At 32.9% G+C, this 57,671-nt stretch carries 32 protein-coding genes and 1 riboswitch (1 of these 33 running past the window's edge); of the genes, 5 read left to right on the forward strand and 27 right to left on the reverse strand.

The features are described from left to right. Positions 1–140 precede the first annotated feature (140 nt). The 3 genes from ABMA45_RS01745 to ABMA45_RS01755 all read right to left on the reverse strand — a co-directional run bounded on the left by ABMA45_RS01745 (position 141) and on the right by ABMA45_RS01755 (position 9,348). The gene (locus tag ABMA45_RS01745) at positions 141–2,369 is read right to left on the reverse strand and encodes a transglutaminase-like domain-containing protein (protein WP_022088160.1); all 2,229 of its coding nucleotides are present in this window, start codon (positions 2,367–2,369) and stop codon (positions 141–143) included. Positions 2,370–2,379: 10 nt separating this feature from the next. Beyond that, a complete protein-coding gene (locus tag ABMA45_RS01750; RefSeq protein ID WP_022088161.1) occupies positions 2,380–5,961 on the reverse strand; it encodes an InlB B-repeat-containing protein in 3,582 nt (1,193 codons plus the stop codon). 201 nt (positions 5,962–6,162) lie between these two features. Then, positions 6,163–9,348 (reverse strand): glycosyl hydrolase, encoded by a 3,186-nt coding sequence (locus ABMA45_RS01755; protein ID WP_022088162.1) that lies wholly within the window; start codon positions 9,346–9,348, stop codon positions 6,163–6,165. Positions 9,349–9,645: 297 nt separating this feature from the next. Between ABMA45_RS01755 and ptb the strand changes: the two genes are divergently transcribed. Genes ptb through ABMA45_RS01770 form a run of 3 tightly spaced genes read left to right on the forward strand, consistent with a single transcriptional unit; the run spans position 9,646 to position 11,874 of the window. Next, entirely contained in the window at positions 9,646–10,554 is a 909-nt protein-coding gene (gene ptb, locus ABMA45_RS01760) for a phosphate butyryltransferase (protein WP_022088163.1), read from the forward strand. A gap of 18 nt (positions 10,555–10,572) precedes the next feature. Continuing rightward, complete coding sequence (gene buk, locus ABMA45_RS01765; protein ID WP_022088164.1) at positions 10,573–11,640, forward strand: butyrate kinase; 1,068 nt, start codon at positions 10,573–10,575, stop codon at positions 11,638–11,640. A 36-nt stretch (positions 11,641–11,676) separates the two neighbouring features. Next, on the forward strand, positions 11,677–11,874 hold the full coding sequence (locus ABMA45_RS01770; protein WP_022088165.1) for a PspC domain-containing protein: 198 nt from the start codon (positions 11,677–11,679) through the stop codon (positions 11,872–11,874). 116 nt (positions 11,875–11,990) lie between these two features. Here the strand turns inward: ABMA45_RS01770 and ABMA45_RS01775 are convergent, their stop codons facing one another. After that, a complete protein-coding gene (locus ABMA45_RS01775) occupies positions 11,991–19,199 on the reverse strand; it encodes a discoidin domain-containing protein (RefSeq protein WP_022088166.1) in 7,209 nt (2,402 codons plus the stop codon). A 361-nt stretch (positions 19,200–19,560) separates the two neighbouring features. Then, positions 19,561–21,948 carry a ferrous iron transport protein B gene (gene feoB, locus ABMA45_RS01780; RefSeq protein ID WP_022088167.1) on the reverse strand — a complete coding sequence of 796 codons (2,388 nt, stop codon included), beginning with the start codon at positions 21,946–21,948 and terminating at the stop codon, positions 19,561–19,563. Between the two features lie 419 nt (positions 21,949–22,367). Between feoB and ABMA45_RS01785 the strand changes: the two genes are divergently transcribed. Next, entirely contained in the window at positions 22,368–22,937 is a 570-nt protein-coding gene (locus ABMA45_RS01785) for a biotin transporter BioY (RefSeq protein ID WP_022088168.1), read from the forward strand. A gap of 220 nt (positions 22,938–23,157) precedes the next feature. Here the strand turns inward: ABMA45_RS01785 and ABMA45_RS01790 are convergent, their stop codons facing one another. The 9 genes from ABMA45_RS01790 to ABMA45_RS01830 all read right to left on the reverse strand — a co-directional run bounded on the left by ABMA45_RS01790 (position 23,158) and on the right by ABMA45_RS01830 (position 39,920). Then, the gene (locus tag ABMA45_RS01790; protein WP_022088169.1) at positions 23,158–23,934 is read right to left on the reverse strand and encodes a ZIP family metal transporter; all 777 of its coding nucleotides are present in this window, start codon (positions 23,932–23,934) and stop codon (positions 23,158–23,160) included. Positions 23,935–24,232: 298 nt separating this feature from the next. Continuing rightward, positions 24,233–26,434 (reverse strand): glycosyl hydrolase, encoded by a 2,202-nt coding sequence (locus ABMA45_RS01795; RefSeq protein ID WP_022088170.1) that lies wholly within the window; start codon positions 26,432–26,434, stop codon positions 24,233–24,235. Positions 26,435–26,685: 251 nt separating this feature from the next. Continuing rightward, the gene (locus ABMA45_RS01800) at positions 26,686–29,274 is read right to left on the reverse strand and encodes a heavy metal translocating P-type ATPase (protein WP_022088171.1); all 2,589 of its coding nucleotides are present in this window, start codon (positions 29,272–29,274) and stop codon (positions 26,686–26,688) included. 117 nt (positions 29,275–29,391) lie between these two features. Next, a complete protein-coding gene (locus tag ABMA45_RS01805; protein WP_022088172.1) occupies positions 29,392–29,757 on the reverse strand; it encodes a metal-sensing transcriptional repressor in 366 nt (121 codons plus the stop codon). 397 nt (positions 29,758–30,154) lie between these two features. Then, entirely contained in the window at positions 30,155–31,072 is a 918-nt protein-coding gene (locus ABMA45_RS01810) for a SufB/SufD family protein (RefSeq protein ID WP_022088173.1), read from the reverse strand. A gap of 11 nt (positions 31,073–31,083) precedes the next feature. Next, on the reverse strand, positions 31,084–31,812 hold the full coding sequence (locus ABMA45_RS01815; RefSeq protein ID WP_022088174.1) for an ABC transporter ATP-binding protein: 729 nt from the start codon (positions 31,810–31,812) through the stop codon (positions 31,084–31,086). Continuing rightward, entirely contained in the window at positions 31,805–32,815 is a 1,011-nt protein-coding gene (locus ABMA45_RS01820) for a S66 family peptidase (RefSeq protein ID WP_022088175.1), read from the reverse strand. Before ABMA45_RS01820 ends, ABMA45_RS01815 begins: the two co-directional genes overlap by 8 nt. Then, positions 32,815–36,486 carry a helicase-exonuclease AddAB subunit AddA gene (addA, locus tag ABMA45_RS01825; protein ID WP_022088176.1) on the reverse strand — a complete coding sequence of 1,224 codons (3,672 nt, stop codon included), beginning with the start codon at positions 36,484–36,486 and terminating at the stop codon, positions 32,815–32,817. The genes ABMA45_RS01820 and addA overlap by 1 nt, the downstream gene beginning before the upstream one ends. A gap of 2 nt (positions 36,487–36,488) precedes the next feature. Further along, entirely contained in the window at positions 36,489–39,920 is a 3,432-nt protein-coding gene (locus tag ABMA45_RS01830) for a PD-(D/E)XK nuclease family protein (protein WP_022088177.1), read from the reverse strand. A gap of 169 nt (positions 39,921–40,089) precedes the next feature. Between ABMA45_RS01830 and ABMA45_RS01835 the strand changes: the two genes are divergently transcribed. Continuing rightward, a complete protein-coding gene (locus tag ABMA45_RS01835; RefSeq protein ID WP_022088178.1) occupies positions 40,090–40,518 on the forward strand; it encodes a hypothetical protein in 429 nt (142 codons plus the stop codon). A gap of 236 nt (positions 40,519–40,754) precedes the next feature. On the opposite strand, the gene ABMA45_RS01840 is transcribed toward ABMA45_RS01835, so the two are convergent. From ABMA45_RS01840 to ABMA45_RS01900, 13 genes are all read right to left on the reverse strand, one after another. Beyond that, positions 40,755–42,830, reverse strand: coding sequence for an NAD(+) synthase (locus ABMA45_RS01840; RefSeq protein WP_022088179.1), 2,076 nt, complete (start codon positions 42,828–42,830; stop codon positions 40,755–40,757). Between the two features lie 417 nt (positions 42,831–43,247). After that, positions 43,248–44,021, reverse strand: a complete 774-nt coding sequence (locus tag ABMA45_RS01845) for an N-acetylmuramoyl-L-alanine amidase (RefSeq protein WP_022088180.1) — start codon at positions 44,019–44,021, stop codon at positions 43,248–43,250. A 65-nt stretch (positions 44,022–44,086) separates the two neighbouring features. Further along, complete coding sequence (locus tag ABMA45_RS01850) at positions 44,087–44,437, reverse strand: hypothetical protein (protein ID WP_022088181.1); 351 nt, start codon at positions 44,435–44,437, stop codon at positions 44,087–44,089. A gap of 123 nt (positions 44,438–44,560) precedes the next feature. Beyond that, a complete protein-coding gene (gene dapB, locus ABMA45_RS01855; RefSeq protein ID WP_022088182.1) occupies positions 44,561–45,316 on the reverse strand; it encodes a 4-hydroxy-tetrahydrodipicolinate reductase in 756 nt (251 codons plus the stop codon). A gap of 21 nt (positions 45,317–45,337) precedes the next feature. Continuing rightward, positions 45,338–46,222: a 4-hydroxy-tetrahydrodipicolinate synthase gene (dapA, locus tag ABMA45_RS01860; RefSeq protein WP_022088183.1), complete on the reverse strand. Its 885-nt coding sequence runs from the start codon at positions 46,220–46,222 to the stop codon at positions 45,338–45,340. A 180-nt stretch (positions 46,223–46,402) separates the two neighbouring features. Further along, a riboswitch (Lysine riboswitch) is annotated at positions 46,403–46,580 on the reverse strand. A gap of 115 nt (positions 46,581–46,695) precedes the next feature. Continuing rightward, on the reverse strand, positions 46,696–48,006 hold the full coding sequence (locus tag ABMA45_RS01865) for a glycosyl hydrolase (protein WP_022088184.1): 1,311 nt from the start codon (positions 48,004–48,006) through the stop codon (positions 46,696–46,698). 98 nt (positions 48,007–48,104) lie between these two features. Further along, on the reverse strand, positions 48,105–49,640 hold the full coding sequence (locus ABMA45_RS01870) for a glycosyl hydrolase (protein WP_348029894.1): 1,536 nt from the start codon (positions 49,638–49,640) through the stop codon (positions 48,105–48,107). An 89-nt stretch (positions 49,641–49,729) separates the two neighbouring features. Beyond that, positions 49,730–51,325, reverse strand: a complete 1,596-nt coding sequence (locus tag ABMA45_RS01875) for a glycosyl hydrolase (RefSeq protein WP_022088186.1) — start codon at positions 51,323–51,325, stop codon at positions 49,730–49,732. 158 nt (positions 51,326–51,483) lie between these two features. Continuing rightward, a complete protein-coding gene (locus ABMA45_RS01880; protein ID WP_022088187.1) occupies positions 51,484–52,713 on the reverse strand; it encodes an InlB B-repeat-containing protein in 1,230 nt (409 codons plus the stop codon). A gap of 102 nt (positions 52,714–52,815) precedes the next feature. Continuing rightward, on the reverse strand, positions 52,816–53,958 hold the full coding sequence (locus ABMA45_RS01885; RefSeq protein ID WP_022088188.1) for a fibronectin type III domain-containing protein: 1,143 nt from the start codon (positions 53,956–53,958) through the stop codon (positions 52,816–52,818). 219 nt (positions 53,959–54,177) lie between these two features. Beyond that, positions 54,178–55,827 (reverse strand): glycosyl hydrolase, encoded by a 1,650-nt coding sequence (locus ABMA45_RS01890; RefSeq protein ID WP_022088189.1) that lies wholly within the window; start codon positions 55,825–55,827, stop codon positions 54,178–54,180. 292 nt (positions 55,828–56,119) lie between these two features. Beyond that, on the reverse strand, positions 56,120–56,749 hold the full coding sequence (locus ABMA45_RS01895; RefSeq protein ID WP_022088190.1) for a single-stranded DNA-binding protein: 630 nt from the start codon (positions 56,747–56,749) through the stop codon (positions 56,120–56,122). Between the two features lie 374 nt (positions 56,750–57,123). Further along, positions 57,124–57,671: the 3' portion of a hypothetical protein gene (locus tag ABMA45_RS01900; protein ID WP_022088191.1), read on the reverse strand. 316 nt of this gene lie beyond the right edge of the window; 548 of the gene's 864 nt are visible here — the last part of the coding sequence; its start codon lies off the right edge, out of view — the gene reads right to left on this strand; it ends in the stop codon at positions 57,124–57,126.

Here is a 57,671-nt window from a genome sequence, read left to right on the forward strand (position 1 = left end):
CAAGATATGAACCTACAAATCCGCTATAGAGCATGAAATCCCTTACCGGATTATGGTCCACCTTGTTTTCTTTATCACCGTTGCTGTCTTTTTCATTTTCCTGATCATTGTTTACTTCAGAAGTTCTGATTTTATCTCCATTATAGCATGAAATCCCTTACCGGATTATAGTCCACATTGTTTTCTTTATCACTGTTGCTGTCTTTTTCATTTTCCTGAGCATTGTTTACTTCAGAAGTTCTGATTTTATCTCCGTTGTCTGCAACTCCATATGTATCCGTGTCTATATCAACAAACACTGTCCCTTCAGATAATCCGATTGGTGCACCAAATATGCTTGTGACCTTTGGTTTGTATCCAAAAATTCCCTCACTTATCTGTCTCCATGTTGTGACATTTAATATTCCCTCAAGCATACTGTCTGCCATATCAAGCTGTGCAAAGTATGTTGTGCCTATTCCTGAAAGTGTTTCCCCCATTGCCCTGTCATTGCTTTCTTTTCCTGATTCAAGTTTTTCCTTTAAACTGAGCAGTTCGGTCTTTGCATCGCTTAAATCAGCTTCGCTTATTTTTCCATAATCAAATGAAACCGCATAACTTCCACCTGCAACAAGAGGATTGTCAACTGATACTGTTTCACATCCTGCTTCATATATATCCATTCCAAATATTGTATATGTTCCGGGACGTACTGCATTCCCCTTTGCAACACATTCTCCGTCTGCCATTATGCATGGAATAACCTTAATGAGATATGCAGGTGTGCTATATATATCGCCATACTTTTCTATTATCTTCTCATCTTCATCTGTTTCCAGAATATATTCAATCCAGACATTTTTTCCATATAATGATGCTGCTTCAAATGTTACTTCTTTATCCGAATCTCCAATTGCGTATGTACCGTAAAACGGTGTTGTAAGTTTAAATGTTATCTTTGCCTTCGCCTTTTCAGGTGCCCTGTCAAATACGGCATTTTCCTTTATTACTTCATATGGAAGTACGGACGGAAGTAAGCTAAGAGTGTCTTCCTTTATTTTTCTTTTGCTAAAAATTGTGTCAGTTTCAATACTTTCTTCATTTGCGTATTCAGTTATCCTATCCTGAATGCTTTCAAGATTTTCACTAAACCCTGTCGCGTTTTCATTTTTTAATTCTTCACTAAGTTTTTTTATTTCCTCATTAAAATCACTGTCATAGTTTAACTTTTCCTGCTTTTCGTATTTTTTATATGAGGCATCCATTGGAATCCATTCTTTTGCGCCGGCTACTTTTCCACTTCCCCTGTAACTGTCATATGGTATGTACGCTTCTACCCATACATGTTCAATTCTTACGGCTGTTATCTTTCCATCAGTCTTTACTACCGTTGTCGGAATCCCAAGCATAGATAAAATATCAACTGCGCCCTGTTCATTGTCTGCACCCGTAAGATTAATTGCCTCTTTTATTTCAATCTGTACTGTTCCTACTACATATCTCGCTTCAAATCCTCTGTATTTCAACATTGCTATTAGAAGCGATGCCGTATCATAATCATTTCCCACCTTACATGTAAATGTACCTGTAGCACCATATCTTAAACCGTAATAAGGCTTAAAATCTACTGTATCTTTTACATATTTATATATTTCATACGGAGTATTTAGCGTATCGGCTATCTTTTTAGCCTCATCACTTAAAATTAATGCTTCATCCTGTGTGCTCTCTCCATCACACTCTCCGTTTTCTATTTTCTTTAACAAAGATGTCGTGTACAAACTGCTATCCGGTGTCTGTTTTCCTACACTCTCACTTACATCATAACTTTTAGAGGTCTGATGTGGTTTATCGGGCACTTTTGTTTCTATGTCTTCATTTTCCGTTATCTTTCTGACTTCATCTGTAAGATTAGCGTATTCATTATCTAGTTCTTTGTTGCTTACATCTTTTTTGTCACAAAGTTTTATCACTCTGTTTATGTCATTTTCTGTATCTGCAAAGTCTTTGCTAACTTCTTTGCTGCTTTCTTCTACTCTCTTTAATACTGTTTTAAGATTTTCTTCTTTAGCATATTTTTGTGCCTTGTTCATTTCATCTGTAACAGATTTTTTAAGTTCCGACACATATTCAAGAATATTTTTAAGACTTTCTGCGGTTTCTTTTTTTGATTTTACTTTATTTACACTTTCAGACATATATGTTTTTAACTTCTCAGCATTTTTTGCAGATTGTGTTTTAACTTCTGCTTCACTTAACTGATACGCTTCATTTATGTCTGAACTTTTAGTGGTATTCTGCTTTATTCCCGGTACATACATTGACACTGTCACCATTGCCACTATCAGAATAAAACTTAAAACCCTGTTAAATTTTTTCTCTTTATACATTTTTTAACCCCTATTGTTCTTCTTTTTCCTTTTTTCCTGCCATAAATATAATGACTATAATTGAAATGAACTGAATAATCATCAATGCTGCAATTGTTTTTCTTGTTTCAAAATCACCGGTTTTTACGGGTGAGCCTGATTTTATTTCTTTGTTGTTTTGATTATTTTCATCCACGTTGTATGTTTTTATGCCATCACTATTTTTCTTAATGCTGTCATTCTTACCATACTCTTTTTTATGTTTCCCACTTATATTGGCATTCTTCTCATGCTTTTCCTTTGTTGAGGCAGAATTCTTTTCTGACTTTTCCGACCTGCCTTTAACATTTGAATTTCCATCTTTTTTCACGGCTTTTTGTGTTGTAATTTCATTGCCCGGTTTTTCACCGCTATTATCTTTTGTTACGGATTCACTAATACTGTTGTCGTGATTTTCCATATTTTTCTTTTTCGCAAATACTGCTTTTACCGTTACATCATTACCCGGCATTGTAAACATTGTAGATTTATCATACCTGTCGGAGAATGCTCCATAGTCACACTCCCATCCTGCAAATATATATCCATCGTCTGCTTTTGCCTTAAGGCTTATGGTTTGTCCTTCCTTATAAGTTTCCATAAACTTTGAAACAACACTTCCACCGTCGCTACACTGAATTTTAAAATTATAAGCATGGTCTGTAAGTTTAAATCCTGCCTCATCCATCAGAATTACTTCATCATCTGTCACAAACTGATATATGATTAAGAAATTTCCTTCTCCAAGTAATGAAGTGTCTGTATCTATGGTTTCAGTAATTTTCTCTCCCTGTCCGATTTCTACTTCCTTATTTTCCAATTCAGTTACATTTTTGTTCTTTATGTTTATTGCACTTATTTTTAAAATGCCGTTTTCCTTTTCCTGTCCTTTATTTTCGATTACATAAGAAATTTTTGCAGTATCTCCTGTTTCCATATCCGTGTTGTCCACACTTACATTTCCCTTAATGGCTTTTCCCTGCTCGTCACTTTCCTTTGGGATAACATTTTTGGCATATATTCCCTTTTTATCTACTGCTTCTTCTGTACTCTGTTTTGTCTCAGGTTCCGTTTCAACGATTTCAGTTGTTATTTTTCGTTTTACGGTTAAGGGATCAAGTTTAAGTTCAACTTTTTCATCATTTTCATTTGTATATGAAAGTGTTATCTCATCCATGAGATTAATTATTTCGTCATCCGCAATTCCTGTTACGGGTACTTTCATCTCCATGTTGTTATCCTGACCCACGCTTAAGTAGCCCTGCTTAAATAATAGTGTATTTGTGCCATCATCATTTTTTATTATTTCATCAGGGGCATTACTGAATTCAATGTCATCAGGATTTATGTCTTTATTTAATTTCATCTTAAGTTCTATGTTTTTACCCGCAACCATGAATATGTCGTTTGCAAGTTTTGCCACGCATTCTGCTATTTCATCATTTGTCGGTGCAGATAATGCCACACCGTCTGATATGTCGGCAATGTACTGCATTGTCTTTTTTGCCTCCACCCTGCTTTCTTCCGATGCATTTGCTTCAAGAAACACTGAATATATGGTTATGTTCAAGTCCTTAAGTTCTTTAACATTTATTTCAGGAGAATCTCCCCATCTTTCTCCATCTGAAAACAGATATATTACCTTATCTCTGTATTCGGAATTTTTTAAATCATTTATTGAGTTGTTTATTGAACTGTATATAGGTGTTCCTCCCCATAGCCATACGCCTCTGCTCAGCACTTCATTCAGATACTCTTTATCATTTGAAAATCCCGTTTCCGCATTTCCCCGGTTAACATATCTTATCAGTGCCCTGTCTTCCGGTTGCATATAGTTTACAATTATCTTTGCTCCCTCTTCTGCATTTTTCCAATCCTCTGTTCTCATGCTTCCGGAATTATCCAATATGATAACTATATCCATCGGTCTTCTTTTTATATTTTCCGAAAGACCAATTCCCTGCATATCAAACTTAACATTTACATATTTATCATCGTCAGTTATTTCATCTTTATCAGCCTCGTATTTTATGTCAATCCTGTTTTCATTTTCCTCATCAAAAACTTTTATCAGTGCCCTGTCGGTTTTAATAACAGTATTTTTATTCTTATACCTTACTGTTACTGTATATAAATCATCCGTGTCTGCCTGTGACATGAATGAAAAATCATTGCATTCAATGTATTTTGTATTTGCGTCTGCATCAATGTTGCGATTGTCTTCATAAACATTTTCGCCATTCTGATTTTCAACATTTATGTTTATGTCTATGTCGGTATTCGTGTTTATTCCTGTTTCTGCCCTCAACTTAAACTTTATTTCTTTTTTTGTGTTAACAGATACTGACTTTGGTGAATAATTAAGAACTGATTTAAATATTTTAATTCCTTCACTGATTTCTACCTGTTTTCTTTTTATTGCCAAAACCTGTCCGCTTTCTTTATCTGTAACCATTGTAACAATGTAATATTCACCCGGTTCCATGTTTTTCGTATTAATTACATATCCGTCGTCAGTTTCTGTTCCTTTTACATAAGCTGTGCTTTCGTTTCCCATACACACAGACACTTCATGTTTTTCATCATTTATCCCAATTATTTCCGGAACAACTTTTATATCTGTGTATGCGGTTATGTTTTCATCTGAATTTATTGCTATACCTGTTATTTGGGGACCCGATATAACTGATTCATCCCTGACAAATGTAAGATATTCATCTATTGCGTAAACAAACATTGCTGTTAAACATTCATCTTGATTGAGACTTCCATCCTGTTTTATTTCTTTTCCTGCTTTTTCAATCCTCTGTAATGTTCTATTTGCATCAATCTCTGTCAGCGCAATTGTAATCATTAATAAATTCATTAATGATTCTTCATCATTTCCGATTATTTCATTTTCCTTTGAAACAAGATACTCATTTGCTCTGTTAAGGGCAAGCTTTTCACTTTCTTTTCCACCATTTTCGCTGATGTATTTTTTTAATATAAAAGCTGCATATGCAGTTATGTATACTCCACCATCTTTTTTGCCGGTGTATGAAAAACTGCCATCTTCTTTCTGGTTTGACAAAACAAATAAAACAGCCTTTTCCATTGACTTTTTATTCATCAATTCGCTGCTTAGCATTGCTTCAAGTGCAAGAAGTGTATCAAATATGTCACCTTTGTATTCATCGCTTACACTGAAACTTCCGTCATTGTTTTGCATTTTAATTATTTCTTTTATTTTATCTTCTGTTGTTATTTCATTAATGGAATTTTTTCTATATAGATCGTCATTGTTATTTTCATACGCCGTATCAAGATATTTTACGGCTTTCTCTCTGACATCCCCTGAAAGATTTTGTTTTCCTGTATATTTTAATACTTCTGCTGTATTATATATACCTAAACTCTTCCCCCATGAGCCATCCTCATTCTGACTGTCTTCAATCCATTTCACTGCCTCTTTCTTTAGTGCAATTACATTTTCGTTGGAATAAACATCTTTTGTAAAGTACAGTAATGTAGCCTCCAACAACATTACACAAGCAAGCAGACAGGAAATCCCCTTTAGTAACCTGCTTTTCATTGTAAAACCTCCCATATTTAATTTATCTTACGTTTTGAAACGTTTTTAACAGCTCTCACTTTATCAGTTTAGTGAGTGAAAGTCAATAGTTTCGTCGCATTTTGTTGAGTTTTTTATAAGTTTTATACTTTATTTTTTCAAATAAAAAGCCATTACCAAGAACATTTTGTGCTAATCATCCTTAATAATGGCTTTACTTAATTATTTGTTTTTATACTTTTTAACAGCAGAATATTTTCCATAAATTTTATTTCCGGCAACTATTTTGTACGCTCTTACCTTAACATAAATAATTTTATTTCTATATTTGCGTCTAATATATTTATTTTTATTTTTTCTTATTGTCTTTACAACTTTAAATTTGCCTTTCTTTCTAACTTTTACAGAAACCTGATATCCGTTTGCACCACTTACTTTTTTCCAACTTAGGCGAATCTTCTTAAGGCTTTTCTTCTTTACTTTAAGTTTTTTAGCTTTACCAGGTGCCTGATATTTTTCATCATTACCCAATCCACCTGTACTAAAACCTTCTTTATTCGCAGTTGTTGTCACATCTGAATGCTTATTTTCTTTTGTAGACTGATTTTCTTTAATTTCGTCTTTTGTTGTAACTTGTACCTGCTCTGTGGTAGATTCATTCAACTTGTCAGTTGTTGTTTGTTCTTTACTTACTGTCTCTTCCTGTTTTTTAGTTGTTGTCTCTTCTTTTGTTGTAGTTTCACTCTGTTTTGCTGTAGTTGCTTCAGGCTTTGTTATTTCCTGTGAATCATCTTTATTTGGATTTTCTCCATCTCCGCTCTTTCCACCTGCATAAACTGAATTTGCCGGTACATCAACATATGTCTTATCTGAGAAATATGTTCTTTGTGTCTTATCTGTGTGATTTTCTACAACGTAAGTCTTAACTCCATTTTTCTCTAATACAACTGAAAATGGAGTACTTCCTGTTATATCAAAATTCTGGTTTCCATATTCTTTCAAACTTGTAATGTAAGCTAATGTATGTGCTCTTGATTCACCATTTTCAACTTTTCCGCTATCACTTAAATCAACTTTTGCAAGTGCTGCATCCGGGTCATAGTATGCATAGTATTCAGCAACCACGTCCTGATTTGTCTTAGGATCAGTAAGCATATCTTTTTTTCCGTAATTTGCACAAATCTGTTCCTTATTATTTACAAAATGAGTCCACTGCTTACTGTTTTCTCCTATGCTGTCAACTACCGCCTTAACTTTATCTTTGTATTTTCCCATATAAAGTGTTGCCCCTGATATTGGAAGCATTGTAATTGTAGTAACTTCTATTGGATTTTCTGTCCACCATGCTGTATGATCATATCTTCCGCCAAACAATCTTGTTACTGTCTGGATATTATAATTATTACTATCTTTATATTCTTTAGTAAAAATCTCATTATGTACATCATAGTAATAGTCTTCAATTGCTGCTATTTCTGTTGTGTACATGTAGATTCCAAGGTCTCTGATTCTTTCATCGCCAACAGCTTCTCCCCAAAGAATAAGCGAAGACCACGCGTTAACTGATTCCGATGATGATTCCTGGTTGTTACCACCTGAAAGTCCACCTTTTTTATCTACCATTTCACCATTTTCATCAAATTCATAGTTTGCAACTCCTGATGCCCATGAATGTCCTTCATATATGTCAAAATTTCTTAAGAAAGGATACTTCGTCTCGCTGTTCCTGTTATAACTGCTTCCGTCTCTGTTTGCATTTGCAATGTCCCCTATCATTTCATAAACCATTCCGCCCCATTCTTTTGCCCACTGTGGGTCTTTCATTGCAACTGCTGCAGCTGCCTTTATCCAGTATCCGTAATGGAAATGATGGTCATTTACCTGCTTATCTGAATCATATGATGTAGGATAGCCGATGAGCGTTCCATACTCTTTATCATAATAAAAATAATCATCTACATACTGACCGTTTATATATGCCCGATATGGGTCAAACCAAAATTTCAGATAATCTTCAACACCTTCAACCATGTCATTTGTCATAGTCTTCATGTCGTTATCTTTAAACTGGTCTGCAAGCCATATTGCATCTGATAATGTGTTAAGATTTTTTCCTACCCAGTATGTATCATATCCGCCATACTGACCTTCTAAGAAGCAAATCCATTTTGGATTATCTTTTGATTTTCTATAAGAGTATAAATATCCTAACTGATCCTTTATTTTTCCTACTGTCTCTTCATCTTTTGTTACAGGAAGTGATGATAAAATTCCATTATACTGCATTGTTGTAGAATAGTTTGTTCCAACAACTGTTTTCATTGTTCCTCTAATCGTTTCATATGTATATCCTGTAAATTTACTGTTAGTATATCTCCACTGATGAGGATATAAAGCAATAATTGTGTCTCCACCGTTTGCTCCTGTTTCCATGTTCTTTGTAATTACATTATACTTTGTAACTACTTTTGAAGAATTTTTAAGATATTTCCACTCAACCTTTGTATCTGTAATAAAGTTAAACGCATATTTTTTATATAATTCAAATGCATTGTCACTTCCGTCAGGTAATATTGCAACTGACATGTAGTTTTTTCCTGCCGGCATTTTTGCAGTGAGTTTTCCATCCGCATTAACCCATGTTGTACCACTTGGTGCACTGATCAAGTAGTAATGTGTCTTTCCGTCTTTCCTGTTCTTAAGACTTACCCCTAAAATATTTGAAGATGTTGAATTTTTATATATCGCAAGATCTGTTCCACCTGCTCCCAATGAAATAGTTGGTTCTACATTTTTAAATGTATAGTAAGCATATGGTGTTCCTTTTCCGATTGTCGCCATTATGCTTGATGTTGAAGCATTGTTCTCCATCAATATATCGTATGTCCAGTCTGTAGTTTTATCAACTTTTGCATCCTTTGCACTAAAGTTATTGCCACCAACAACAAGTTCTACCGTATTATCTTCTAAAAGACTTTCTACTGTAGGTTCTCCATCTACATATGATGTACCACTAGTAACCGCCGGTGATGCCATCTGCATTCCATTACTTGCTGCGCGGTATGCAAGTGGATGTGCGTACAATGATTCTGAATATTTGTCAAATACAACTGAGCTCGCCCAATCATTTGTAGGTACTGTTCCAACTGTTTCTTTGTAATTATCTGTTAAATATGTTGTTCTTGTAGGTAAATTGTTTTTTCTATCTGTCCATGTTACTCCCCAGTCGTCTGTACCAACACCATAGACTTCTTTCTTATATCCGCCTTTGTCTACCATTACTGAACTGTTTTCAGCACTAAAGTCCATAGTTGCACCTTTAGTCGAATCAGACAAATAAGGCATACTTGTTACTGTAATTGTAGCAACGCATATTAATGCCATTACCTTACTTAATTTTTTTCTCATAACACTCTCCTGTCCTTCTACTGTTCCCTCATATCATAAATAGTTATACAAAATACTACTTTCCCGCTACCTTATTTTGACTTCCATACTATTTATAGTATAAATTTATATCCGGAAACAAGTACAAATATTTTATCCTAGTATCCTTTTTCTATTTTTACACATAAACATAAGTAAGTTTTCTTTATTTTTCTTTCTATTTCTTGACCTGTCAAATATACCGTGCTACTATTTAAAGTGGTTAAGCACAGGATATAAATCCAAAAAAAATTTATAAATATTGAAGAGGTAAACAAAATGACAAAAAGTTTTGACGATTTACTTGCAAAGGTTGCAGAATGCCCTATGAAAAAGGTTGCTGTTGCCTGTGCACAGGATGATGCAGTTTTAGAAGCAGTTAAGGCAGCAAAAGACAGAAATATTGCTGAAGCTATTTTAGTTGGTGATGAAGCAAAGATTCGTACAATTGCCAGTGTTTTAAAGATGAATGCAGATGAATTTGAAATCATCAATGTTGTTGATCCAATCGAAGCAGCAAGAACAGCTGTAAAATTAGTCCATGACGGAAAAGCTGATATGTACATGAAAGGTCTTATAGATACAAAATCATTCCTTAAGAGTGTATTAGATAAAGAAGTTGGTCTTAGAACTGACAAAACATTATCACATGTTTGCGTATTTGATGTTAAGGGTATTGATCATTTATTATTCTTATCAGATGTTGCATTCGTTCCTTATCCTGACCTTGATACAAAGGCTCAGATTATTAAGAACACAGTTGAAATTGCTCATGCATGTGGAATTGAATGTCCTAAGGTAGCTCCTCTTGCAGCTGTTGAAGTTGTAAATCCTAAAATGCCATGTACAGTAGATGCTGAAGCACTTACTAAGATGAATGAAAATGGAGAAATCACAGGATGTATCGTTGACGGACCACTTTCACTTGATCTTGCCATCGAACCTGAAGCTGCATTCCACAAAGGAACAACTAACAGAAAAATTGTTGGTGATGCTGATGTATTATTATTCCCTGATATTCAGGCAGGTAACATCACATATAAATGTTTAGTTCATACAGCAGATGTTAAAAATGGCAACATATTAACAGGTACAAAGGCCCCTGTTATTTTAACATCACGTTCTGATGAATTTGAAGTTAAAGTAAATTCAATCGCATTAGCAGCTGTAGTTGCTGAAGCAATGTAATAATTTGGAGGTATTAAAATGTCATACAAAATATTGATTATCAACCCGGGTTCTACTTCTACTAAAATTGGTGTTTACGAAGATGAAACACAGCTTATGGAAGAAACTTTAAGACATTCAACTGAAGAAATTGCGCAGTACGCAACAATTTATGATCAGAAGGACTTCCGTAAAGAAGTTATTTTAAAAGTCTTAGAAGAAAAGAATGTTGACCTTTCAACTATTGATGTTGTTGTAGGTCGTGGTGGTTTATTAAAGCCAATTCCAGGTGGTACATATGCTACTACTCCTGAATTACTTGAAGATTTAAAGATTGGTAAGCAGGGACAGCATGCATCAAACCTTGGTGGTATTCTTGCTCATGAAATTGCAGCACAGATTAACGTTCCATCATATATCGTTGATCCTGTTGTAGTTGATGAATTAGCTGATGTTGCAAGATTATCAGGACATCCATTATTCCCTAGAATTTCAATCTTCCATGCATTAAACCAGAAAGCTGTTGCTAAGAGATATGCAAAAGAAGTTGGTAAGAAATACGAAGATTTAAATTTAATCGTTGTTCATATGGGTGGCGGAGTATCAGTTGGTGCTCATAAGAATGGTAAAGTTGTTGATGTTGCAAATGCATTAGATGGTGACGGCCCATTCTCACCTGAACGTTCAGGCGGACTTCCTTCAGGTTCATTAATGAAGGCTTGCTTTAGTGGAAAATACACTCAGGCAGAAGTTGGAAAGATGATTAATGGTAATGGTGGTTTCAACGCTTATGTCGGTTCAAATGACATGAGAGATTTAATGAAAATGATTGCAGAAGGTAACGAAACAGCAAAGGCTGTAGTTGATGCATTCCATTATCAGTTATGCAAAGAAATCGGTGCTATGTCTGTAGTTCTTGGTGGAAAAGTTGATCAGATTATCTTAACAGGCGGTATTGCTTACAACGCTAAAACTCAGGAAGATATGAAGGCTGCTGTTGAATGGATTGCTCCTGTTACAATTTATCCTGGTGAAGATGAGTTACTTGCTCTTGCTCAGGGTGCATTAAGAGTTGTTACAGGTGAAGAAGAAGCTATGGTTTACTAATTATTTACTTTAAAATTGCTTTATACGGAGGTAGTTATGAAGCGTAAATTATACAAATCATCAAAAAATAAAAAGCTTGCCGGAGTATGTGGAGGACTTGCTGAATATCTTAATATTGACGTTACAGTTGTACGTCTTATATGGGCTATTCTCTCACTCTTCTATGGCTCAGGTATAATAATTTATATTATATGTGCTTTAGTAATTCCAGATGATAATATCATCGATATGTAGAATGAAAAAGTAATAAATTCAAAACTCTCCTACATTATGAGTTCATTTTGTAGGAGAGTTTTTTGGTTGTTTGTCAAATATGTGGGTAGCCCAAAATTATAACCAGTTTTTAAACATTATTCTTCGCTTGTATTTTCTTCTGAAACATCTAAATACATATCAACGTATTTTCTGGCATTTTCAGGTAATGAATTATAATATGTTATTGAATTCTTTATAGCTGTTGCAACATAATTTATTGTTCTTCCAACTACATCAATCTCATTTCCATTCTTATCAGTTGTAGTTGAATATACTGTTACGCTGCTGTTACCATTATCTGAATTATAATAAGTATAATTTATAGTAGCATAAGCTTTTGCAATAAATTCTCTCTTATAATTTGATTTAGCAATCTTTATAATTGAACCACAGTAATTTCCGACATCATCAGTATAATCCTTATTCTTATTAGCATCATACCAGCCTGTATTTACAATGTTAATCTTAGTATATTTACTATCTAGTTCAATTTTCTCACCGTTATCATTATACAAGTCTCTTGTACTTATAAGAGTTCCTGTTGTAACAAGTTTTCCTATACCATCTGCGTTCTGTTCAAGAAGTCCATCATTATCTGTTGTAACTTTTGCCTGGAATCTTAAACCTGACGGTTCCGAAAATCTCATGCTTGCTCCATTTAACAAATTAACTGTCATATTAATTGTTTCAAATTTAGCATCTTTTGTTACAAGATATGTAGCTCCGGGTGCTGCTGTCTCATCATTTTCAACATCATAATATCCAAGTTTATTTGTACCCTCAGAATTTACATCAGGTAAGGTAATTGTTTCTCCATTCTTTACTTTTTTAACATTTCCATCAATTGTTACTTTGTAGAATCCTTTATCAAATACAGCTACTTCAGATATCTGATATCCCCAACCTGTAGCTCCTTCAAGTAAATTAAATCTAACATATCTTACCTTACTATGACTATATAATGACATATCCAACTTATTTTCAAAATAATTTTTAAATTCACTATTTTCAATAGTTGCCACCTGTTCAAAGTTTTTGCCATCTTCTGAAAATTCTACAGTGTATTTTTTACCATAAGTATCTCCATTTTTGAATGCTAAAAGTACTCCGTCTATCTGGTCTTTTTTGTAATCTTTTCCTAAATCAAGATTTATAACAGCTGTTTTTTCGCCCCATACCGATTCAACTACCTTATCCAATGCCTGTGATATTTCTCCATCTGTTAAGACACTTGTATCCTGACTTCCCTCTCCTGAATAAACTGAATCTAATGAAATACTACAACCTTTTGCAATATTTCTTTTTGTATTTAAACGTTTATACAAAGTTCCATCATCAATTGATATTGTTCTTGAAATTCCTTCTTTTGAAGCAATGTAGTCATTATCCTTAAATTTACAATATGAGTGCACTTCAACTACATGTTCTCCATCTGTTATTCCATCTAATGTATACGTTCCTGCTTTTACAGGTTCTCCCATACGTACTCCATCAATCCAAATTGCGTATGTGTAATCTTCCTGTCCTTCTGCCGGTGTAATAGTATATGTAATCTGAGAAAAATCTTGTGTTGTTACTGCGAAATCTGTCGGAGGAGTACATGTACCAAATTCAACTTCTTTAGCATTCTGTTCTGTACTAAAGACCGCAACTTCTTTCATCTGGAATCCCCAGTCTTTATGTCCCTTCATATAGAACTTAACATATCTTACACTAGACATTTCACTTGTATTTACATTTGTGTCAAATGTAAATAATCCTTCTTTTGAATCACTATACTTAAGCGCAGTATTTTCATATGCTGTTACATAATCAACGCCATTATTTGAGAACTGAACTGACATATTCTCAGCTGCAGTATTTTCAGCACTAAATTTAATTGCGACCTTATTTAATGCTTCTATTGTATAATTCTTTCCTAAATCAACAAGAACATATTCATATGTTCTTGTTTTATCCCAGTCTGTTTCATATGATATATTATCTGTAAGGACTCCATTTGTAAGGATATCTGTTGTCTGACTTCCCTCTTTAGTATATAGAGAAGATACTTCAACATTCTTATGTAAAGCGAGGTTAAAGTTTTCATCTACAAGCATTTCTTCTGTTGTAACATCTCTTACAGTTATTGTACATTCTGCAAATACTTTTCCTGCTTTGGCTGTTATTTTTGTAGTTCCTACTGCATTTGCAGTTACTTTTCCTTTATCATCTACAGAAGCAATGTTATCATTCTCTGAAGTCCATGTAAGAGCTTTACTATCAGTAGTATTTTCAGGCTCTATCTCTGCTTCTAATGAAACCTGCTCTTTTTTCTTAAGTGTTACTTCTGTTTCAGATAAAGTTATCTTTGTAATTGGAATTGGTTCAACTACAGTAACCTTACATGTTTTTGTTTTACCATTTTCAATTGATGCAATTATTTCTACATCACCTACAGAAACACCTTTTACAAGTCCATCTTTATCTACAGTTGCAATTTTACTATCAGATGATTCCCATGTTATCTTTTCATCGCTTAATCCATTCAACTGTAATTGTCCATCTCTTGGAATTGACGCTTCTTTCTTATTAATTCCTAAAGTTCCCTTTATAATTACTTCTGCTTCTGCTGCATCAGATAAAGTCATTCCTTTTCTGTAAGTTACAGCTTTAACGTAAGAAGATTCACTTATTGTAATAGGTTCAATATATGTCTCAGAATCTTCTGTTGGCTCACTTCCATCTAATGTATACTTGATTTCTGCACCCTTTACATCTGTTTCAATAGTAACCTGTTGTGCATCATCATATGTTCCACTTGAAATTGACAATGTCGGCTTGTTAGTCTGACGTGCACCATAAACTTCAAATTCATAGATTGAACATCCATAAGTTGTTGCTCTTGATGTTGTCTGTATTCTTACATATCTTGCATTTGTTGCTTCAAATGTCGTTGTTATATAACCTGTTCCACCATTTTCATTTGCAACCATATTCCATATTTTTCCATCAACAGAAGTCTGTACTTTATATGTTGCTGCATAAGCGGCTTCCCATTTTGCTTTTACTGTATTAACAACTTTTACTCTCCCTAAATCAACCTGAATCCACTCATTTGTATCATCTGCCTTTGCCTGCCATCTTGTTCCTTCATCGCCATCAACTGCATTTACCGCTTTATTACCACCATCTTCTGTACTTGCAGTAACAGTTTTGTTTAATGCAACATTTTCATCACTCTGTATTGTTTCACCTTTGATTTTAAATGTTGCTGCTGCATACGATGAATTAATACAATTTTCCTTTACTGTAACAGCTTTTAAAGTTGTATCACTTGATACAAGTATTTTATCACCTTTTGTATACTTGGTAGACTCATTAGTTGGTGCCTTACCATCTGTTGTATAGTAAATAGTTGCATCTTCATCTGCGCACTCTAACTCTACTAACTGTGTATCATCAAATTCTTTTGTTCCTGAAATATTTTCAGTAACATCCTTAGATGCTAATGATGTAGCTTTAATAGTAGGTGCTGACATCTGCTTATAACTAAATCCTTCACCTTTAATTTCAAAACTTATAAGTGAATTAGCTCCCACTTCAACAGTTCCTACTTCTTTTCCTTTATTATCCCTTACAGATGCTGTTTTTCTTTCTCCTGTAGGATTATAAACTTCAGCAGTGTATTTCTTTTCACTGTCTTTATAATATACTGTTCCGGCTATTCCTATTCCTGTAATCTTGTAATCTGAACTTCTTACACCGATTTCCTTAAGCGCATTAATATACCAATATGTTAATGCATTATCTGTTTTCTGTACTTTAGTATCATTCTTTAAGAATTTATCAATTGCTAAAGTTGGATTTGTAAGAGCCAGATATGGCCATGTAATATGCTGCCAACCTGTATCAGCTCTTGTATAATCATTTTTAATTTTTTCAATTTCTTCTTCAGATTTACCTTCTGCTTTAGCATCTATTGCTGCATATTCAATTGCCTTATCAGTGTCATCTAACAATCCCTGATATATTTGTGCACATCTTGTCTGGTTTGTTCCATAGTATGTTAGATATTCAGAAATTGGTAACCAATGAATACCATAACAATATAATGGCTGTCCGCCAAAGAAAGTTCCATAGAAGTTAATTGCTCCATAAACTTGAGCAACTACCTGATATGGATAATCTGAAACCCAATTACTATTAGTAACATTTCCATCAGTATCTGTTTTTCTATCATAGTCAAACCAATACTGCTTTACAGTTTCCATTTCATTTGTAAATCCAAATATTCCTGCATCCCTGTATGAATCCTGTTCCGTAAGTACTCCCCAAAGATACATTCCAATCCAGCTGAATAATGATTCTGATGCTGACTCCTGATTATTACCTGAATCATTATCTGCATATCCACCTGCCCATGAATGTCCTTCATACAAATCGTAATCTCTGAATCTGCAATATTCACTGTCTGCTGTAGGATTTGCATAATCTCTTATAAGAATCTCAATCATATCCTTATAATCATTGTAGAATTCTTTATCGTATGTAGCCAATACCGTTGCGCTAAATACAAAATATCCATATGTGAAATGATGGTCACAGATAGCTGCATTAGCACCAAATTCACTTTCCTTATAATAAATAGTTCCCCATGCTTCATTATAGACAAAATAACTTATGTCATTTTTTCCATCGTATGTAAACCAGTCTACTAATCTTGCTTTAAGTCTTTGAAGGAAAACCTCCTTCAATTCAATATCACCAATCTGGTCAGCCATTATTACACCCATTGCAAGTGGATGTAAATTCTTACCTTCCCAATAAGCATCTGCAGCAGGTGTAATATTCTTTGTTGAATTTTCCAAATCCTTAAGATATCTTGATACGGCTTCTGTATCAAAAGTAGCCTCTCCATTAGCATCCTTTTCTCCATTTGGCTTAGCAAATACAGCTATTAATCCTGAAAAATCAGATACTGTAGTAAATTCATTACTCTGAATGGCTTTCATATCTCCTCTTACTGATGGATATATTGCAAATTCACTTCCGTTCTTTGATGAATATTTCCACTGATGTGGCATCATACACATAAATGTTGTATCATTAAAACCTGTTCTTTTAACTTTTGTTGTTACTTTATAATCTGATGTCATTTTTGCATTGTCATCATCATATTTATATGTTACAGAAGTTTTATCAACAAATGCATAACCATGCTTGTAGAATTTTTCGATCTGACTCTTTGATGTCATTGTTCCAATTGACATGTAGCTATTTTTATTTGCAAATTCAACTTTAATATTATTTCCTACTTTTTTAAATACTGTTCCTTCTGGAACCGATAAACAATAATAACTTTTTGATGTTTTTGTTTTATCTTTATTATCATCATCAGTAATTTCAAGTCCAATATGGTCTGTTGTAACAGAACCACTTGCAAGTATTTCTTTTCCATTTCCATCAAATATAGATGTTATAGAAGACGATGATATTGTAAATGCTTCAGTATCACCAAATTCGTTATATATATATGGTGAGCCTTTTACAAACGTACTTGTCATAGCTACGTGATTATCATCTGCTAACTGTGCCGTAACTGAAAAATCACTATAACCGGCTACTTTATCACAAGCTGTATCTGTGTCTAAATTTTCCGGCAAAATATAAAAGTCAGGTGTTGTTTCTGAAATAACAGATAAATTTACAGCTGTAGCTGCATGATCCTGAAGCCATCCGTCTGTAGCTGTAAGAACACTTAATCCTTTTGTTGAAAATCTAACTTTAAAAGGCATTGTACAAATTGTATTGCCAAACTTCTTTATAAGCATTGACTGCCACCAGTCATTACTTTCTATAGGTGCCTTTACATTATCTGTCTTATAATACGGAACTTTTGCCTGTTCCAAATACATATCATTAGAAATATACGTTGCTTTACCTGCTGTCTTTGTCTTTGTCTTTGGTAATTCAGGTAAATTAATTGCAGGTTTTTCATCACCTTCTTTATATTTATATACTTCTAATTCTGAAATCCCTATTCCACTTCCCTTTTCAACTTTACTATACGCTAAGACACGAACATATCTTACATTCTGTGCATATACCTGTCTATTATCCGTAGAATTAGGTGTTCCTTTAACATTTCTATATATGCTTGTCCAATTTTTATCGTCATTTGATACCTGATAATCATATACTTTTCCTGCATCACCCGTCCATGTAACAGATATACGACCTATATCATAACTGTCACCTAAATCTACACTCAACCACTGATTAATATCATTTTTAGATGAGAATGATGTATTCATATCACCATCTACTGCATTCTTTCCAACTACTTTATCAAGTTCCTTTTGTAATAAATTTCCTTCTTTATCATACATCCACCATTCATCTTTTAGGCCTGATGTTTTTGTTTCTTTATTAAGTGCGATGTTTTCTCCGTAATTTACTGGTCTTTTTACAACACCATCTGTTCCATATACCTGAAATTCAAACATTGAAACTCCATAGTTAGTTGCTCTCTCTGTACAAAGCATCTTTACATATCTTGCAGATGTTGCACTCATATCTTCTTTATTAATAGTCTGTTTAAGATTTGCTGAAGAATCAACCTCTACTCCATTGTTTCCTTTATTTCCAATAGACACATCAATTTCGCATGTTCCTGATCCAAGTTCTTTTCCATCATCTTTAGATAATGCCGTAACCTTTATTGTATGCTTTCCCTCATCAAGTTTTATTTGTCCTCCTGCAACTCCATGTCCTGTGAATTTGTAATTATCAGGAGCTGAGGCAATTTCATCATTCTCTGTTACTCTGTATACTGCATTATCCACACTAGTCCAATTAGCTGCTGCATAAAAGCACTTATTATTATCATCATACTTAATTTCATATGACACTGCCATATTTACAAATGCACCCGGCTTAGTACCTTTTTCATATACAGTTGTCCAGTTTTCTTCATCATCTGATAACTGTATTTCATACCTTTTAGCATACGCAGCTTCCCACTGAATATAAATATGGTCAATATCCGTTTTCTTTCCTAAATCAACATAAAACCATTCATCTTTATCACTCTGTGCTGCCTGCCATCTTGTAGTTATGTCATCATCAACTGCTTTTTCAGGTCCACTTCCATCACCATTCTGTGAGCTTGCATAAACTGGTCTCCCCTTTGAAATTACATAAGGAGTATCATCGCTTTCTGCAGCTTTAATACTAAATAGTTGTGTCTGTGGACACAATGTAAAAACCATTGCTGCTGAAAGTATTAATGATACTCCCCTCTTAAGTAACCTATTCATCATTTCCCTTACCTCTTCCTAATTTTATTAATTTCCTTCTAATTAATATTATAATTCATATTTAAAATCAAAAAAACTAAAAAAACTTTTTTATATTTTTTTTGTCATTATTGTATGTTTTATACTATATTTTTTCTTGTTTTCATTAACATTTCATATTGTTTTTATACATTTTTAATAAAACCCCATTATTACTTTTGAAACATTTCAATAGCAATAATGGGGTTTTATCTGATATATATATTATTTTTTTAGTTCTATAAGTTTTATGTAACTTCTGACACAAATACTTAACTATCATAAGCCTAATTGGTCAAAATTTTTTTCTTTTCTTTAAGAAATTCATCACTAAATTTCTGTTCTACTAAACAATAACAGTCAATAACATTTTAACAATAAACGCTACAATCCATGCAACTACACACTGTAACACCACTATCATTGCTGCCCAGTTTCCACCTAATTCTCTTTTTACAGATGCAATTGCAGCTACGCAAGGTGTATATAATAATGTAAATACAAGAAAAACTATAGCGGTAGTTGTATCAAATGCTGTATAAAGTGCTATATTTGTTCCACCGAAAAGAACTGTCAATGTACTTACAACGCTTTCTTTTGCTGTAAATCCTGTAATAAGTGCTGTTGATATTTTCCAATTTCCAAAACCTAATGGTTTAAATATCGGAGAAATAATACTTCCAACTAAAGCCAAAATGCTGTCTTTAGAATCCTCAACAACATTTAATTTCAAATCAAAAGTCTGAAGGAACCATATTATAATAGAAGCTAAGAATATAATTGTAAATGCTCTTGTAATAAAGTCTTTTGCCTTATCCCATATCAATCTTCCTACATTTTTTATTCCCGGAAGTCTGTAATTTGGAAGTTCCATAACAAAAGGAACAGGCTCTCCCTTAAATTTCGTATGATTTAATATTAGCGCGTAAATTATTGCAACTATAATTCCCGTAAAATATAAAGCAGTCATAACCAATGCTCCATATCTAGGGAAAAATGCTGCGGTAAACATTGCATAAATAGGCAATTTTGCCGAGCAACTCATAAAAGGAGTAAGCATTATTGTCATTTTTCTGTCTCTTTCAGATGGCAATGTTCTTGTAGCCATTATAGCCGGAACTGAACACCCAAAACCGATTATCATTGGAACAAAGCTTCTCCCTGACAGACCAATTTTTCTTAATAATTTGTCCATTACAAATGCTACTCTTGCCATATATCCACTATCTTCAAGCAATGATAGAAAGAAGAATAAAATAACTATAATCGGTAAGAAATTCAATACACTTCCAACACCTGTCAATATTCCATCAACCACAAGCGACCTCAGCACTTCATTAACCTGTATGCTAATAAGTGCTTTATCACAAGCATTTGTAACAAAATCAATAGCTATTTCCATAAGATTAGAAAGCCATGCACCTACCACTCCAAATGTCATCCAGAATATAAACGCCATTATTGCAATAAACGAAGGTATCGCTGTGTATTTTCCTGTAAGCACTTTATCTATTTTCTGACTTCGTATATGTTCAACGCTTTGCTTTGGTTCAACAACTGTAGCCTTGCAAATTTTGTCAATAAATGTAAATCTCATTTTTGCAAGAGCAGCCACTCTGTCTAATCCGCTTTCATTTTCCATCTGCAAAATGATGTGTTCAAGCGTTTCTTTTTCATTTTGATCAAGTTCAAGTTTTTTAAGCACTTCGTCATCGCCCTCTACTAATTTACTTGCTGCAAATCTTGTAGGAATCTCTTTTTTATGTGCATGATCCTCAATCAAATGCATTATAGAATGAAGACACCTGTGCATTGCTCCGCCATCTTCACCATTCGCATCACAAAAATCCATTCTTCCCGGACGTTCTCTATACTTTGCAACGTGTATCGCATGGTCGATAAGTTCATCTATACCTTCATTTTTAGCGGCAGATATAGGAACTACCGGTATTCCCAATGCTTCTTCTAATTCATTTATCTTAATAGTTCCGCCGTTTTTATGAACCTCATCCATCATATTTAACGCTAAAACCATCGGTATATTAAGCTCAATCAATTGCATTGTCAAATACATGTTTCGTTCAAAATTTGTTGCATCTACAATATTGATAATTCCTCTTGGTCTGTCATTTAAGAAAAAGTCTCTTGTTACAATCTCCTCACTTGTATAAGGCGACATTGAGTATATTCCAGGTAAATCAGTAACCAAAGTATTCTCATGTTTTCTAATCTGTCCATCTTTTCTATCGACTGTAACTCCTGGGAAATTACCAACATGCTGATTTGAGCCTGTCAGCTGATTAAATAATGTTGTCTTTCCACAGTTCTGATTACCTGCAAGACCAAATGTTATTAATTCATCATCTTTTAATTCTTCGCCACGTTGCTTAACATGGTATATTCCCATTTCTCCAAGACCTGGATGATGTAACAATTTGTCCTTACCTGATTCCGTTATCTTCTTATTCTTCGTTTTTACCTTATTATCCGATAATTTATTATCATTTTCATTGCACATATTTATTTCTATTTTTTGTGCATCCTCTAATCTAAGAGTCAATTCATATCCCCATATACGGTACTCAATGGGATCTCCCATTGGAGCAGCTTTAACATAAGTAATTTTTGTTCCCGGAATTATTCCCATATCCAGAAAATGACCTCTTAAATTTCCTTCTCCACCAACCACAGAAATAATTCCCGATTGGCTTTGCTTTAATTCTGAAAGTTTCATATGTACCTCTCTTTTGCAATTAAGGATACTTTAACTATATACTCTAATAATTAATTCATATTGATATATTACTTATCCCAAATTGCATTTGTCATTATGTATTATCCTGTACATTATAGCATCGTTTTTTACTATGTACTATATTTTTTTAATTTTAACTCTGCTTTAAATCATATCAATTTAAAACTGTCAGCAATTAGTATGTGCATTAATTAGTGTTATCACTAATATTGGGATTTTAGTTGTCAACTATTTTACGATATAGGTTGACAATTCATCTTTTACCATTTATATTGTCATATGTATGATAAAAATTGATTCAATACAACAATTGAAATCAACAATAAATACATATTCGGATATCTGTCAAATTTCAGAATATCTATACATGATTATTTTTATAAAAAAAGGAGAAAACAATGTCAACAACAGAAAATTTAACAGCAACAAAATCATCAAGCAAAGCAACAGATATAACTTTAATTGCTTTATTTGCAGCATTAATGGCAATATGTTCTTGGATTTCAATTCCATTAACAGTTCCATTTACACTTCAAACATTTGCAGTATTTACTACTTTAGGAATTTTAGGTGGAAAGCGTGGAACACTTTCTGTTATTGTCTATATTTTACTCGGAACGGTAGGACTTCCTGTATTTTCAGGATTTAAAGGTGGAATTGCTGTACTTTTAGGTACAACAGGAGGCTATATTGTTGGTTTTTTAACTACTGCTTTAATTTACTGGTTATTTACATCTTTATTCGGAAATAAATTTATTGTTAAACTTATTGCACTAGTTTTAGGTCTTGCAATCTGCTATGCATTTGGTACAGCCTGGTTTATGGTTGTATACATGAAATCAACAGGAGCCATTGGTCTTGCAACTGTTCTTGGATGGTGCGTAACACCTTTCGTTATTCCTGATTTAGTTAAACTCGCAGTTGCATTCATTATATCTGACCGTGTAACAAAAGTAATTAAGTTATAATTCGTATATCAGTCCATAAACAGACAAGCTTTATGTTTGTCACAAAAAAACTACGGCTTAAATATTAAACCTACCATTGAAAGTCAAATTTTTTAGTCAAACTTTTGAAAGGTACTTAATATTTAAGTCGTAGTTTTTTATTATTTCTTTATTAAATAGATGTCGTAGTCTCCTAACTTTGATGTCTGTGGATTGTTACGTGCTACACACTCCAACAATTCTATCCTAATGCCACATCTAAAATCATCATAATCATAAATCCAAATGCAAACCCGATTGTTGTTATATTTGAATGTTCTCCTTCTACTGATTCAGGTAGTAATTCTTCTACAACAACATATATCATTGCCCCTGCTGCAAATGATAATAAATATGGTAACAACGGTAGTACAATTCCCGTAAGCATTATTGTTATTACCGCCGCAATTGGTTCTACTATACCTGATAGCATTCCATATACAAATGATTTTTTCTTTGTATTACCTGCTGCCACCAGAGGCAGTGAAATTATTGCTCCTTCTGGAAAATTCTGAATAGCAATACCAATTGAAAGTGCCATCGCTCCTGCGAGAGTTATTCCTGTATTGCTTGCTGCCATTCCGGCAAATACAACACCTACAGCCATTCCTTCAGGTATATTGTGAATCGTAACTGCCAAAATTAACATCGTCGTTTTCTTTAATGATTTTTTTGGTCCTTCGGGTTTATCACTTCCGGCATGCAAATGAGGAACTAGCATATCCATTCCAAGTAAAAATAGGATTCCAAGCATAAATCCTAAACACGCCGGTATAAATGACAATTTTCCCATTCCTGATGACATATCTAATGATGGAATTAATAGTGACCATACTGACGCTGCCACCATAACTCCTGATGCAAATCCAAGTAAACTTTTTTGTACTTTATCATTTAATTTGTCCTTAACAAGAAATACACACATTGCTCCTAGTGTAGTTCCTATAAAAGGTATCAAAACACCAATTGAAATATTCATCTTTCACCTCCGATTTCTATATATGAACCATTCAAAATTTCGAGTATTCATTATATTTAACATTATCACTTTTACTTTTATTAATCATATGCATATTTTCTTTTTTCAATAACTACTTTTTATTTTTCTTAAATATTCTAACACAAAAAACAGCTATCGGAAAATTCTTTTAATTCACATTAAAATTCTCAAAATTAAAATATAATATTTAAATGTGATTCATTTCTTCTGATAGCCATTTTTTATTTTATGTAATAATATAATATTTTAATAATTATTATCAAAATATGTTAATTTATTATTTTTTTCTAATAATTACTTTTCTCTTAGACCATTCGCCATATACTGTTATACCTCTGCATATGCTATATGCTCTTGCTCTTACATAATACTTTTTATTTGGTTTTAATCCTTTAACTTTAAAGTTTGTTTTTGTTGAAGAATAACTGTTTGTCTTTTTAGCTGTAAATTTCTTATTTGCTGATACCTGTATCTGATATCCTTTAACATTACTTACTTTCTTTAAATTTACATATGCTTTCTTCGCACTTTTCTTCTTATAAGCCTTTTCGATTTTTACCTTTTCGATTTTTCCGGCTGAATAGTTGTTTTCAGGATTAACTGTACTTCCACTAATTTCTGCTGTCGTTTCACTTGTTGCAGTTGTTGTTTCGTTATTTTCGCTGTTTGTTGTTACATTAGCATTGTCTGTTGTAGTGCCAGGTTTATCATTATGTTTATCCGTTGTTGTAACATTAACATTGTTTGTAGTAGTATTTATCTTCGTTGTTGTTGTAACATTTTCCTTTGTTGTTTCAACAAAAGTTGTCTTTGTTGTAGGACTGATAACAGGCGTTTTAGTTGTAGTCGGTACTTTTGTTGTCTCATTTGCACCTGTATCGTCTGTTCCATAAATAGCAAGGTCATAAATTGAATATCCGTAACCAGTTGTTCTTGCTGTTCCGTTTATCTTTACATATCTTGCCTTCTGCATTGTTTTAAATGATGTTGAATCATATCTTCCACCATTTGAAACATCTTCAATCGTTGCAACAGTTGTATAATTTTGTCCATCTGTAGAAATCTGAATTGTATAATCTTTTGCAGCTGCATTTTCCCAGATTATATCTACCTGTTTAATATTTCTTAACTGACCTAAATCAATTATAAGATTTTGTGGGTCTTTACCATGTTCTGATTCCCATCTTGAATTATAATTATCGTCAATTGCTTTGTCTGCTGTGTTTCCACCTATCTGAGATGAAGCTGTAGCAGTTACTCCATTTGCTTTAACATAATCTGTACATGTTACATTGTTAGCTGTTATAGAGTCATCTAATAATGAATTTCTTTTTGAAAAAGTTGTCTTAACATCTTCTTCCTTAGGTTCTGATGGTGTGTAGCCTTCAGGGTTACCATAATTAGCATAGATTTCTCCTAATTCAGTTAACTCTCCTGTACTATTTGTCCATAAAGCTGATGCACCATTGTTTTCATCTGTGGTATTAAATGAGAACCATGAATATCTCTCAACATATGGTCTTGCATTTAATCCATCTATAACTGTTGTCATAAATTCTTTCAAAGATTCCCTGCCATATGTATTACTATATCCCCATCCGCTTACAGCAAATTCAGTAACCCAGATTGGTTTATGATACATTTGATATGTCTTATCAACAACATCTGTTAAAAATGTATTTGCTCCTGCTGCTCCACCATAAGTTCCATAATAACAATGTAACGGAATGAAATCTATTGTGTCATGGTCTATGCTATCCATAAAAGTTCTAAACCATGTTCCTCCACTCCATGATGGACTTTGCGCCGGTGCCGGTGCGCCTAAATGATAACTGTTTCCTAAAAATTTATACCAGTTGTTTATAGCGGTATTAACATTTATATTACTTCCACCTACATCACCACCCATATCAGGTTCGTTGTATGCAAGTAAATATTTATAATTCTTACTTGCAATTGATGGAATCGCATTTTCAGCTTTTGTTCCCCAAATCATTGGAACGTAATCCATTCCTTTGTATGCTTCATATGAAAATGGACCTGTACCCCAGTTGTAATACCATCCCATATTCATCTTTCTCGGATTCAAATTAACTCCCATGTCATTATTAACACATAATCCCTTTTTCGTAATTGAAAAATAGGAAACCAGTGTTGAAACTGATGTTCCATTTGTATAAAAAGCCTTAACAAAAACTGAATACATCTTTACCTGAGTTGTATAATACTCATACTTTGTCTCTGTTGTTGTTGCTTTTTTTAGTCCATCAATGTACAACTCATATTCTTTTACAGTACCGGGTGCCTGAGTCCATTCTATGTCAAAATAACCCGCACCTTTTAACTCGTTGTCCCATGGGCTAACTATTTCAAACTTTTCTGCTCCCGTAACATTTGTTTTAACATTACAAAATGGCATGCCTGCAACAATCATAACCACAGACATAATAATTCCTAAAAAACGTTTGCTACACTTCATATTTCATGTCTCTCCTTATTTAGTTTTTACCCATTCAATTTTCCTGTATATGAGTATATCAAATTCTTTATAAAATTAAAACGTTTTTAGACAATTTATACAAATTTTACTATTTTTTCATATTCGTTTTGTGCACTACTATTAAAAAAAGAGAAGTTCTGGAATATTTTAACTTCAGCACTCCTCTTTCTATCACATTATTTAATTCTTATAGTTCATATACTCCTACTTTAACTCATTTAAACATCATATTATTTAATTCCTGTAACCTTATATTCAAGTTTTTCAACTGTTTCCTTTAAAACATTGTTATCCACATCCTTAGTTAATTTAACAACAGCTTCATTTTTTTCATGATCTGCAATAGCACTTTCTACTCCATCAATTGCTTCTAAAGCAGTCTTTACTGCCTTTTCACAATGTCCACACATCATTCCTTCAATTGTCATTATTTTTTCCATTTTCTTTGTCTCCTTTACATTTAAATTTGTATCATTATTTTTAACATTACAATCCAAATCACATTTTTCACTTGAAAATACTTTTGCTTCATTAACACTTACAGTATTATCACCATCGCTACTTTCATCATTTTTATGAACTTTAAATAAATTCAATCGTAATGCATTTGTAACTACACATACACTTGATAAACTCATTGCCGCTGCTCCAAACATTGGATTTAATTTTAATCCAAATAATGGGAACCATACGCCTGCCGCAAGAGGTATTCCTATTACATTATAGAAAAATGCCCAGAATAGATTTTCGTGAATATTTCTCAATACACCTTTACTTAATCTTATTGCTCCAGGTACATCTCTTAAATCACTTTTCATTAAAACAACACTTGCCGCATCAATTGCAACGTCTGTTCCTGCTCCAATTGCTATACCGATGTCTGCTCTTGTTAATGCCGGTGCATCATTTATACCATCACCTACCATGGCTGTCTTTCCAGTTTCTGAAAGTTTGCGGATTATTTCTTCTTTTCCCTGTGGTAAAACTCCTGCATAGATTTCATCCACGCCTGCTTTCTTTCCTATTGCCTGTGCTGTCTGCTCATTATCACCTGTAATCATGACAACCTTAATTCCCATATTCTTAAGATTCTTAACAGCTACTATGCTTTCTTCTTTTATTACATCCGCTACTGCAATAATTCCAAGCACCTCTTTGTCTTTACAAAAATACAATGGAGTTTTTCCTTCTTTTGCAAATTCGTCTGCCTTCTTTTTAAGTTCATTATTTATATTTGCAAATTTATTTATATATGCAAAATTACCACCTGCTATATTATTTTCTTCATATTCACCTTTTAATCCATATCCTGCATCAATTGAGAATTCACTAATTTCCTGTTTTTTAATATTATTATTTTTTCCATATTCAACTATTGCTGATGCCAAAGGATGTTCGCTTTTACTCTCCAATGCGTATGCAATCTTTAACAACTCATCCTTATCTTTTCCAACAATATCTGTTACAACCGGTTTACCACTTGTAATCGTTCCTGTTTTATCCAAAGCAACTATCCTAGTTTTTCCTGTATTTTCAAGAGCTACCGCATTTTTAAATAAAATATTATTTCTAGCAGCTTTTCCATTACCAACCATTATTGCTACCGGTGTTGCAAGTCCTAATGCGCATGGGCAACTAATTACTAATACTGATATTCCTCTTGCAAGAGCAAAGCCTACTTCTTTTCCTGCAACAAGCCATACAACTATAGTTATAAGTGCTATCACAATTACAACAGGTACAAATACTCCTGATACTTTATCTGCTGCTTTTGCTATAGGAGCCTTTGTTGCTGCCGCATCACTTACCATATGAATTATTTGTGACAAAGTGGTATCCTCACCTACTCTTGTTGCCTTACATTTAATAAAACCTGACTTATTAATTGTTGAGCCAAATACTTCGTTATCCACCGTTACATCTTTTGGAACACTTTCTCCTGTAAGGGCTGACTCGTCAATAGCACTGCTTCCTTCTATTACGATTCCGTCTGTAGGAATACTTTCACCTGGTCTTACAACAAAAACATCTCCTATTGTCACCTTTGAAATATCCACAACTTTTTCAGTTCCATTTGCATCAATTATTGTAGCCGTTTTTGGTGCAAGCTTCATAAGTCCCTTTAGGGCATCTGTTGTTTTTCCTTTAGAAAATGATTCAAGCATCTTACCTAGTGTAATTAATGTAAGAATCATTGCTGCTGATTCAAAATAAAATTCATGCATATAATGATGTACAAGTTCCATATTTCCATCAACCTGTGCAAATGTCATTGCATACAGCACATACAAACTATATCCAAATGAAGCTCCTGAACCAAGTGCTACTAAAGTATCCATATTAGGAGCTTTATTTATCAATCCTTTCAATCCACTTACAAAAAATTTTTTATTTATAATCATTATTATAATTGTAAATAGCATCTCCGTAAGTCCCATGGCAATATGATTCTTTTCAAATGCATCCGGAACCGGGAATCCCCACATTGTGACACCCATTGAAACATACATAAGTGGCACAAGAAATATTAATGACCATATAAATCTGTTTCGTATTTTCTTTGTTTCATCTGAATTATCAAGTTCTTCTATCTGGTCATCCTCTGATTTTGTTTTTTCATTCTCCTGTGGTTTTGCCTTATATCCCGCATCCTCAACTGCCTTCATTATTACTTTAGGATTGACATTACCCTCAACTATCATTGAATTCGTAAGTAAATTCACCGCTACAGAATCTACCCCATCTACTTTGGAAACAGCTTTTTCCACCCTGCTACTGCATGCGGCGCAGCTCATTCCATATACTGAATATTTTTTCAACGTTTATCACCTCGATTGCTATTTATTATAATTGACTTCGTCAAATTAATTGTTTTATTTAGTTTCATAAATTCACTTATTCAACTTAATTTACTTATTTAATTTAGCTTAACATATTTATTTCATTAATTTCTGTAGTGTAGCAACTAATTCATCAACTACTTCTTCATTACCCTGTTTCAAATTATCAACTACGCAGGTTTTAATATGATTAGTCAATAATACTTTACTAAAGCTATTTAAAGCAGATCTGATTGCTGATACCTGCACTAACACATCTGTGCAATATGCATCATTTTCAATCATATTCTTAACACCTCTTACCTGTCCTTCAATTCGGTTAAGTCTGTTAATCAAATCCTTATATTCTTTTTCTGTTCTTTCTTTTGTTTTATGACTACAGCAACTATGGTCTTCAACAGTACAGCATTTGCTACATTTTCCACTTGCTGTTGCCTGAACTTCTTTTTTATTTTCTTCCAAAATGGCTCCTTTCATACACCTTTATTTATATTAGTCTTTTATTTTTCCCATTTGCATTATATACCCCTATAGGGTATATGTCAAGTTGTTTTATTTATCTTTATATCAACAAAAGTTTTCTCTATTATTTGTCTTTTGCTTCGTATTTATTTGCTTTTTAACTTTATTTTTTAATTTGGTTCTATAAACATAAACTTATCCTACATAAAAATACTCCCTCTGCCGTTTTATCCGGCAAAGAGAGTATCATTGTTACTATCATATTTATTATGTCGAAGTTATTTATGCACAATTATTTGTGCTATAAAAAGATGTTGTGGCAAAAGATCAAAACCTTGATGCCTACGGATTGTTCCGTGCTACGCACTTCCGCAATCCTACCAATCATATAAACATATTACTTAAGAAATCCATTAACAATCTGTTCTTCTGCTTCTTCTTCGCTAAGGCCTAACGTCTGTAACTTGATTAACTGTTCGCCTGCAATTTTACCAATTGCGGCTTCATGAATTAATGAAGCATCTAAATCATTAGCTGTAATTTCAGGTAAAGCTGTAATCTTAGCATTATCCATTATAATGGCATCGCATTCTGAATGGCCTGTACATTTTGCATTTCCATTAATTACAGAATAAAATGCCTGTTTTGAATTGCCTTTTGCAACTGAACGTGAAATAACATTTGCACTTGAACCGTCCCCATTCATATCTACATTGAAATGAGTTTCCGCGAACTGGTTTCCATGTGTCATAATTCTTTCTGTAATAACAATCTTTGCATCTTTGTCTAATTTAGCTTCGGTGATACGGTTTGTCGAATCAATTCCTTTAATCTGAACTGTCTCCATTTCCATATAACCACCCTCTTCAATATTAACAATTGTAGTAGGATTCATTACATTTTCACCATTTCCATCACCATTTCCATAATGTTTTTCAACATATTTTACTCTGGCATTTTTTCCAATATAAAATGTATGAATACCATCATGACGTGATTTCTTATCTCCACCATTATGTATTCCACATCCTGCAACGATAAGCACATCTGCTCCTTCGCCAATATGGAAATCATTGTATACACATTCTTCTAATCCTGTTTTACTTATAACTACAGGAATATGAACGCTTTCATTTTTTGTTCCCGGTTTAACGTAAATGTCAATACCGTCTTTATCTTCTTTTGTTACAATATCAATATTAGCAGTTGTATTTCTGCTGTCTTTTTTGCTGTTTGCCCTTATGTTGTATGCGCCTGCCGGAATTTCATGTAATCCAGTAAGCTGTTCAAATAATTCCATCTGAATTTTGTCCATGATTTTCCTCCTTATGACTGTAATTTGGCACATGGGCCATTATTTTCTGCTCCAAGAACCATCGGAAGAATTTCTTCTTTACTTCCGTGTGCCTTGATAACTCCGTCTGCTAACAAAACAATTTCATCTGCAATATCAAGAATTCTTTCCTGATGAGAAATAATTAAAATTGAGTTTTTATTATTTTTCTGCATTTTTTCAAATACTTTAATAAGGCTGTTAAAACTCCACAAATCAATTCCTGCCTCTGGTTCATCAAATACTGAAAGTTCTGTTCCTCTTGCAATAATTGTCGCTATTTCTATTCTCTTTAACTCACCACCTGAAAGACTTGCATCCACTTCACGGTTAATATAGTCTCTTGCGCAAAGTCCTACTTCTGAAAGATATTCGCAGGCTTCACTAATTGTAAGCTGCTTTCCTGCCGCTATTCTAAGTAAGTCAATAACTGTGATTCCTTTAAATCTTACAGGTTGCTGGAACGCAAAACTAATTCCCAATTTTGCTCTTTCCGTAATAGACATATTTGTAATATCTGTGCCATTATATAAAATCCTTCCTTCTGTTGGCTGATTAATTCCTACGATTAATTTTGCCAAAGTAGACTTTCCACTTCCATTTGGTCCTGTAATGGCTACAAATTTGCTTTCATCAATATTCATACTGATGCCGTTTATTATATTTTTCACACTGCCATTTTCATCGTTTACGCTAAACTTCACGTCTCTTAACTCAAGCATATTGTATAACTCCTTTTCCATTGGCACTGCTGACTTTTGCAATTGCCCCGTTTATCATTGAGAACTGAGGTCCTTTATGTCCGATATCCGCATCAAATATAACCGGAACGTCTAAATCTCCTAAAATAGACATAACTGCCTCATTATATGGCTGTTCTATCCACGTATTATACATCAATGGCCTTCCAAATACAAATCCCTTTACATATTTAAAATATCCCATCTGTTTCATTTGCCATAAATGTGTTATTAACGTAGTATCACTAAAATCAAAGCTTTCTAAGAACCATATAATACCATCATCTTTATATTTATGAATAAATTCTTCTGTTCCGTCATACTTTGTTCCGATTAAAAAGCAGATAACATCAAGGCATCCTCCTATTAATCTTCCTGACATTTCAATCTTCTCTTCACCACGTCCGTTTATCCAGCATACTTCTTTATCTTTATAGTATCCTTCAAAACCTGTTTCATATTCATGGCGGTCGGATTCATAATAGTCAAATGATTTCTGAATTCTTACATTTCCCTCTAACACACCTAATGCATTGCTTACAGCCGTTTGCCATGGGTTCATGCCAAAATCTCCAAAATTACATCCATAAACAGATGCCACATCACATTTTGTCATAATGGGAAATACTAATCCTGTATTATCTGAATATCCCTGAACCCATTTTGGATTTGCCTTAATTTTTTCAAAATCCACATATTCAAGCATCTCCATTAAATAATCCCCACCTGCGGCACAAAATATTCCTGAGACTTCATTTTTATCAAATAATCTGTTAAATTCTTCTGCTCTAATTTTTGCGGTATTGCTTACGCCTCTTTTATCAGCCTTAAAAACACTGTCAGTAAATTCAACATTATATCCTCTGTTTTTAAGTTGCTCTACCCCTTTGTTAAATCTTTTTATTTTAATTTCATCTGTTATTCCATTTGACGGGGCCGTAACAGCTATAGTGTCATTTTTCTTTATATACTTTGGAAAAATCATTATTGTCTCCTTTGTCTATGCTCAGTAAAACTTATTTCATCGCCAAGCGTTACAGAGTATATTATTTCATCTTCAACTTTTTTATCTGTAATCTGCTCAATTGCTTCTTTATAGTAATCTAACTGAACACTGTATTTATCATACAATTGTTCCATTTTTCTTACTTTGTCAGTTTTATAGTCTACTACATAATACCTTCCATTTTCAATAAAACATACGTCAATAATTCCCTGAATTACAACAAGTTCCTCTGAATCGGTATTTGGATTCACTTCACAAGCCTTCTTTCCAAGAAGAAATTTCTGTTCTCTAAACAGCTCTCCTCTCGACTGTGCCTGTTTCATTCTTTCAAATAAGTCTGTTTTACTAAAAGCAATAACATCATTTTCATTTATACAATCTGCTCCTGCCTTATCTATCAGACCTCTCTTAACATAACCATTAATCATTTCATTAACAGACTCTACTGTATATTCAGGCAAATTCAAATCCATAAGTTCAAATATCCTATGATAAGCTGTTCCTCTGTTTGCACCTGTTAGCTTTTCATGAAGCTGTTCGTCCGATTTTGCAAAATCAGGAATTATATCCGGCAAATCTTCTTTAAATATTTCCATACCATCCTGCTGCTCATCATATTCATGTAATGCCTGTCTCTTGATTTCAGTAACACTTGCCTTTGCACTTATATTTACATCCTCATAATACGGATACTCCCAATTTAAGTTTTTATTAAGAATCTCCTCTGTTATCTTATCATATGTTTTTTTACCATCAATTTGAAGCAATTCCTGTTTCTTAGTATTATCATCATTTAACTCAATATACTCTTTTAGTTTATCATCTTCTGTTTCACCACAAATTGCTGTTATTCTTACACTTGCATCAGTATTGTACAATTCTTCATTTTGTGCCTCTGTAAAACTATCATAATAATTTAACAACTCATCTGCGCCTTTGTTTCTTGATGTAGCAAGCAATATCCAATCCATAAAATTGTTAATGTCTGTAATTTCACTTCGTGTTGCCTGTAAATATGGATTTCTTCTGTATCCACTTATTTTTTCGATTTCCTTTTCTATATCTTTTACCGCACCGGTTACAATAAGTTTTTCCTGTGCTCTAGTCATTGCAACATATAAAAGTCGAAGTAATTCAGCTTTATTTTCTTTTGTAATTGCATTTCTTATAACACTTTTTACAAGTGAACTGTCTTTTACTTTCAACTCATGATTAACATAATCCATTCCGATTCCATACTCTTCATGGATTGCAATTGCATCTTTTTCAGGTCTGAATTTTGATGTAGCATTTGCTAAAAATACTATAGGAAACTGTAATCCTTTGCTTTTATGAATTGACATTATTCTTACAATATTATCACTTTCATCTACTGACAAAGCTTCTCCTTCTTCTCTTACAACCTTAACTTTCTCAATGTATCTGATAAAGTTAAAAAGTCCTGAATAGCTGGAATTTTCATAAGCAACTGCTTTTTCTTTCAATTGCTCAATATTTTTTATTCTTCTTAATCCTGAAGGAAGTGCCATAATATAATTTTCGTATCCGTTTATTTTAAGTATTTTATCTATAAGGTCATATACTGTTATATACGGAATTTCTTTTCTTAAGTTATTAATAAGATTCATGAAATTTGTAATCTTATCAATAAGTTTCTCATCATCTCCATCATATAAGTATGACTTTAATTCATCATATAAACCGCTTTCTTCATCATTAATGCGGATTTGTGCCAATTCACTTTCAGAAAAATTAAACATTGGCGATAGCATTATGCCTGCAAGTGGAATATCCTGTCTTGGATTATCTAAAACATTTAAAAAATTTAGTACTGTTAATACTTCTTTTGCATCATAAAATCCCGTTTTTGTTTCAGTGTATGCCGGTATTCCATATTTTTCTAAAACATCAACATACTGACTTGAAATTCCTTTTATTCCTCTTAAAAGAATAACTATATCACTATACTTTGCATTTCTTAAATTTCCATCTTTATCCTGAACCTTCATTCCAAAATCAGGGTCTACAATCTTTTTAATCTTCTTTGCAATTTGTTCCATTTCATATTCTTTGTCACCCTCGATTAAAATAATATCTGTTGAATTATCCTGTGTATCAGGCAACTCTTTAAAAGTTGCACCACATACTAATCTGTTGTTATCTATATATTCAATTCCTCCTGTATGTCTGCACATAATCGTATCAAATATGTAGTTAACGCTATCTATTACTTTTTTTCTACTTCTAAAGTTTTTATCAAGAATTATTTTACGTTTTGGTGCATTAGTTTCTTCACTGTAAGTATCATATTTTTCTAAGAATAAATTTGGATTAGCAAGTCTGAATCGGTAAATACTCTGCTTAACATCTCCAACCATGAAAACATTATTAATTCCAGCTCCATTTGAAATGCTTGTAAGTATCGCTTCCTGCACTGTATTACTATCCTGATATTCGTCAATCATTATTTCTTTATACTGTTTTGACATACTTATAGCTACATCTGACGGAACTATTTCTCCGTTTTCATTTTCATATGTTAAAATATTTAAGGCATAATGCTCCAAATCTGAGAAATCCATTATGGCATTTTCTTTTTTTGCCTCTTTTAGTTTATCCATAAATTCTAAGGCAAGGTCTATTATTACCTGAACCTGACTCTTCATCACATCTATTTCTTCTAATATTTCATCAATATCATATGACAAATAATCAGCCACCAGTTTATTTATTTTTGTTCCAACTTCACTTTTTATTGCCTTAACCTGTTCTGCTTTTTCAGGATTTAAGGCTTCTGGTTTGCCTGGAAGTCTTGGAATTTTATAATCTCCTAATGAATTTTTTAATGCTCTGTAGGATTGTTTTTCCATTGCAAGTTTACATGTTCCATGCATATCTGTTAAAGCCTTTATATAATTTACGGGACCGTCCGGCTGTTCACATATATTTATGGCATTTTCAAGTTTTTTGCATATATCAGGCATAATATTTTTAATATCACTAATATTTTTTACCATCCAGGGCTTATTGTTTAAATCATTTTCATCTGAAACAATATAATTATCAATGCATGACTTAACCCATTTTTCAGGATTTACATGACTTTCAGATGCAGTGTAAAGTTCCATTATCAGGTTTGTAACACTGTCATCTGCCTTAGACGCTTTATACTGCTCGATAAATTCCATAAATTCAGGTTCAGCCTCTTCATATCTGTTTGTAATGATTTCATCTAAAACATCTGCCTTTAAAAGTTCAATTTCACCTTCATCTCCAATTTTGTAATCCGGATCTAAATCTATTTTTTCAAAATTTTCTCTTACAACAAATGAACAAAAACTATCAATTGTTGTAATCCTTGCCGTATTTATCAGATTTATCTGCTTTTGTATATGCTCATTTTCAGGATGCTTCGCAATAATTTCATCTAATGCATTTCTTACTCTTTCCTTCATCTCAGAAGCTGCTGCCTTTGTAAATGTAACGACTAAAAGATTATCGATATCTACCAGATTATTTTCATCTGTCAATAATTTTATAATTCGCTCTACCAAAACTGCGGTTTTACCTGAACCGGCTGCCGCAGATACTAATATATTTTGGTCTCTTGCATCTATTACTTCTTTTTGTTTTGGAGTCCAATTTGGCATATTTATTTTTCTCCTTCCGAATCTTCATACATCTCATCTAACTTAGAAATTACTTCAGGCAATTTATACCCGGGAACCTCCGTATACTTATCTCCTGCATTTACATCAAAACTACACATGCCTGCATATGGACAATATGTACATGCCTTTTCTATAGGATTAACATCAATATTTCCCTCGCAAATTTCTTCTTTAAACTTCTCTGCCATATCTGAAACATAATTAATAAGTTCACCAAAATGCTTATTATCAATCGCCATTACATCTGCATAATAACTTTCATCTCTTTTAATTCTCACAGGAATAATATCCGAAGATTTTTCCATATTTTCATCTATATTTTTTAACACGTTGATATCGTCTGTAAAAATACCCGACATCTTATACTCTTTAAATCTTTTCTTATTGATTTCACAGGCAAGTCTTTCCTTTAGTTCTTCTTTTGTCAACGAACCGTCTTTCATGATTTTATTTTTTTCTGTTTTTGTCAGACCATTAGTATAAGGGTCTTTAATTTCATAATAAAATGCGCCTGCCGGCAAAACCTGTTTGTCCTTATATTTTTCCTGTTCTCTTTTTATTACATCTCCTAAATAAATAAGAAGCTGCATCTGTGTGCCGAAAAATGTAGAACTGATTTCAAATTTCTTTGACCCGGATTTATAGTCAATAATTTTCACATACACTTTTCCGTCGTTAGGATCTTCGTACAAATCCACTCTGTCTACTTTTCCGTGTTCAACTACCGACTCATAATAAGCCGGTTCAAACTTTCCTGCATTGATATGACTTTTTAATATCTCTGTAGTATTTATAGTTGTTTTTAAAATTTTTTTTGCAATATATTTATTTCTTGCATCACTTGAAATGGCATTATTTTCATATTCCTCAAATACGATATTTACACATTCTTCAACTAATTTCTGTATATCTTCGTCTGTTAAATTTCTCCAATTCAGATTTTTATTTCTTAATTTTCTGCAAAACAACTCTAACGAATAATGATATAAATTGCCAATATCATATGCAGCTATTTCAAATTTTCGTCTTTCTGAAAGCCTTAGACCATTAGCTAAAAACTGTGAATATGCACATGCAGCATATCTTTCAAGTCTTGTAATACCAATGTTGTGTCTGTTACCATACAGTCCTCTGGCAATTTCCGGCAGTAATTTTGGATGTCTTGATGTATAATAAATTCCTTCTATTATCATCTTTACAGCATTTTCTACTTCCCTGTTCTTAACAAGATTTGCAATCATCTGCTTTGTCTCATTATCCCCATCAAGGCTCTTATTTTCCTGCATTCTGTTTGTTATAAATTCTAACGCCTCTGTGATGTTTGTAATATCACCCGGAACATTTTCCTTACTACTTTCCTTTATTTCTTTTATTGATGGAAACATTCTGTTTATCAAAGTAAGAATATATGATTTTCTTAAAACTTCACCATCCATGCCTGATGTGCTATATGAAAAGTAGATTTTACCTGTAGGCTTTGCAAATAATGCATACAAATAAAATCTTTCAATATATATATTTTCTTTAGCCGTTGGCGCCAATACATAATTAGCTGAGCGCAAAAATTCTCTTTCCATATCCGTAATTATTCCGCTACCACTATTTGCAGAAGGCACAAGGCCGTCATTTACTCCTGCAAAAAAGATAATTTTCTTAATATCTTTTAATCTTGTTCTTTCCAAATCACCAACCATTACCGTATCAAGACCTGGAGGAATTATTCCAACTTTCTGACTTGCAAATCCTGATTCAACAATCTGTCTGAACTCTTTTACCGATACAATTTCATCACCTAAAAATTCCACTAGCTTATTAAGCATTTCTATAATGGTTTCATAAATCTGTTCGTATTCTTTTGCTTCATCCATTCTGCCTGCTTCATCACATTCCACTTTGTGTTTTTGTATCTTAAGCTGCCAGTCATTGTCTAAAATAAATTTGTAAATACTCTTTGTAAAATTAGTTATATCTGCATTTTTTATCTTTAAGTCTTTCCTCAAATCAGAAAACATTTCTATAATTTTTTCTCTTATCAAATTAATATTTTCCAATTCCTCTTCGCTAATATTTTTATACTGCTTTTCCCATTTTCTGTTGTAACTGTTAAATCCTCTTCTTCCTGACTGAAGTACATAATTTTCAATTATATCAATATCTTCTCTGTCAATATCCGTAATTCCTAATTTTAAAAATCTAAATAAACTTTCATATGAAAAATCTTTCTCAACCACTTCAATTGCAGCTACTATACCGTCAATAAAAGGATTTTTAGATATGTCCCTCTTATAATCTATAAAATTCGGAATACCTGATTTTCTAAATTCGTCCTGAATAAATCTATAATATCCTTCCATATCCGAAACTACTACAGCGATATCTTTATATTTATAATTTCCTGTAATCATCAACTTAGAAATTTCATTTGCAATCCATCCTGCCTCTTCTTTTGGATTAGATGTTACATGCATTTCTAAATTTTTGCACTCTTTATCATAATGTTTTACAACTCTATTTCTAAAGATATTTTCTTCTAAATAGCAAAGTTCATCATTATCAGCAATTCGTATCGGTCTTTTTCCTTTATTTACAATAACCATATTTTCGATTTCAACACTATTTCTTATTGCCAATTCTCTTAACTTTACAATTGTTTCTTTGCTGAGTGCAAACAATTCTCTGTCATTATATCCGTTAAAATCAGCTTCATTTTCAGGAAGAGTTATTGCGACAGTAACCTCTCTTGAATATTTTATTAATTTTTCTAAAACCATATACTGAATAGGTGTAAACCCTGTAAAACCGTCAATATAAATATGCGTTTTTCTTATTTTTTCTGACTTTTCCATTACATTACAAAAAATGCTCAACACTTCTTCAATCGTAATCATTTTTTCATTTATGTAATTGTCAAATTCTTCCGCAATCGTTTTAGTATCAATTAATTTATTTCTTAAAATGTTATGACCTTTTACATCATCAATCATCTTTTCCAAATCTTGTGTTCTATAATTATATTGCTTTAATTCGGTTATTAAAGTTTTTGCTCTATCCACAAATCCCGGCATATTTGCTTTGTTATGATAATACTTAAGGTCTTTTTTGCAATTTTCTAATACTTTACGGACAACGAGAGTTTTTCCCAAATCGTCCATAACCTTAATATCTGTCATTCCAAGTTCTTCAAATATACCAAATGCAAGTCTCTGAAAACTTACTACCTCAGTGTTAAAACTTCCGTGTCTATCTGAAGCAAGCAAAATTTCTCTCTGGGCTTCCATTGAATACTGTTCAGGAACCAAAGCTATATAATCTTCATTTCTATTTTCATATTTTGAAGCGTTATTTGTAAGTCTTTCATATAATAAATGTGACTTACCTGAACCTGCACTTCCTACAATAAATGTTAATGACATATCCGTCTCCATTCTTTATATTTCCTTAAATGATGCGGGGTTCAAACCATTTGACCCTGGCATCCTTAAATTATTATATATAATTTTTGCTGTTTTTTCATCATACTTTTATGTTTTTGCTCATAGATTTAATTATAAAAAACTATACAGTTTTCGGAGGTCACACATCATGAGTAAAAGTCCTAAATTTATGGTTTTTCATCTTAAAGAACTTATATATACATTTATATTAATTGTCCTTGGAATCGCCTTAATAATAACCTTAGTTTTAATGTTTAGAAAAGACACCACTACTTCGGCTCCTGCAAGTGATTGCACTTATAAGGCCGGTGTTTATTCCTCTTATATCACGTTAAACGGAAATCCTATGGAAATTCAGGTAGTTTTAGATGATAACCACATAAATTCCATTACAATTGAAAATATTGATGATTCCGTAGCTACAATGTATCCTTTAGTGAAACCTGCTTTTGAGGATATTGCTAATCAGATTGTATCAACTCAGTCATTAGAAAACGTATCTTACAATCCTGAAAGCCAATATACATATTCTGTATTATATAATGCAATATGCGATACAATTAATTCGGCCAAATAATTTCTATGAAATATTTTGATGGCAGCCTTTAATTTTCTCTAACTATATAGTTAATTTGCAACTGCACTTTTGCAAAGCTGATATCACTCTTACTTATAAAAATATCAGCATAATAAATTATAAAAAATAGGATGAGACAATTATGTTTCATCCTATTTTTATTATTAATATACAAATTTTATTTTATGGAAATTATTCATGTATAAATAATTTCGCATACATATTATTTGCTATAATTACTCTAATTCTTCTAACCACTCACGTACTACTGCATCACTTGGCATTCTCAAATCTCCTCTAGGTGAAACCGCAACGCTTCCTACCTTTGGTCCATCAGGAAGGCATGAACGTTTAAACTGCTGCGAAAAGAATCTTCTGTAAAATGTCTTTAACCATTTCAAAATAGTTTCTTTATCATATTTTCCATCAAATGCGTGTTCAGCTAAATATAATACCTTCTTAGGTTCAAATCCAAATCTTAAAATATAATATAAGAAAAAGTCATGCAATTCATATGGTCCAACTACATCCTCTGTTTTCTGTGCTATTTTTCCATTCTTAGTAGGTGGCAGTAATTCAGGACTTACAGGTGTATCTAGCACATCAAATAAAATGTCTGCTAATTTCTTTACTCCACATGTGTCTGCAAAATAATGAACTAAATGTCTTACCAACGTTTTCGGAACTCCCGCATTTACACCATACATAGACATATGGTCTCCATTATAAGTAGCCCATCCTAATGCAAGTTCCGACATATCTCCTGTTCCAATAACCATTCCATTATATTCATTTGCAAAATCCATAAGCAAATAAGTTCTTTGTCTTGCCTGTGCATTTTCATAAGTAATGTCGTGATTATCTATACTATGTCCTAACTGTTTTAAATGAAGTGTTACTGCATCAGCAATATTTACTTCTTTTAGTTCACATCCAAGTTCTTTTACAAGTGTAACTGCATTATTATATGTTCTGTCAGTTGTACCAAATCCCGGCATTGTAACTGCAATTATGTTGCTTCTGTCAATATTAAGTGCATCAAATGCCCTTACAGTAACAAGAAGTGCCAATGTGGAATCAAGTCCACCTGATATTCCTATAACTGCATTTTTACAATTAGTATGTTCTAAACGTTTCTTAAGTCCCATTGTCTGAATTGTAAGAATTTCTTCACATCTCTTATTTCTCTTTTCTTCATCCTTTGGTACAAATGGTGTGTTATCAATTTCTCTTGAAAGTTCAAATTCTTCTAATTCTAAATCAATTTCGCATATTTCATAATCGTCGTCACTAACTGCTGTAAATGTATTCATTCTTTGTCTTTCTGCAGCCAATTTTTCCAAATCTATCTCAGCATATACTGTTTCATTTGTAAATCTTTTTGCCTCTGCTAAGATTGTTCCATTTTCAGCTATCATATTATGTGCCGCAAATACTAAATCAGTAGAAGATTCTCCCTCTCCTGCATCAGCATACAAATAAGCTGATATTGTTCTTGCTGACTGTCCTGCCACAAGATTTTTACGATAATTATCTTTTCCTGTTACTTCATCACTTGCTGAAAGATTAGCTATAACTGTTGCTCCTGCCATAGCATAATTTGTGCTAGGTGGATTTGGCACCCATAAATCTTCACATATCTCGATTGCAAATTTAAAGTTTTCTATATTTACACAGTCAAAAAGTATATTTGTTCCAAATGGGATTTCATCATCATAATCGTCATCCCAATCTTCATCATCTTCTTCATCATCTTCCCAGTCGTCTTCATCAAAGTCATCCTGATTATGTTTAAAATCAACTTTGCCATTCTCTGTCATATATATTTTATAATCAAAACCTTCTTTGCAGTTTTCTTCTAAGCTCCATTCATCCTTAGTAACTTCAAATGAAACATATCCTTCAACACCTTTTCCTGATGCAAAATGTCTTGCTTCATAAAACTCGGAATAATTAGGTATATATGACTTAGGTACAATTCCAAGTATCTCTCCATCATAAACAACTGCCGCAACATTGTATAACTTGCCATTATATACCAATGGGAGTCCGACTATAGCTACAATTTCTTTATCTTCACAATGTTTTGCTATTGCCACCAACTTTTTCTTTGCATTTTTTAGCATGTGCTGCTGCCAGAACAAATCGCTGCATGTATATCCCGTAATACATAATTCAGGGAATACAACAAACTGTGCTCCATTATCATAAACTTCATCAATTAATTTACATATCTCTTTAGCGTTATATTCACAATCTCCTACTTTAATTTTAGGAGTTGCGCACGCAACCTTTATAAATCCATTATTCATGTCAATCCATATCTCCTATGTTAGATATTCGTGAATTAATATTTTAATACACGCTTACCTCTAATGATACCCCATTGTCAAATTTATTGTCAACATTTCACGTAAATTGTCTCTTTTTATATTGCTTTTTATGGTATACATTTAATGAATGTCCAATTTTAATTATATACCTATTTTTTAATATACATTCAACGTAATGCTTTTTATGTTATATTCATGATTTTTTCATAAATAACAGAACAAGAAACGCCTAATATCAGATTTATTTTTTGATATCAGAGCGTTTCCATAAGTTATTATTTAAATGAAAAATTAAATATAGAAGTCTTAAAATTATTCATAATAACTCTATATATTAACCGAGCATCGAATCCGTCAGGCAAAAAGTCGAAAACTTTCGACCCCAACATATATATATTAATATCTTCTTGGAATAAATGTGTTATATCCTACATTTCTTAAATTCATTTCCATCATCGCAGCATTATCAATATCATCAAACACTCCAACCTGTACCTTATACAATCCGTTCTCAAATATGACATCTGCCGGATACCCCTGTTGTCTTAATTTATACGCCATATTATTTGCTAACTGTCTGTTTCTAAATGCACCAACCTGTACTGTATATGTGTTTCCGTCAGCATCCTGCGTATCATAATTTTCAAGAGTTTCCATTATTGCACTTGCTATTGCATTTGCTATTTCATAGAATTTTTCATCAAATAATTTATTATCAATATCTGAATTAATGAAGCCCGCTTCTATTAATACTGCCGGCATCTTTGTTCTTTTTAAAACTACTAAATTAGGTCTTTCAACGACTCCTTTATCTTCAAATCCTATCTTTGTAAGATTTGCATTAATATTTCTTGTAAGTTGTGCTTTTAAGCCACTGTCATCATATACTAAAGTCTGCACTCCACTATACTGATTTTCTGTAGGCGCAGAATTTCTATGAAATGATACAAATAAATCTGCTCCTGCATTATTTGCCTTAGTTGCTTTTTCAAATGGGGTATCATAGACATCTGATGTTCTTGTAAATTCCACATCATATCCATTATTTCTTAAAATCTCCCCTACCGCTGTAGCAAGTCGTAACGCATCATCTTTCTCCTGTCTGCCTTCATAAACGGCCCCTGGGTCTGTTCCACCATGTCCCGGGTCCAACATAATTTTATAAGCCATAAACACCTTAATAACAAATTCGTTATCATATAGTATGCTTATGGCTTACCAAAAATACCTATATTTTATTTTTTGTTTACATTTGTTTCGTTATTGTTCTGATTATCTCTTGCACCGTTTATGATGTCATCCCCTGCATCTTCAACACCATCGATAACATCATCCACTACATCATCTGCAACTCCGTCACCATTTGTATCAGTTGAACTATTTACGTTTCCTGCTTTTCTTGTTGTTTCGTTTCTGTCTGTTCTATTTGTTGTAGTCTCTGTTGTCATTTCATTTGTTGTTTCTACAGTTTCATTCATTGATTCATTCATTTCATCGTTTGCTGCATCTTTATTTCCACAGCCTACAAATCCAACCATTGAAAGCATCATTACAAATGCCACTAAGTATTTTTTAATATTGTTCATAATAACCTCCATAAAAGTTTTTACATCATTTATTATGAACACTTTTACAAAAATTATAAAAATATATAAAAAAATAGAAATAATTTAAATTGAAATCAATAAAAATTATTTCTATTTTTTATTTTAATTTAATACATCAGCCATATTGTACATTCCTGTTTCTTTAGAAGCAAGATATTTAGCTGCATCAACAGCACCTTTTGCAAATACTGCTCTTGAGTAAGCTGTATGCTTAATTTCAATTACTTCATCAATACCTGCATATATAACTTCATGCTCACCTACAATTGTTCCGCCTCTTACAGCTGAAATTCCAATTTCCTTTTCAGGTCTCTTTTCTCTTCTGCTGCTTCTGTCATATGTATAATCATATTCGTTATTTAAAACCTGATTAATACAATCTGCAAGAGCTAAAGCTGTTCCACTTGGAGCGTCTAATTTCTGATTATGATGCTTTTCTACAATTTCAATATCATATCCTCTGTTGGCTAACACTTCTGTTGCAACTTTTAAAATCTTCATTAATGTGTTAATTCCTAAAGACATATTTGCTGATTTTAAAATAGCAACTTTTTCACTTGCCTTCTGAACATTATCTAACTGTTCTGATGTAAGACCTGTTGTACATAAAACAACCGGAATTTTCTTTTCTACTGCATACTTTAATAAATCATCTACTGCACTAGCTGTTGAAAAATCAATAATTACATCTGCATCAACATTACAGTCAAAAATATTTGTGAAAACAGGATAATCATTTGTCACTTTGTCATAAGCATCAATTCCTGCGACAATCTGTACGTCTGTATCTTTATTAGCTATATCAGTAATCATTCTTCCCATTCTACCGTTACAGCCATTCATAATTATGTTTGTCATCTTTACCTCCGTATGAAAGTTTTATAAAAGTCCGTAATTCTCCATTGCTTTTCTTAATCTTTCTTTGTTAGCATCTGTCATTTCTGTTAAAGGAGCTCTAAGTGAACCAGCCTTATATCCTAACATATTCATTGCTGCCTTTACAGGAATTGGATTAACTTCACAGAATAATGCATCAATTAATTCAATTGCTTCTAACTGAATCTTCTGTGCCTTTTCAATATCTCCATCCATATATGATGCTACCATATCATGAACTTTAGCAGGTGCTACATTTGACCAAACTGAAATAACGCCCTTTCCGCCTAATGATAACAATGGAAGAACCTGGTCGTCATTTCCTGAATAGATATCAAGACATCCATCTGCAAGTGATGCTAACTTAGCTACCTGTGAAATATTTCCTGATGCTTCTTTAATTGCAACTACATTCTTTACTTCTTTTGCAATCTTAACTGCTGTTTCAGGAAGGATGTTTGTTCCTGTTCTTGATGGTACATTATACATAATAATAGGAATATTTACTGCGTCTGAAATATCCTTATAATACTGATATAATCCACCCTGAGTAGCTTTATTATAATATGGTGTAACACATAATAATCCGTCCGCGCCAACTTCCTGTGCCTGTTTAGCAAGGTTGACTGCTTCTCTTGTACAGTTAGAACCTGTTCCTGCAATTACAGGAATACGCTTAGCTGTCTTATCTACTGCATATTTAATACATTTAATATGTTCTTCATCATTCATTGTTGAAGATTCACCTGTTGTTCCACAAATAATAATTGCATCTGTGCCTCCGGCAATCTGATCTTCAATAATTCTTCCTAATTCATCATAATTAATTGAACCATCTTCATTCATAGGTGTGATAATTGCTACACCTGCACCTGTAAAAATTGACATTTTAATGTCCTCCTTCATAATCTTAATCCCATTATTTACACCACTTATCTTATATCTAATCTTTGTAACTGAAAAAGTTTTATATTCTTCATACAAATATCACTTAAAATCGTTATCTTTCAATTACATGCGTAATAAAAGGGACCACGTGGTGTGCTCCCTAAAAGTATCGCTTCGATGCTTATAAGTAGCTCTCCATCAGGGTACTTCCTAATGACAGTTATATGGCTCTTAACCATATACCCAAAAATTCATCTCCGGAATGAATCCTTTCGGCGCCACATCCTTTCCTCTGTAATCGCCTGTCTCCGGGACATCATACAGTTTACTAATAAGTAGCGCAACCTCTACTATCATTTAAAATAATAATAGCACTCCACATTCTATAAGTCAACCTAATTCACCCCTTTACGAATAGCGGTAAATTATATTTCCCCTCCTTATATAATATGGTCATATTGCTATATTGTCTATCATTTTATCAAAATATCTTTAATATCATTTTCTTTTATTACATCTACGGAATCATCCTGATATCCATCAGGTATACCTACACTTGAATACAATTCACCAAGCTCAGTAAATTCACCTGTAGAAATGTCATACAATGCTGATGCTCCATTTCTCGCATCCCTGCTTCCAAATGAAAACCATGCATATCTTTCTACATAATCTCTTTCTTCTAATCCCGGTATTACACCTTTCATATATCCAATAACAGCATCTAACTGCTCCTGATTTTTTCCCGGATCTCCTGATATTGCAAACTCCGTAATCCAAATCGGCTTATGATACATTTCATATGTCTGGTCAATCAAATCTAAAAATGCCTGAACACCTTCATCACTATACCAGTTCCAATAATGATGTAACGCAATAAAATCTATACTAAGATTATCATCTGCATCAATCTTCTCCATGAACGGCTGAAACCAGTCTTTTGACCACGGAGGGCATAATGCTGTTGCCGGTGAACTTATCTGTATGCCTTTATTCATAAAATCAGGCCATGCATCTACAACTTCATCAACTGTTAAATTTGACTGTTCCGTAAAATCAGGCTCATTATATGTTAACAAATATTTATATCCCGTTTTTTCAAGTCGTTCTATCATTTTTGTCTCAGTTGAACTATAAGTCCACATCATTGGTATATACTCCATATTTTCAAATGAATAATAACTAAATGGTGTAATATCCCAATTATAATACCATGATGCATTCATCTTATCTGCCGCAAGTTCTCTTGACATATCCTTATTTACACATAAACCTTTTTTTGAAATATAAAATGTAAATACATCTGAATATATTTTACTTCCATTATCATAATCAGCTTCTATGTATAATTCATAGGAATTCGTCTTTACTCCGTGAAATTCTACTGTAGCCACAGATGCTATATCTGATATGGATTCTTCTTTTTTTGTCATATCTTCCAGCTTCATTCCTGAAACAAAACCCTCATCTTCTTTTTCCTCTTTTGCAAATTCATCTGGCTTTATGGTAAATTGCTTTTCTCCATCTATAAAAATATTATATTCGTTTACTTTGCCATATTTTCCACTGTTTTCGTATATATCTTCTAAATTTGCAATCGTAATATCTATATTTCCTGCACCTATCATCTTTCCCGGGGTTGGATTAACAAGTGCATTTTCTTTCCATTTAATCAGTGTATCTTCTTTTTTACTATTATCATTTACCAATATACCCACAATTCCTATTGCCGCTCCAAAACAGCACATAATAATTGCAGCAATTAATTTTTTAATATTTTTCATTGATTTTCCCTTAATAAACCTTAATCCCTTCAATTTTTAAGCCATAAATACAGATTAAAATTTATAATTGTATTTATGGCCTTATTATTAAATCTGTATTATTTAACTTTTACTGATTTTGTCTTGCTCCATGCGCCATATACTTTTTTAGTTCCAACTTTTGTATATGCTCTTACCTTAAAGTAAAACTTTGTTTTTCTATCTAATTTTTTTATTGTTACAGTTGTTTTGGATGTACTCTTTTCTAAATATCCTATAAACTTCTTACTGTCAGAATATTTTATCTGATATCCTTTTGCTTTTGCAACTTTCTTTATTCTTATTTTTGCTGTCTTTTTCTTTAAACTTTTTACAGATATAATACCTGCCTTACCCGGCTTTACTACTTTCTCATTATTTTTATCTGATTTATTGTTGTCATTAGCAGCTTGTGATGTAGCATACACAACATTCATCGTAGTATTATCTACTGCTGTACAATTTCCATAACTATATCCTTCAGGATTTCCATTTGCAACGTATGCATTTCCTAAATCAGTTAATACACCTGTTTTATTTGTCCATAACGCTGCTGCACCATTTGTTCCATCTGTTGTATCGAATGAGAACCATGAATATCTTTCTACATAACTTCTCTCATCTAATCCTTTTAATACAGCCTCTAAAAATTCTTTACATTTCTTTCTTCCATTTGTATCACTATATCCCCAACCACTAGGAGCAAATTCCGTAATCCATATTGGTTTATGATACATTTGATATGTTTTATCTACTACATCTGTAAGAAAATCATTTGCAGCTTCAACTCCTCCATAGGTCTTGTAATAACAATGTAAAGGAATAAAATCTATTGTACTTTGGTCAATTCCATTCATAAATGTTCTAAACCATGTTCCATTACCCCAAGAAGGACTATATGCAGGTGCCGGCGAACCTAAATAATAATTATTTCCTAAAAAATTACTCCAATTTTTGATAGCAGTATTTACATTTATATTACTTCCACCTGCATTTGCTCCCATATCCGGTTCATTATATGCAAGTAAATACTTGTATCCTTTAGCCACTATTGATGATATATACTTTTCTGAGCTCGTTCCCCAAATCATAGGAACATAGTCGATATCTGTATAACAACTATATGTAAATGGATTTACTCCCCAGTTGTAATACCAACCGATATTCATATCATCCGGTATTAACATTTTTCCCATTTTATCATTTACACATAATCCTTTTTTAGTTACGTAAAAATAAAAAGTTGATGATGTTACACTAGAACCATCTGTAAATTCTGCAACAATATAAGTCTTATGACTGCTTACTGTCGTCGTATAAAATTCAAACTGTGTGGTAGTTGCCGTTGCAGTATTTACAAGTGCATCATCTACATACACCTTATAACCTTTTACTTCTCCTAAATCATTTGCACTTGTCCACTTTATATCAACATAGCCTGCAGGTACTAATTTGCCTGCTACCGGACTTGTTATTGCATTTGTCTGCCACTGTGTTATTGCACCTGCATCACTATTTATTGTAACTGCTTTAACATCATTGTTAAAAGCAGGTGTTCCGGCAATAACCACCGCTGACATCAAAGCCATTGCAATTACTTTTCTTAACTTTCTCATATAATAATCTCCTGTTACCTTTTCAAAATAAATAGGTAAGATACTCACCCCTATTTCCTTTTTCTTTTGTCTAACAATCACTTATGCAATTATTTTTTCTTACTATTTTTAGCTGATTTTGCTTTTTTTGCTTTTTTTGTCTTTTTTACTCTTTTAACTTTCTTTATTTTTGCTACTTTCTTGCTGCTCCAACCTGTATACAACTTTGAGCCATCCATAATAAAGTAAGCTCTTGACTGAACATAATACTTTTTTCCGGCTTTTAATTTTTTAAGTACATATGTAAGTTTTGTTGTACTCTTTGTTTTAGCTTTCTTCATATTCTTATATGTTGAATATTTGATTTCATATCCTGCTGCATTATTTACGCTCTTAAGATTTAATTTAATAGTTTTCTTTTTGTTATTTGCTAATGCAGTATATATAACAGGTTTAACTGATGCTGCACACGCAACTGCTGATGTATCAACTCCACTTGGAGTATATACTCCATAAGTTTTTGCCGGATATCCTGCAGGATTTCCAATTTCTGCGTATAACTTTCCTAATTCTGTTAACACTCCGGTATTTCTGTACCACAAACCTGAAGCACTGTCTGTAAATTTGCTATTGTCTTCAGGGTCGAATGAAAACCATGCATATCTTTCTACATAACTTCTTGCATTTAATCCTTCTAATACAATCTTTAAAAAGTTTCTTGTATTTGCTGCGCATGTTGGATCAGCCATGCTTAAGTTCATATGCTGTTCACCTACTGCAAATTCAGTAATCCAAATTGGCTTATGATATAATGCATATGTCTGGTCAATTGCTTGTAAAAACTGTAATGCACCTTTAGTTGAATCTAAATCAGTTCCCCAATAACAATGTACCGCAATAAAATCAACATCTAACGAACTATTTGCTGATATCTTTTCCATAAAAGGTTTAAACCATTTATCAGACCAGCACGGTGCTGTAGCTGTTGCAGGTGAGCCAACTTTAAGTCCTGAATTACAAAAATCCTGCCATCTGTTAATTACTTTTTCAATTGACATATTAGACTGATTTGTTAAATCTGGTTCATTATATCCTAAAATATATTTGTATCCATTCTTTTTTGCGTTTTCAAAAGCTGCTTCTTTAACTGTTCCCTGTCCCCATATCATAGGTACATAGTCCATATTATCAAATGATCTGTTTTTAAAATTTTTTTCATTATATGCTGTAAAGCCCCAATTATAATACCAACCAACATTTAATGAAGAAGCATCTATACCTACTCCCATATCTTCATTTATACAAATTCCTTTCTTTGTAACATAAAAAGTACTTGTATTTGTATTAACTACTGTTCCGTTTGTTAATGTAGCTGAAACGTATGCTGTATGTGCAGATACATCAACTGTGTAAAATTCGCATGATAAAGTTTCTGCTGATGTTGGAGACACTGTTCCTATTAAAGCATTATCAACATAAACTGCATATGATGAAACTCCTTCTAAATTATTATTCCATTTTACATCAATGTATCCTGCCCCAATTAATGAGCCATTAGCAGGACTGATTAATCCATTATTTGTCCATTCTGTTGTTGAAACTGTAGCAGCTGCTGCTTCATTGCTTGTGCTTGCAACATAATTAATTCCTGAAAATGCAACAACTAATGATAATGCAAATGCTAATATTCTCTTTGCTTTTCTCATATTCTTATCCTCTCTAACTAAATAAAATGTTTCTACATTTAAACTCAAATTATAGCATCTAAGATTTTTGTTTAAAAAAAGGGCGCAAAGACTTATATGATATTCATATAAAATCTCTACACCCTTTCACCTGCTTAAGATTAATTCTAATATTAAACTTATTTAACTACAACTAACTTCTTAGCTGACCATTTTTTACTAAATACTTTGTTATCTGCTGAATCTGTTGTATAAGCTTTAGCTCTTACGTATACAATTGATCCAGATTTAAGTTTCTTAAGTGTAATTTTTGTCTTTTTAGATATTTTCTGTTTAGCACCCTTAAACTTTGAATTTGTTGAATACTGAACAGCATATCCTTTAACGTTCTTTGCTTTCTTAAGTGATACAACTGCTTTCTTAGCACTTGTGCTCTTTACAGAAGCAACTTTAACTTTAGCTGGTGCAGCTGTTTTCTTCCACTGTGCAACAAGTGTCAAGTCACTTGGAACAACAGAATTAAAATTATATGAAGCTCCATTAGCTGTATAACCTACTAATGTGTATCCTTTTCTCTTAGCTGCAAATGTATCAACCTTTTCGCCTTCATTTACATATTTTGTAGACATTGTCTTATTCTGGCTTACAAAATTAACAGTGTACTGTTTATTAGCTGTAACTACAAAATTGTTTACATGAATATATCCTGCCATACCAATTTCATCAGCATATGTCTTTAAGAATGCACCTAAAGCGAATTTTAATCCAATGTTTCCTTTTTTATAATCCTTTGGTACATTGATTACCGCTGAAACCTTCATACTTTCTTTCTTTGAAGAATCTAATGTAATATATCCATCTGATGTAATATTAGATGTTGAAGTTAACTCTAAAGCTTCATCACCATTACCAGGCTTATATGCTTTAAATAATATATGTTTTGTTGTAATTGGAGCAATTACATTTCCTAAAGCATCTTTTTTATTTACCTTTAATGTGCTGGAAATATCAAAAGAAATTGTGTAATTACGTCCAGCTTCAACAGGTACATTTTCAAGTGTGGCTGTCATACCCCATGGGTTATCATTTACTAATTCATTTGTTAACTTATTGTATTCTCCATCCCATCCAGAATTAATAACAAAGAAATCAAAATTAGAAACTGTTGAACCTGCTGTTATGTATCCTTCAGTTGCATAATCAACACCTTTTGTCTGAGGGATGGCTTTTAAAGCTTCTTCCCATTCTCCACCATCTTCCCTAGTACATACTGAAAATGATGTCCACTGTGTTAATCCTGCCAAAACATTTGTTCCTGCCGGAACTTGAGCTGCTGATGCAACGCCTGCCATTCCTATAGTCATAACAGATGCTAAAGCAACCGCCATAGTTTTCTTAAATAATCTCACTTATTTGTCCTCCTAATTACAGTCCTTATGTTTAATATGCGGCAATATTTTGATAATTGCCGCATACTTACTTTTGAAAATTATATTTGCTGTTCTGTTTTATTATTTTTTAATTGTTACTTTTACAGCTTTGCTCCACTTACCAAATCCTGCAGCATTCTTAGCACGAACCTGAACTTTGTATGTCTTACCTACTGCAAGTTTTTTGATTTTTGCATTTGTCTTTTTAGCGTTGTATTTCTTGTTTCCAACCTTAACCTGATATGACTTAGCACCTTTTACTTTCTTCCAAGTAACCTTAACTGACTTCTTAGCATTGTTAACAACCTTAACACCCTTAACCTTTGCAGGTTTGCTTGCTACTACTGCAGGAGCTGCTGTTGTAGGAGTTACTGTTGCAGGAGTTCCTGTTTTAGGAGCTCCTGTATTTGTATTACCTGTTGGAGCCTTTGTTGTCTGTCTTTCAGGAATAACGCTCTGTGTATACTTTTCACCCATTAAAGAAATGTCTGTGAATGCTAATGTTCCATGTGCATTTACATTTTCTGATGTTCCATATGCGTATGCATACTTGCAAGCCTTAGCTGCTTCTTCTGTAACTTTTCCAGCCTTAACTGCCTGTGTTAATTCATATGAATAATAATATGAACCATATGCTAACTGAACCTTAATATCATTACTTAAGTAATCAGGACTTACAGGAACGTCAAATTCGTATGTTTCTGTTGCTCCTGCTGGAACAGTTATTGTCTTAAATAACATTGTGTTATCATTATCACCTTCAATACCACTATTTACAGTAATTGTAATATTCTTTTCTGTCTTTGTAGTTGTATCTGCTTCCATCATTCCGTTATTAACTGTAAATTTTAATTTATATGTATTTCCAGGAACAACTTTAGCATTAATTTCTGATGTAATCTGATATGGTTTTTCACCCCAGATTTTATCATTTAATACAATTGCATCTTCCGGAGCAGCGCTTTCTGCTGTCCAATTAGCCTGCCATCCTGTAATAGAAATATTGGCAGAAACATTATCTACTGCTGTTGACTTAAATGTTGTCTGTGTAATAACAGCATCATTTGGTTCATAACTTTCTGCTGAACTTGTCCAACTACCTGTAAGTGCGTTAGCTGTATCAGCCTTAACGTCTGTTGTGTTTACCTTGAATCCTACTGCAAGTGTGGCAACTAAAGCTGTTGTCATAGCACCTGCCATAACTTTGTTGAAAACCTTTCTCATCTTCAATTTCCTCCTCAAATAAAATTGTTTTTTTTCTTTTTGAAAACGTTTATTTTCAATCTATGAACATCTTATCATAAACGTTTTTATTTTACAATCCAAAATATCATATTTTCACAAATAAAACGATTTTCAATTTGAAATACTGTCTAATTTTCACATATAAACAATCAATCAGTTTAATTTCTGATGTAAAAATTGTAACATTTTTATTGTTCTTTATTTAGATGTTTTAAATGTTTTAGTCTTTGACCACGCTCCTTTTTTAGTTCCACTGACAGCTCTTACTCTTACATAATATTTCTTACCACCTGCCAATTTGCTTAATACAATAGTTAATTTACCGGTTTTCTTTATCTTTGATTTTTTAAATTTCTTATTCAAAGAATACTGAACCTGATATTGCTTAACACCTGAAACTTTCTTCCATGTTACTTTAGCAGATTTTTTCTTTGTTGCTTTTGCACTCTTAATCTTAACTTTACCAATTGTAGTTGCCTTTGTTGTTTCTTGTGGTACTGTAGTTGTTGGTGCAACCTGAGTTGTTGTTTCTTCTACCTTAGGTGTAGCAGTTGTTGTTGGCTGCTGTGTTGTTGGTTCCTCATATACATACTTATCAGCATCAGTTAACTTATATGTTTCATAACCTTCCGGATTACCTAATGATGCATATAAGAATCCATTATCTGTTAATTTACCTGAGTCATAATCAAATAATGCAGTTGATCCACTTGCATCATTTGAATCAATATCATTTGCTGAATTAATATTGTATGGGAACCATGCATATCTTTCTACAAAATCCATCTCATCTAACTGTGCACATACTTCTTTAATAAATGCACCTGTTTTTTCATTTTCACCAGGTTTCTGATAACTATAATCGAATTTGTCTCCATATGCCTTGCTTCCAAAAATTCCCATTTCGGTAATCCAAACAGGCTTTCCATATAATTCATGTACTTTCTTTACAGCATCCGTCACCATGCTAACACTTCTCTGACTAATATATGTATGAATTGCTACACAATCGCAACTAACTCCTTCAATCTCTATCTGAACTCCATTATAATCAACTGTTCCGCCTTTCAAGAATGGTGTAAGCCATCCACTGTATGTTCCGTTAGGATTACTAATAGCCGGAGATACAGTTCTCTTTCCAAGTTTCTGTATTTCCTCCCAGCCCTTCTGAGCCTGTACAACTGATATATTTGCCTGAGCTGATAATTCCGGTTCATTGTATCCAAGTATGTAATTAGCATCCTTTGGAACTAAAGCGCACTGCTCTGCAATGTATTTAAATAAATTTTCATCTTTTGTTCCATCCGGATCATCCTGATTTCTTCCCCAAATCATTGGTACAAAATCAACTCCATCATCAATTGAATTATTATAAGGTGTTGCCTGCCAATTGTAATACCAAGATAGGTTCATTTTTTTAAGTTCGACTGTTTTACTCATATCTTCACCTAATGCAATTCCTTTTTTAGATACAAAAAAGTTTCTTTCATTAGACTCTACTGTTTCACCCGAAGCTAAAACAGCCTCAACCTTTAATGTATGCTTTGCTATAGATGTTGTATAAACTTCTGCCATCTGTTCATTCTCACCATTAGCTTCTAATTCGACTGCTTTTTTTCCATCAAATACAATATTATAACTTTCTGCATCTGTTACAGATGTATTAACTTTAACATTAATGTATCCTGCTCCTACGAGTTTGCCTTCAGTTGGTGTAATAACTGCTTCTTCTTTCCAACTTGATATAGTGCTACTTTCTTCGTTTGCATCCGCACTTATCACTACAGTCATTGACACTGTCATAACTGCAGCCATAGCAAATGCAACTCCCCTCTTAAAATTTCTCATGTTTTCCTCCTTTATATGCATACCATCTCTGATGGTATTTCTTCCACTCTATTGTCCGATTATTCTCTTATAAAGTCAACAACTTTTATGCATTTTTTACAATTTTGCTTATAATCAATCTTTTTTTTAGATGTTATTTTATTTTTTTAGAATAATATGATTTATAATTTGTTGTATAAATAAATAATATCACTAATTTGTTTATTTGTTTGTGGCACCTTTGCAAGAAAAAACATCCCAAAACAAACTTTTCAGTCTGTTTTGGGATGTTTTTCTGCTTTTTTTAACGATTTTACTCGTCTACATATTCTAATTTGCTGACAGACACTTCATATGCTGTGTGCTTTTCGCTTTCATCTTCATTAATCTTCTTAATGTACTCTCTGCTTTGCACTCTTCCCCATATCTGAATGTGTCCACCCACTTCAAAAGCTGATGCATATCTTGCATTTCTGCCCCAGGCAATGCAAGGTATGTAATCTGATTTACCATACGGTCTGTTAACTGCAATAAGTAAATCTGCGATTTCTCTTCCAAGCGGTGTTTTTCTGTAAATTGGTGGTTTGCAAATAAATCCATCAAGGAAAATCTGATTTGTTCTGCCTGCATCAAGATTCTCTTCTACTTCTTCCCATTCTCTTACGAAAATAGAAAGCACCAATTTGTTTCTTGTCCCCTCATGTCTGTTGTAGGATCGAAACTGTCCTGATACTTCTACAAGTCTTCCTGTGTAATCCTGTGTTACATCAACAAGTCTCTCAGATACCATCAACGGAATAATATCCGTTAATTCACTAAGTCTGTCTACAGATACATCTACCATGTAGAATCCTTCTCCAAAAACTTCATGGCTGTATCTGAATTCAGATACAATCTCACCTACAATGCTAACGCGGTTGTTCTCAATAATCTTGTCGATCATGTGTGCTTCCCCCTTCTGTACCAACCTTTGGTTTCTTATTTCTTTTATCTCTATAATTATATTTCCTTTTTCCACTTTTATGTAAAAATGTGTTCGACCTTTTTCGACTTATATAATTTTTGTCTCAAATTTGTGCTCATTTATCGTCGAATACTAGGGTTTCGCTTCGAAATAATTACTATTATTTACTATAAAATCGATATTTTCTTTATTCATTTACACACAATTTTCTATTATATCTATTTTTTTACCCCTAAATTTTTACCCCAAAGTCTCAACTTTGCCGTGAACTTCATCTTTTGTAAGCATGACATTCCTCTATTACAAAAAAATACCGACATTTGCAAACATCATTCACAAATGTCGGCACAATATTAATAACCAAGGTTCTTTAATGTCATTTTTGTTTCTTTCTTTAAAACGCTGTTAATTGCACTTGAAGCTATGCTGCTTCTTAATTTCTTTACTGTTGCCTGTGGTTTATTCTTTGCTAACTTAACATCAGCAACTACTTCCTGATTCTGAATTGCTTTTATCTGAATCTTGTTTCCTGATGTCTGAATTGTACATACAAAATCTCCAACCTGTTTAAAGATTTTTCCATTTTTCTTTAAGTAATTGTAAAGAGCTATACCATTCTTCTTTTTGTCCTTTGTCACTTTAAGTTTCGCTTTAGACTTAACACATTTGAAGTTTGTAACCTTTACTGATGTACTAAAACTTGAATCAGCATCATTAGGAAGTACTTCTGAGAGTGCATAAATATCACCCTGTTCTTCTGTTCTGTCACCAAATTCTCCACCCATTCCATAATAAATGAATGTTGCATTAGCAGATGCTTTAAATGTTGCCTTGTAGTTTTCTGTTACGCCCGGCTGTAAGTGTAACCAGTCTGCATAAACTACTGTGTCCTGTGAATCTG

The sequence above is a fragment of the Eubacterium sp. CAG:156 genome, assembly GCF_000434315.1.
Lineage (GTDB): Bacteria > Bacillota > Clostridia > Lachnospirales > Lachnospiraceae > Eubacterium_U > Eubacterium_U album.

What these genes read in the sequence shown, in the direction of transcription:
- ABMA45_RS01745 (WP_022088160.1), bottom strand. Translation starts at nt 2,369, where the DNA reads ATGTATAAAGAGAAAAAATTTAACAGGGTTTTAAGTTTTATTCTGATA.
- ABMA45_RS01750 (WP_022088161.1), bottom strand. Translation starts at nt 5,961, where the DNA reads ATGAAAAGCAGGTTACTAAAGGGGATTTCCTGTCTGCTTGCTTGTGTA.
- ABMA45_RS01755 (WP_022088162.1), bottom strand. Translation starts at nt 9,348, where the DNA reads ATGAGAAAAAAATTAAGTAAGGTAATGGCATTAATATGCGTTGCTACA.
- ptb (WP_022088163.1), top strand. Translation starts at nt 9,646, where the DNA reads ATGACAAAAAGTTTTGACGATTTACTTGCAAAGGTTGCAGAATGCCCT.
- buk (WP_022088164.1), top strand. Translation starts at nt 10,573, where the DNA reads ATGTCATACAAAATATTGATTATCAACCCGGGTTCTACTTCTACTAAA.
- ABMA45_RS01770 (WP_022088165.1), top strand. Translation starts at nt 11,677, where the DNA reads ATGAAGCGTAAATTATACAAATCATCAAAAAATAAAAAGCTTGCCGGA.
- ABMA45_RS01775 (WP_022088166.1), bottom strand. Translation starts at nt 19,199, where the DNA reads ATGATGAATAGGTTACTTAAGAGGGGAGTATCATTAATACTTTCAGCA.
- feoB (WP_022088167.1), bottom strand. Translation starts at nt 21,948, where the DNA reads ATGAAACTTTCAGAATTAAAGCAAAGCCAATCGGGAATTATTTCTGTG.
- ABMA45_RS01785 (WP_022088168.1), top strand. Translation starts at nt 22,368, where the DNA reads ATGTCAACAACAGAAAATTTAACAGCAACAAAATCATCAAGCAAAGCA.
- ABMA45_RS01790 (WP_022088169.1), bottom strand. Translation starts at nt 23,934, where the DNA reads ATGAATATTTCAATTGGTGTTTTGATACCTTTTATAGGAACTACACTA.
- ABMA45_RS01795 (WP_022088170.1), bottom strand. Translation starts at nt 26,434, where the DNA reads ATGAAGTGTAGCAAACGTTTTTTAGGAATTATTATGTCTGTGGTTATG.
- ABMA45_RS01810 (WP_022088173.1), bottom strand. Translation starts at nt 31,072, where the DNA reads ATGGACAAAATTCAGATGGAATTATTTGAACAGCTTACTGGATTACAT.
- ABMA45_RS01815 (WP_022088174.1), bottom strand. Translation starts at nt 31,812, where the DNA reads ATGCTTGAGTTAAGAGACGTGAAGTTTAGCGTAAACGATGAAAATGGC.
- ABMA45_RS01820 (WP_022088175.1), bottom strand. Translation starts at nt 32,815, where the DNA reads ATGATTTTTCCAAAGTATATAAAGAAAAATGACACTATAGCTGTTACG.
- addA (WP_022088176.1), bottom strand. Translation starts at nt 36,486, where the DNA reads ATGCCAAATTGGACTCCAAAACAAAAAGAAGTAATAGATGCAAGAGAC.
- ABMA45_RS01830 (WP_022088177.1), bottom strand. Translation starts at nt 39,920, where the DNA reads ATGTCATTAACATTTATTGTAGGAAGTGCAGGTTCAGGTAAGTCACAT.
- ABMA45_RS01835 (WP_022088178.1), top strand. Translation starts at nt 40,090, where the DNA reads ATGAGTAAAAGTCCTAAATTTATGGTTTTTCATCTTAAAGAACTTATA.
- ABMA45_RS01840 (WP_022088179.1), bottom strand. Translation starts at nt 42,830, where the DNA reads ATGAATAATGGATTTATAAAGGTTGCGTGCGCAACTCCTAAAATTAAA.
- ABMA45_RS01845 (WP_022088180.1), bottom strand. Translation starts at nt 44,021, where the DNA reads ATGGCTTATAAAATTATGTTGGACCCGGGACATGGTGGAACAGACCCA.
- ABMA45_RS01850 (WP_022088181.1), bottom strand. Translation starts at nt 44,437, where the DNA reads ATGAACAATATTAAAAAATACTTAGTGGCATTTGTAATGATGCTTTCA.
- dapB (WP_022088182.1), bottom strand. Translation starts at nt 45,316, where the DNA reads ATGACAAACATAATTATGAATGGCTGTAACGGTAGAATGGGAAGAATG.
- dapA (WP_022088183.1), bottom strand. Translation starts at nt 46,222, where the DNA reads ATGTCAATTTTTACAGGTGCAGGTGTAGCAATTATCACACCTATGAAT.
- ABMA45_RS01865 (WP_022088184.1), bottom strand. Translation starts at nt 48,006, where the DNA reads ATGAAAAATATTAAAAAATTAATTGCTGCAATTATTATGTGCTGTTTT.
- ABMA45_RS01870 (WP_348029894.1), bottom strand. Translation starts at nt 49,640, where the DNA reads ATGAGAAAGTTAAGAAAAGTAATTGCAATGGCTTTGATGTCAGCGGTG.
- ABMA45_RS01875 (WP_022088186.1), bottom strand. Translation starts at nt 51,325, where the DNA reads ATGAGAAAAGCAAAGAGAATATTAGCATTTGCATTATCATTAGTTGTT.
- ABMA45_RS01885 (WP_022088188.1), bottom strand. Translation starts at nt 53,958, where the DNA reads ATGAGAAAGGTTTTCAACAAAGTTATGGCAGGTGCTATGACAACAGCT.
- ABMA45_RS01890 (WP_022088189.1), bottom strand. Translation starts at nt 55,827, where the DNA reads ATGAGAAATTTTAAGAGGGGAGTTGCATTTGCTATGGCTGCAGTTATG.
- ABMA45_RS01895 (WP_022088190.1), bottom strand. Translation starts at nt 56,749, where the DNA reads ATGATCGACAAGATTATTGAGAACAACCGCGTTAGCATTGTAGGTGAG.